Source organism: Vineibacter terrae, from assembly GCF_008039615.1.
Lineage (GTDB): Bacteria > Pseudomonadota > Alphaproteobacteria > Reyranellales > Reyranellaceae > Vineibacter > Vineibacter terrae.
Genome location: NZ_VDUZ01000031.1, coordinates 57,672 through 110,915 on the forward strand (window position 1 = coordinate 57,672; position 53,244 = coordinate 110,915).

Sequence of the window (53,244 nt, forward strand, 5' to 3'; positions counted from 1 at the left end):
CCGACGTTGTCGGTCGACCGATCCGCATCTTCGGCGGTACGCAGGATGACTATAACCCGATCGCTGCCTGCAAGGCGTATGTCGAGCGGCTGCGAGCCGCAGGCGCGGATGTTGAGGTGACTGAATATCCGAACGCCTCGCACGCGTTCGACAACCCGCTCGGCGCGCAGCCGGCGATGTTGCAGCCCAGATTCCAGAGCGCGCGCAACTGCAAGATCCAAGAGGAGGCCGAAGGGCTTCTGATAAACACCGAGACGAAGCGCCCATTCACCTACACCGACGCCTGCGTCGTTCACGGCGTGCACATTGGCCACGATCCGATCGCCACCAGGGAAGCCAAACAAACGGTCAAGGAACTCTTCAAAACGGTGTTCCAACTCCACTGATCGGGTGACGACTGGATGTCGCCTTCTGATCCGAAGCGGACTCTGTTTTCTCCTGGTCAATTTGATTATCCTGCGTCGTATACTCTGGGCAGCCTGGAAGATTCTGCGGGCCACGAACAACGAAGAACCGTTTCGATGACCATCCCTTCGATCGCCATTGTCGGCGCGGGAGCGAGCGGTACGCTGCTTGCGCTACAGCTGTCGCGGAAGGTTCCTGCGGGCACCCGTATCGTATTGATCGAGCGCAACGCGCAATTTGGCGTCGGTCTGGCCTATTCAACACAGAACCCAAACCACCTCGTGAACATTCCGAACGGCCGCATGAGCGCGTTCGACGATCAACCCAATCATTTCGTCGACTGGATGCAGCGCCAGTCCCCGCACATTCTGGACGGTGCGCCGGCAGCAGGATCGGCCTTCGCGCCGCGGCGCGTATATGGTGCCTATCTGCGCGACTTGCTGATCGCTGTGAAGCCTGCGCCCAAGATACTGCACGAGGAAGTCGTATCGATCGAGGTTAGGGGAGGCCTGTCTCGGCTAAGATGCGCCTCGGGGCGGGTGCTACCGGCGAGTCTAGTCGTGTTCGCGACTGGCAACGATCGTCCCGCGACGCCGGACGCACCAGGCTTGAAGGAGGCGCCATTCTGGCGCCCCGATTCATGGCGGATGGACGCATTCGCGACACTCGATCCGGGCCTGCCAGTCTTGTTGATTGGCACCGGACCGACGGCGGTCGATGCTGTGATCACTTTACTCGACCAGGGGCACGTCGGTCTGATCTATACGGTGTCGCGGCGCGGCCTGCTGTCGCGTTCTCACGGTCCCAGCGTCGTGATGCCCATCCAACTGCCGCTCCATGCTGGTCTGGGCGAACTCACGCGCTTCGTGCGTCAGGAAGCGGATGCCAGTGGCGGGAATTGGCGGGGCGTGATCGACGCGGTGTTCCCTTTCCTCCAAGATATTTGGCGGTCGTTGTCACTCGCAGAGCGGCAGCGGTTCCTGCGCCACCTCCGCCCGTGGTGGGATGTGCATCGCCAGCGCATGCCGGAAAAAGTTGCTGCGCGGATCGACGCCGCGTGCACAAGCGGCCAATTGCACATTCTTGCGGGCCGAATCACGCAGTGCGAGTCGAACGCCGTGTGGCTTCGTCTGCGCGGCGGGCGTGACACGAGGCTCGAGGTAGGCCGAGTGGTGAATTGTTCTGGCCCGTGTACCGATCCGGCCCGCAGTGACGATCCACTGACCCAAGCGATACTGCGTGATGGGCTGGCGCGGCCGGATGAATGTCGGCTCGGGCTCGACGTAACGCGGGCGGGCGCACTGCTCAGCCGGCCGGGGACGGTCTCTCGGAGCCTATTCGCCCTCGGCCCACCGACCCGCGGTGCCTTTTGGGATATTACCGCCATTCCGGTCATCCGCCGCCAATCCGAGGTTCTCGCTCAGCATCTGGCAGACCTGATGCGCGAGCACGCTGATTGAAGTAAAACCCGATGTCCGCTTCTGGCCCATCGCGGACACGCCTTTGTCCTGCGCCAATGGCCGGTTTGCGGGCAAGGCGAATATTGCCTTGTCCCGCATCAGCAGGGCCTGCTTATGAGCACCGGGCGGGCTTGAGATTCAAGCGGACGGCGATTCTCCGACACCATTCGTGGATTTCCCGCTAATATCGGCGCGCGGCCGGTAGCTCCTGGCAGCGAGGTCAGGCTTGCAGAACGGCAAAGCCTGCGCGGTGAAGCCGACCGGCGTCGCGTGCGGGAATGCAAGCCTGCTCCAGCATCTGTGTGATGTGGGCGTGGTCTGCGTCAAGGCGTTGCAGCGCTTGCTGTCGAAGGCCTTCGACCCGATCAGGCCGCCAACGGGGGAGCGAGCCGACAAGCAAGCGGTGGCGTCGCGTGGAGGGCGGACAGCGGCTTGGCGGCCCGAGCAGCGGATCGCGTCACGATGCCGGGCCTCGAGCGTGCGCAAGGGGAGGCCGTTCGCATGTTATCACCGGACGACAACGGCAGGCGGGGCGGTCCCTGGAGCCGCGGGACCAGGCCTGGTCCCGATCTTGAGGATCTGTTGCGGCTGGGTCAGGTTCACGTCAGGCAGATCATGTCGCCCGGCGGCACGCGTCGGGTCATCGCCCTTGCCGTCATCGGCCTGGCAGCGGTGGGCGCCTGGACAACCTACTACACCGTGCCGAGCGATTCGGTCGCCGTCGTGCAGCGTTTCGGCAAGTACCTCAAGGACGTTCCTCCGGGACTGCATTTCAAGCTGCCGCTGGGCATCGACACGGCGACGATCGTTCCCGTCAAGCGGCAGTTGAAGCAGGAGTTCGGGTTCACGACCCCGCGCGCCTCCGATCCGTACCAGGCCTCGCGCGATGGCAGGCGCGAAACACAGATGGTGACGGGCGACCTGAACGCCGCATTGGTGGAATGGGTCATCCAGTACCGCATCACCGATCCCGTCAAATTCCTCTTCGACGTTCGGGAGCCGCAGGAAACGCTGCGCGATGTTTCCGAATCCGTCATGCGGGAAGTCATCGGCGATCGCACCGTGGACGAGGTGATCACCATCGGCCGCCAGGAGATCGAGGCGGAGGCGCTGGCCAAGATGCAGGCGCTCTCGAACAAATACGAAATGGGGATCAGCATCGATCAGGTGCAGCTGAAGAACATCAATCCGCCGGAAGCGGTGCAGGCGTCGTTCAACGAGGTCAACCAGGCCCAGCAGGAGAAGGAGAAGCTGATCAACGAAGCGCGGCGCGACTACAACAAGGTGATCCCGCTGGCCGAGGGCGAGAAGGATCAGCGGGTCCGCGAGGCCGACGGTTACCGGCTCAAGAGGATCAACGAAGCGGAAGGCGACGTTGCCCGGTTCAACGCCCTGCTGGCGGAGTACATCAAGGCCCCCGTGGTCACGCGTCGCCGCATCTATATCGAGACGCTGCAGGACGTCATGCCGGGCATACGCTCCAAGATCATTATCGACGAGCAGGCGCGCAGCATCCTGCCATTGCTGGACATCGACTCCCACAAAGGAGCCCGGCCATGACCAGGATCAGGCTGATCGCTCTGCTGGCGGTCCTGGGCATCGCGATGTACCTTGCGATGGGCTCGATCTATACGGTGAGCGAGGTCGAGCAGGCGATCGTCACGCAGTTCGGCAGGCCCGTCGGCGATCCGGTGACGACCGCCGGCTTGAAGTTCAAGACGCCCTTCATCCAGGACGTCAACTTCATCGACAAGCGCGTCCTGGAATGGGACGGCAACCCGTCCGACATGCCGACCAAGGACAAGCTCTACATCTCGGTCGACCTGTTCGCGCGCTGGCGGATCGTGGATCCTCTGCAGTACTTCCTGCGGCTGCACGACGAACGCAGCGCCCAATCCCGCCTCGACGACATCCTGGGCAGCGAGACCCGCAACGCTGTCGCCAAGCATGAGCTGATCGAGATCATCCGCACCACCAAGGACCGCGTGCCCCTGCGCGATGCTCTGCTGGCCGACCCGGGGCAGGAGCTCAAAATGGGGTCGCTGGTGCCGATCCAGAAGGGACGCAAGCTGGTCGAGCAGGAGATCTTTGCCGAGGCTGCCGCCAAGGTCCGCGTGTTCGGAATCGAATTGCTCGATATCCGGTTCAAGCGGATCAACTACAATGAAAGCGTGCGGCCGAAGATCTATGACCGGATGATCAGCGAACGGCGGCAGATCGCGGAACGCTTCCTGTCGGAAGGCAACGGCGAGGCCGCCAGGATCCGCGGCAATCGCGTGCGCGACCTGAACAAGATCCAGTCCGAGGCCTATCGGCAGGTCGAGGAGATCCGGGGTCTTGCCGACGCAAAGGCCACCGAGATCTACGCCAGGGCCTACAACCAGAGCCCCGAAGCGGTCGCGTTCTATGAGTTCACGCGCACGATGCAGGCCTACAAGCCGATGATCGGCGAGAACACGACCCTCTTGCTCTCTACGGGAAGCGACCTCTTCAAGTTCCTGAAGGGCATGTCGCCGGATGGCGGCGTCGCGCCGGCCCCACCTTCCAGCAGCAGCCGATGAGAACGCGCGCACGCAACGCGGACGACGCCGCGATCCGCCGGCGCTGAAGAGACCTGTCGCATTCACACTTCTGCCCTGGCATCCCGGGCAAAGTGAAGGGTCTTTCAACCCTTGACGGAGCCGGCCGTCAGTCCCGCGCCGTAGTGCCCGCTATCGGTGAAAGGTGAGTCGCCACTGTCATCCCGAGCGGAGCGAGGGATCTCCTGCGAGGGACGCACGGTGCGCCGTCCGCGGGAGATCCCTCTCCTGAGCCTGTCGAAGGGGCGCCCGGGATGACAGGTGTGTCACCGACCCGTGATTCCAAGTAGTAGCGCTCGATGAAGAACGAATAGATGATCGCCACCGGGATCGAGCCGAGCAGCGTCGCGGAAGTCCCAACGCTGCAGGTCGACGGCCGATCATTCGATCATCTCGTTCCACGGATCTACAACAGGTCAGCCACAGCAGCGCGGTAGCGGGTGAGCGCTGCCAGGTGTTCCGCTGCGGTGCGGCCACTGACACGTCGGTGATGATCGCTGACATAGGTCGTGTGCGCGGTCACGTGCGTGACGCCGGCGGTACTCCAGAAGGTGATTTCCCGCCGCCAGTCATCCTCGCTTCCGGCGCCAGGGGACACCCATACTTCGAGGCCCACGTCCTGCGGCCTGCGACCGGCCTCACGGATGAGCGTACGGAGCTTCTCAAAGGCAGCCAGGGCTTGATCACCCGGTGCGTAGTTCAGCGGCATGTACCCGTCGCCGTATTTGGCGACGCGGTGGAACGTTGCCTCCGCGTGTCCGCCGAACCAGACCGGAACACGGCCCGACTTCGGGCGCAGGGTAAGCCCGCCATCGTCGAGGTGGTGGAACTCGCCGTGGAAGGTCGTGTGCGGCTCTGCCCAGAGCGCCTGCATGAAGCGAACCTGTTCTTCGGATCGACGGCCGCGCGTGCGAAAATCGGTGCCAAGGCCCTGAAATTCAATCTCATTCCAGCCGACGCCGATGCCGAGACGGAACCGGCCGCCGCACAACTCGTCAAGTGAAGCCGCCTGCTTGGCGACGATGGCTGCCTGTCGCTGCGCAAGGATCAGGACGCCCGAAGCGAAGCCAATCTTGGTGGTGCAACCGGAAAGAAAGCCGAACAGGACCAGCGGATCGTGAAAGGCAAGCGCTGTTGTCCCGATCCGACGTGCGTGCTCGATGGATACGCCGGTGCTGGCGCCGTGTCGAAGCGTGGCGACGGGGTTCTTTCCGAGCACGTGATCGGCCGCCAGCAGGTAGTCGTACCCAAGTCCTTCGACCGCCTGCGCGTAGTCGCGCAGCACGTTGGGGCCGGTGCCGATGTCGCTCACCGGCATTGACGCGCCAAGCTGCATGATCTCCTCCTAAGACGCTTCGTGGCGACACAGGAACGCGCAGGCAGTGCGGACCAAGCTTGGGGGCGATATGTCGGCCAGCGAACCGGCGCCCGATGAAGTGCGGCCTTTTCCCGCTCTACGGACCCAATGGCGAGAATTGCTGCTGCTCGATCACCTCGGCCGGCGCCTCGAACATGCCCGCCTGTCGGACCCGCAGGCCCGCAGGCGAGATCGACACGCCGGAGCGTCGTCTCCCCTGACTTCCGACGCCGCATCCTGGCAGCTTTCTGCGTCGCCTTCCAGAATGTGATGGACGTCGGGTCCAGCCGCGGAACAGTGCCGTCGCACATGGGACAACATCGATTACGCAATGACCTCCGCCAGGACGCCAAACGGCGACGGCATGGCATCGTTATGGCGGTGCTGGGGCGTTTACTTTCCCCCGCTTGCGGGCAGGGCATTCACATATGCCCGTCATCCCGAGCGTAGCGAGGGATCTTCCGCGAATTGCGCACCGTGCGCCTTGCCGCAGGAGATCCCTCGCGGGCGCTCGGGATGACAGCGGGGTCATATGCGAATGCCCTGCCCGCAAGCGGGGGAAGGTAGAAAACGTCGCCTATCTTCGGCAGCCCGACACCATATGCGATCGCCCTGACGGCGGTGCTGGTGCGCCCTGCGGCCAGGCGCTACAAAGGTGGCTCGGCGCCGGGCGTCCCGAGGCGAGGGGCGATGAGCAACGAACTCGAATGCATCGAGTGCCTCGACGACCTCCTGCATGAGGCACGCCGGCACCCCCATTGCGCCTCGCATCTGCGCGGCAACGCCTTGACCATCGACAACGACCTCACGCAGTGCGGAGGGGCTCATGAGCGACGTGACTGAAGACAAGCTGCAAACGAGCGACGAAGATTGGTTTGAGCGCTTCAAGGCCCTGCTGGTGATCGATGCCGAGCGCTGCCGCGAGCTCGCGGCGCTGCTGGTCAGCGCCGAGGTCGAGGCCTATGAGCTCGACGGCAGCTACGGCATGAGCGAGCAGGTTGACGCCATCGTCGCAATGCTGGAGTCGCTCGGTCACATCAAGGACCGGGTCGGCTATCCGGGCCGGTGACTTCCACCGCGAGTCAGGACCACGAGAGGCGGATCATCGATGTGATCCCTTCGAGACGTCCGACTGATGCGGCTGCTGATGGAGCACATGTTCCCGATATCCGCTGGCAGCGACACTGTGCGCCGGCGGCAGATTGCTTCGAAGGCGCCAATGTTGGCTAAGAAGGACAAAGTACCGAACGGCCGTTATCTATCAGTTGTAAAAAGGTCATGAATAGATTATGAGTCGTGAAAATAGCCTGACATTGAATATGTCCCAGTAGTAGCGGTGCACGACGCGGCCGAGCGATGTCATCATCGCGCCGTGCCGCCGCTTTCAATCTGCCGAGAGCGAGACTCGAAGCGAGCATCATCGAACGCGGTCTCGACCCTCCCTGCTGACCACTGAAGGGAGCAATACCGATGTCGCCTCTCCCGATCGTTGGCTTCGACTTTGCAGCAGGACGATCGAAGCGGATTCACCACATCGGAAGAGATGGACACATCCACGAACTGTCATTTGCCGCAGGTGATGCGCGATGACGATACTCCGACGTCTTCGGCCCTATCGGGACCCTGGAGCCGCGACAGCTTCTCGGGTTCGCTCGGGAGGGGATATGAGCAGAAGCAGCCGCAGGCACATCCTCAAGGCGGGCGGAGCGATGGCGGTGCTGGGCTTCCCGGCCATTGTGCGCGCGCAGGCGAAGGAGATCGTGATCCTCGGCCTGTGGGACCAGACCGGCGCCTTCGCCGATGTCGGGCCGATCAACGACCGCGGCATGCGCATGGCGCTGGAAGAACGCGGCATGATGATCCTCGGCCGCCCCGTCAAGTACATCACGCGCGACGGCGCGACGCAGGCCGGCACCTCGACGCGGCGCGTCGAGGAGGCGGTGGACGGCGACGGCGCGAAGTTCGTGGTCGGCCCCTGGTCCTCGGGCGTGGCGCTCGCGGTCTCGGAGGTCGCCAAACGCAAGAAGGTGGTGCACCTCTTCAGCGGCGGCACCGAGGATATCTCCGGCGCCCGCTGCCATCGCTACTCCTTCCAGTGGGCGGCCAGCCCCTACACCGCCGCGAAGACGGTGGTGGACTCCTTCATGGAGGCTAACCCGAAGGCCAAGCGCTGGCACCTGCTGGTGGCCGACTACGCCTTCGGCTGGTCGGTGGAGAAGTATATCAAGGAGGTGGGCAAGGCGCACGGCCTGGAGTTCGTCGGCGCCGACCGGCATCCACTGGGCGAGCGCGAGTTCTCCAACTACGTGCAGAAGGCCGCCGCCAACAGGCCCGACGCAGTGGCGATGATCAACTTCGGAGGCGACGCGGTCTCCGGTGCGCGCGAGATGTTCAATTTCGGCCTGACACCGAAGGTGCCGCTCATCATGACCTGGTCCTCGGGCGTGGAGGAGCTGGTGCAGCTCTCTCCCGAGATCCGGCAGAACGTCTGGGTCGGCTCCAACTTCTACTACACAGCCGATACGCCGGGCGCGAAGGCGTTCGTGAAGAACTACCAGGCCAAGTTCGGCAATCCTCCCGGCTACGCGCCCTCGGCGGCCTATTCGATGACACGACTGCTGCTGGCAGGCTTCGACAAGGCCGGGTCCGCCGAGGTGCAGGACGTGGTCAAGGCGCTGGAAGGCATCGAGATCAACGACATCGTGGGGCCGATGCGGATGGACGCGGCCACGCACCAGAACATCCGGCCGTATTTCTTCATGCGCTGCAAGCAGAAGGGGGCCATGAAGCACGAGACCGATTTCGCTGACATCATTTCCACCGGCGACGCGCCGCTGCCCAAGGAATACGCCGCCTGCAAGGACATCGGTGGGTTCTAGGTTTTGAGCTTCGTCGCCGCACAGATCCTCAACGGGATCGCGACGGGCATGCTGTATGCCCTGATGGGGCTCGGCCTGTCGCTGGTCACCGGGATCCTCAACATCCCGAACTTCGCCCATGGCGCGCTGTTCGCCATCGGCGCCTATCTGCTGGCGACGGTAGCAGTGGCGATCGGCAATTTCTGGATCGCGCTGCTGATCGCGCCGGTCGGCGTGGCGCTGCTCGGACTGGCGATCGAATACGCCGGCATACGCAGGCTCTACGCCGCCGGCCACGACTACCAGCTGCTGTTCACCTTCGGCCTGGCGCTGATCCTGAGCGAATCCATCATCCTGATCTGGGGGCCGATCGGATCCAGCTACCTGCCGCCGGCGATCCTACGCGGCGGCGCCGACCTCGGCTTCACCATGTACCCGAAGTACCGGCTGTTCGTGATGATGGCCGCGGGTGTGCTGGTGTTCGCGACCTGGCTGTTCCTGGAGAAGACGCGCTACGGCGCCATCATGCGCGCCGGCATCGAGAACAAGGAAATGGTGTCGCTGCTGGGCATCGACATCCAGAAGTTGTTCACCGTCGCCTTCGGGCTGGGCGCCTGGCTGGCGGGCATCGCCGGCGCCCTCACCGCACCGATCCGCGGCCTCAATCCCGGCATGGGCCCGGACATGCTCGGCATCGCCTTCGTGGTGGTCGCGCTGGGCGGCCTGGGCAACCTGCTGGGCGCGATCGCGGCTGGCCTGATCATCGGCGTGGCGCAGGCGCTCGTCGCCGCCTATTGGACGGAAGCCTCCACGGTCGTCATCTACGCAGTGATGGCGGTAATCCTGCTCGTACGCCCGCAGGGACTGTTCGGCATCCGATGAAAAAGCCTTTTCTTCTGATCCTGATTTCGATTTTCCTGCTGCCCCTCGTCGTGCGTCCCGCCATCGCCTCCGAGATCTGGATCTTCGCCATCTTCGGCCTCGGCGCAAACCTGCTGCTCGGCTACACCGGCTTGCTGTCCTTCGGCCAGTCCACCTTCTTCGGCTCGGCGGCCTACGTCGCGGGCTGGATGATGAAAGTGCACGGCATCAACGCCTTCCTCGCGCTTGTCGCGGGCATCGGCGTGGGCGCGCTCTCGGCGGCCGCGGTCGGCTACCTGTGCGTGCAGCGCTCGGGCCTGTACTTCATCATGCTCACCTTTGCGCTGAACCAGCTCTTCTATTTCACCGCCTACCAGTGGACCAGCGTCACCGGCGGCGAGGACGGCATGCCGGGCGTGCCGCGGCCGGCGCTCGCCGGCATCGACTTCAAGGACCCGCTGATCTACTACGCTTTCGTATCACTCTTGTTCTTGCTTGCGCTGTTCTTGATGAAAAGAATAACCGAATCGCCGCTCGGCAAGATCCTGCAGGCGATTCGCGAGAACGAAGTGCGCGCCGAAGCCGTGGGCTACAACGTCCCGCGCTTCAAGCTGCTGGCCTTCGTTGTCGGCGGCGCTTTCTCGGGCCTCGCGGGCGTGCTCTACGCGATGCTGTTCGGCATCGTGCCGCTGGAGGCGATCAGCTTCGTGTTTTCCGGCAACGTCGTCTTCGCCACGCTGATCGGCGGCTCGGGCTCGCTGTACGGGCCGGTGATCGGCTCGTTCGTGTTCATCTGGCTTTCCGAGTCCATGAGCACGGTGTGGGCGCGCTGGCCGCTGCTGCTCGGCGTGGCCTTCGTGCTGGTGGTGATGTTCCTGCGCGGCGGCCTGGTTGAAGCCTGGACGAGGTTCTGGACATGGCGCTCCTCGAAACAAAGAGACTGACCAAGTCCTTCGGCGCGCTCACCGCCGTGAACGGCGTGAGCCTCGCCGTCGAGGCAGGCTCGCTGCACTCCATCATCGGCCCCAACGGCGCGGGCAAGACCACGCTATTCAACCTGCTCACCGGCACCTTCCCACCGACATCGGGGCAGATCCTCTTCGACCAGAACGACATCACGGGAACGCCGGCGAGCCGCGTCGCGCACCTCGGCCTGGCGCGCTCCTACCAGCGCACCACCGTGTTTCCCGCCTTCAGCCTTTTCGACAATGTGTGGGTGGCCGCTTTCGCGACAGGGAAATCCTGGAAGGGTTTGCTGCACAAGAAAACAAGTGACTATGCCGAAGTGACCGGGCGCGCCAGGCAGGCCCTGCAGGACGTAGGACTCGAGCAGAAATCAACCCAGCTGGCGCGCCAGCTCTCGCACGGCGAGCAGCGCCAGCTCGAGCTGGCGATCGCGCTTGCCGCGGCGCCGCGTGTGCTGCTGCTGGACGAGCCGGCCGCGGGCCTCTCGCCCGAGGAGACGCGCCGCATGGTGGCGCTGGTGCGCGCGCTCAAGGGCCGCTACACCATGGTGCTGATCGAGCACAAGATGGACATCATCATGAGCGTCTCGGACCGCATCTCGGTGATGCACTTCGGCAGCCTCATCGCTGAGGGCACGCCCGCCGAGATCCAGAAGAACGCGGACGTGCGCCGCGCCTACCTCGGCGGGGTAGCGGCTTGATGCTGGAACTGAAGAATGTGGATGCATTCTACGGGCTGGGACATATCCTCCATGGCCTTTCGCTCAGCGTAAGCGAGGGCGAGGTCGTCGCCCTGCTCGGCCGCAACGGGGCGGGCAAGACCACCACGCTGCGGAGCATTACGGGCCTTACGCCACCGAAACGCGGCCAGGTCCTCTACAAGGGAGCGGACATCGCCGGCCTTCGCCCCCACGTGATCACGCGCAAGGGCATCGCGATGGTGCCGGAAACGCGCGACATCTTCAGCTACCTCACGGTGAAGGAGAACCTCGCCATCGCCGAGCGCCGCGGCTCGCGCTGGCATATGGATAGCGTGCTGGAGCGTTTCCCGGGCCTGAAGACGCGCCTCGGCCACAAGGGGGGCGAGCTTTCGGGCGGAGAGCAGGAGATGCTGGCGATCGCGCGCGCACTGTTGACCGGGCCCGAGCTGCTGCTGCTGGACGAGCCCTCGCAGGGTCTCGCGCCGCTGGTGGTGAGCGCCGTGATGGACACCATCCGCGAGCTGAAGAGCCAGCGCGTGAGCATGCTGCTGGTGGAGCAGAACGCCGAGATGGCGCTGCAGCTCGCCGACCGCGTCTACGTCATCGACCACGGCACGGTGGTGTTCGAGGGCGCGCCGGCGCAGCTGCGCGCCGACGCGAACATCACCGCGACTTACCTGGGCGTGGGAGGGGAGGCATGAAGGCGCTGAACGAGCCGGAGGCGCGCGAAGCGGCGAAGCGCCCGGTACCCGGACTCACTGCTCTCTGATACGTCCTGAGCTGTCATCCCGAGCGCGCCAGGGATCGTTCCGAACGACGCACCTTGCCGCAGTGTCTCAACGCGGGACCAGAACATGCCGAAGAGGTAGACTAAGCTGCCGAAGTCTGCGTTCGAGAGGCACTTCTCGTTCGGCGTGATGCCTTGGATCGGTTGGAAGTCCTTATTGGCGAGCGTATGCAGCTTTCCGAGCAACTCGCCCGCTGCTTTCAGGAACGGGAAGACGTGTTGGTCGGTGACTTCCTCGGCGCTCTTACGCTTCGCCCGGGCCCGGAGGACCTCTTGATAGAGGATGTCCAGCACCTTCACCAAGACGCTGCTACCGAACGCCAAGGCGACGAGTTGGGCCCAAGTGATTTCGGTCATAGCTCAGGGCGGCGGGTCTATCCCACCTGTCGACCTCGCGGAAGCGGCGGCGTGGTAGCGTTTAGGTATGCCAGACAAAGTGCAGAGCACAGAAGTCGGAACAGCGAATGTCCAGGTTTGATTGATTTGCTCGATGAAATTGAGTGGGCGATCCTCGATCGGATGGAAGCCGACGGGCTCAAACTTGATCCGCCGCAACATCTCGAGCGGGTCTTCTGTCTGTGTGGACATCCAGTCGCGTGCTCGTGCGGCTGAAGCTCGCACGAGCAGCATCAGTGCGTCAGCCTCTTCGACCGACCGGATAATCAGCTCAGACGCCATCACGCTCTCACATTCAGGATCTTTAAAAGTATCTTCCCATGATGCGCTTGCACCAGAACCGGTAGGCATTTGTACATGCTCATCGACGACATGGCAGCGATGCCTCAGGCTTCGACTGCAAAGAGCGCTTTACGCAACCCGTGATCCATTCCCGGTGCTCGACCGTCGTGGCCAGGGCTGCTCTCAGGCCATCGCATGCCAAGATTCCTTCGTGGAAATTATGTGTAGATGGCCGGCCGAGCCGACGCCTACGCTGGCTGCCGATTCCACGGCAGTAGCGTCGATGGGCGAGGCCGGATGCTCCGGCAAGTGTGCCAGAAGGCCAGCGCGCCATCACCTTGCAGTGCTGAGAATGTCTGCTTTTGTACCGGTTGTAAGCCGGTTCCTGAAGACATATAATGGTTGATTAGAGCATGCGTTCCCGCCGCCGGGGATAACGGGCGTTTCGCCTGCCCGGCCGTCACAGGGCAAAGCCGCCGCCGGGCTTCATACGGGCGTCTTCGCCGGTTGCTGACGTCAAGCAACACCGTTCCACCATCCTCGGGTGTGCCCATGAGCGCGCACGATTTCGCCAGCCTGACGCATGCCGATCACGGCACGCCGCTGCGCTGGTGGCATTACACCGACAGCTTCGCCGTCGCCGGCTTCCGCGGCCGCGACGGCCGCAAGCGCATCGCGATGGCGGTGCGCACCGGCGCGCAGTGCTACTGGCACGAGCCCTTGGCGCCGCTGCCGCTCTACGGCGCCGCCGGCCTGCAGGCGCGGCCTGCGGCGCCGGTGCTGGTGGTACAAAACGAGGCGATCGCGGATGGCGCGCGGCCGTTGTTCCCGGACCATGTCTGCATCGCCTGGGCTGGTGGCTGTGGCGCGGTCGACAAGGCCGACATCGTGCCGCTGCGCGGCCGCGACGTGGTGGCGTGGCCGGACGACGATGCCGGTGCCACGGCCATGGCGCGGCTGCAGGTGCGGCTGCGGGGCTGGGCGCATCACGTCGCGCTCATCGCCGCGCCGCGCGCCTGGCCGGCGCCGTGGCATGGCGACGACCCACCGAAGCTGCCCGAGGCGGCCGTCGAGACGCTGCGGCGCCAGCTGCGCGAGGCCCTCCCTGACGTTGCTGCGGACCCACCGTCATCCCGAGCGCAGCGAGGGATCTCCTGCGAAGGACGCACGGTGCCCCAGTCGCGGGAGATCCCTCGCTGCGCTCGGGATGACGGTGAGGTCGACGCATCCGTGCAGCCCAACGCGACTGAGACACGCCCGGCGCCGACACACCAAGACATCCCTCACACCATCGAAGACCCGCCCTCCGTGCCCGACACCGGCTGGGCGGCGCCGGACCTGTCCCTGCTGGACGACCGGCGCGGCGAGCTGCCGGCATTGCCTCCCGAGGCGCTGCCGCTGCCCTGGCGCAGCTGGGTCGAGCAGGCCGCCCGTGGCGCGGGTGTGCCGATTGATCCCGTGGCGCTGTCGCTGCTGACGGCAGCTTCCGGCCTGATCGGCACGGCGCGCTGGATCGCACCGGCGCCGTCATGGTCGGAGCCCTGCATCCTGTGGACCGCCGTCGTCGGGCCGCCATCGTCGGGCAAGACGCCCGCCGTGGCCGCGGTGCTGGACCTGGTCCGCCTTCTCCAGGACGAGCTGGACGCCGCCTATGAAGCGGCGCTGCACGTGCACGACAGCGCCTTCGAGGACGCGCGCGGCCAATGGGTCGGCGATCTCATCGAAGCGGTGCGCGAAAGGCGCGCGCCGCCGCCCCAAGTGGTGGCCAGGCCGCCGCTGCGGCGATCGTTGCTGGCCGCCGGCGCCGGCATCGCGGCGATCGTGGCGACGTTGCGCAACGCGCCGCGCGGCGTGCTGCTGGCGCGCGACGGCCGCGGCTCATGGCTGGCGGATATCGTGCGCGACTGCCGCGGCGCCGGCGACGACGTCTTCTGGCTTGCGGCCTGGGCGGGCGCCGGCTGGACCGCCGCCGGCCGGCGCCAGTCCGTCAGCGTCGACAGCGCCGTGTCGATCCTGGGCACGCTGCGGCCGGAGGCGCTCGGCGCCGCGCTCGGCGACGACAGCGACGGCGTGGCCGCGCGCCTGCTCTATGTCTGGCCGCATCGCGCTGCGTTCCGGAAGCTGCCGGACGCGGCGGCGGAGGCGGACGTCGATGCGGTCGCGGCATTGGCGCGCCTGCGCGACATGCCCGACGGTCCGCGCGAGGTGCCGCTGGCGTCCGACGCCCGCGCCGCCTTCGACCGCTTCCGCCGACTGCATTACGTCGCGGCCGGCCGGCAGGAGGGCCGTGCCGCGGCGTGGTGGGGCAAGGGGCCGGGCACTGTCCTGCGCCTGGCCGGCGTGATGGCGTTTCTCGACTGGGCGGCGCAGCCGCAAGGCGCCGCCGAGCCGCAAGAGGTGCCGGCTTGGGCCGTCGAGGCGGCCGCGGCGCTGTGGCAGGATTATCTGTGGCCGCACGCCCGCGCCGCGATCGGCGCCGGCGGCAACGGCACGCACGACCGGCACCTGCGCGACGCGCTGCGCTGGCTGGCGCAGCAGCGCCCGCGCGAGGTCTCGCGCGAGCAGCTGCGCCGCGAGGCGATGCGCCAGTCGCTGAACGCCGCCGGCACCGACAGGATCATCGCCGGCCTGGTCGAGCGCGGCTGCCTGCGGCTGGTGACGCACGCCACGAAGGGCCGCGCCCGCCGCCGCTGGCTGGTCAACCCGGCGCTGCGGGAGAACCACGATGCCTGAGCCGCGCTGGTCCGCCTGCTGTCATCCCGAGCGCAGCGAGGGATCTCTCGCGAATGACGCACGCTGCGCCTTGTCGCAGGAGATCCCTCGCTGCGCTCGGGATGACGAGAGAGCCAAAGGCGCCCGCTGCGTCGTCTTTGGGGCGCTTCCCGCAGTCCGCGCCGCTTGCGGAACCGCTGGCGCCTTCGCGGTAAGCCATTGTCTTCGCTACAGAAAAAATCTTTCCGATCTTCGCGCTCTTCGCGCAGACGGGAAACTGTTTGACACCCAACGATTCCGCTCCTTAGCTGGCGGCAAGACGAGGAAGCCCCCATGTTCGACCAGCCACCGGCCGCGGCCCGCACCAACCCCGAGCGCTCGTTTGCCGAGGAGGTGCGCTCGCTGCGCCTGGGCGCCGGCGAGGTGTTCCGCGGCGAGGGCGTGCTGGCGGTCACCAAGGCGCTGCTGCAATCCGGCGTCGCCTATGTCGGCGGCTACCAGGGCGCGCCGATGTCGCATCTGGTCGACGTGCTGGTCGAGTCGCAGGACCTGCTCGACGAGCTCGGCGTGCACCTGGAGACCTGCACCAACGAGGCTGCGGCGGCGGCGCTGCTGGGCGCCTCGATCAACTACCCGATCCGCGGCTGCGTCACCTGGAAGTCGATCGTCGGCACCAACGTCGCGGCCGATGCGCTCTCCAACCTGGCGTCGCCGGGCGTGATCGGCGGCGCGCTGATCGTGGTCGGCGAGGATTACGGCGAAGGCGCCTCGATCATCCAGGAGCGTGCCCACGCCTATGCGCTGAAGTCGTCGGTCTGGCTGATGGACCCGCGGCCCAACCTGCCGACCATCGTGCACTGCGTCGAGAAGGCCTTCGAGCTGTCCGAGGCCACCAACACGCCGGTCATGATGGAGCTGCGCATCCGCGCCTGCCATGTCAGCGGCAGCTTCGTGGCCAAGGACAATGTCGCGCCCGCCATCTCGCGCAACGCGCGGCTGGCCGAGCCGGTGCCGCAGGATTACGGCCGCATCTCGCATCCGCCGTCGACCTATATCCAGGAGAAGCTGAAGGTCGATGTGCGCCAGCCGGCGGCGCAGCGCTTCATCGTCGAGCAGGGGCTGAACGAGCTGCTGCCGGGCGAGCGCGAGGATCTCGGCATCATCGTGCAGGGCGGCATCGCCAACGTGCTGCTGCGCGGGCTCGACCGGCTCGGCCTGGGCGACGCCTTCGGCGCCGTGCAGGTGCCCACCCTGGTGCTCAACGTCACGCATCCGCTGGTGCCGGACCAGATCACCGATTTCTGCGCCGGCAAGCGCGCCGTGCTGGTGGTCGAGGAGGGCGCGCCGGACTACCTCGAGCAGGCGATCGGCGCGCTGCTGCGCAAGAAGGATATCGGCACGCGCCTGCACGGCAAAGACGTGCTGCCGATGGCCGGCGAGTACACCGCCGAGGTCGTGACCGAGGGCCTGCTGAAGTTCTTCGCCCAGACCGCCAACGACATCGACCTTTCCAGGCCGATGCAGGCGCTGGAGCAGGCGCGCGCCGGCCGCGCCGAGGCGCAGCGCCTGATCGGCGCGCCGCTGCCGCTGCGGCCGCCGGGCTTCTGCACCGGCTGTCCCGAGCGGCCGGTGTTCTCCGCCATCAAGCTGCTGGAGCGCGAGGTCGGCAAGGTCCACATTTCCAGCGACATCGGCTGCCACTCCTTCGCGACCCTGGCGCCGTTCAATCTCGGCAACTCGATTCTGGGCTACGGCATGTCGCTGGCGGCGGCCGCCGCCGTGGCGCCGGTCATGCAGAAGCGCACCATCTCGGTGATGGGCGACGGCGGCTTCTGGCACAACGGCCTGCTGTCGGGCGTCTCCTCGGCCATGTTCAATCGCGGCGATCGCGTGCTGGTGGTGATGCAGAACGGCTACACCTCGGCGACCGGCGCGCAGTTCCTGCCCTCCAGCGCCGGCAACCGCCGCGACGGCAACAACACGTCGGACATCGCCGTCACCCTGCGCGCCATGGGCGTGCGCTGGCTGCGCACCATCCGCACCTACAACGTCAGCACCATGCTGGGCACGTTGCGCGAGGCGATGACCACCAAGGAGCCGGGGCTCAAGGTGATCGTGGCCGACGGCGAATGCCAGCTCGCGCGCCAGCGCCGCATCCGCCCGCTTCTGGCGGCGGCGCTGAAGCGCGGCGAGCGCGTGGTGCGCACGCGCTACGGCGTCGACGACGCGGTCTGCACCGGCGATCATTCCTGCATCCGCCTCTCGGGCTGCCCCTCGCTCACCATCAAGGCAAGCCCCGATCCGCTGCGCGACGATCCCGTGGCGCAGGTCGTCAACAGCTGCGTCGGCTGTGGCCTGTGCGGCGAGGTCGCCGACGCCGCGGTGCTGTGCCCGTCCTTCTACAAGGCCGAGATCGTGCAGAACCCGACCTGGTGGGACCGCCTCATGACGCGCCTGCGCAGCGCTGTGATCGGCCGACTGCAGGGTAGGGAGCCCGCGGCAGATGTACGTTGATCGCGTTCATACCTTCCCCCGCTGGCGGGGGAAGGTGCCCGAAGGGCGGATGGGGGTGGCCTTCACGCACTCCGTCTGGTCAGGGGCACCCCCATCCGGCGCTGCGCGCCACCTTCCCCCGCCAGCGGGGGAAGGTATGGGCATTGCCCCATGACGCCCGACCGTCCCGTCACCATCCTGATCGCGGCGCTGGGCGGCGATGGCGGCGGCGTGCTGTGCGACTGGATCGTCGAGGCGGCGCACCATGCCGGCCTGCCGGCGCAGGCGACGCAGATCCCGGGCGTGGCGCAGCGCACCGGCGCCACCACCTACTATGTCGAGGTGCTGCCCACGGCGCGCGCGCGGCTGGGCGAGCGCGCGCCGGTGCTGGCGCTGAACCCGGCGATGGGCGAGGTCGACGTGCTGCTGGCCAGCGAGCTGGTCGAGGCCGGCCGCATGATCTTCAACGGCTGGGTGACGCCCGACCGCACCACGCTGATCTCATCCAGCCACCGCGTGTTCGCGATCGGCGAGCGCGTGGCGATGGGCGATGGCCGCTTCGATGTCGGCCGCCTGCTGCGCGCCGTGAAGGAGCGGTCCAAGGCGCAGATCCTGTTCGACATGGACCAGGCGGCGGAGGAGGCGGGCAGCGTGCTCAACGCCGTGCTGCTGGGCGCGCTGGCCGGATGCGGCCGCGTGCCGATCCCCGACCAGGCCTTTGAGGCCGCGATCCGCGCCGCCGGCAAGTCGGTCGACGCCAATCTCGCGGGCTTCGCCTTCGGCCGCGCCCATGCGCGCGGCGAGCTCGAGCAGGCCGTGCGCGCGCACCAGAAGCGGCAGGCCCAGGCGCGCGGCGTCGAGGACCTGATCGGGCGCGCGCGGCAGGCGTTGCCGCTTGCGGCGCACGACATCGTCGAGGAAGGCGTGCGCCGCCTGGCGGACTATCAGGACCGCGCCTATGCCGCGCGCTACCTCGACCGGCTCGATGCGGTGTGGTCGGCGGAGAACAAGGCCGGCGGCGACGGCGCGCTGCTGCGCGAGACGGCGCGGCATCTGGCGGTGCGCATGTCGTTCGAGGACGTGATCCGCGTGGCGCAGGTCAAGGTCTCGGCCGAGCGCTTCGCGCGCGTGCATGCCGAGGTGCGTGCCAAGGCGGGCGAGCCTCTTGTGATCACCGAGCACTTCAAGCCCGGCATCGAGGAGATCTGCGCCGTGCTGCCGCCCGCCCTGGCGCGGCGCATCATGGCCTGGGCCGAGCGCAGCGGCCGGCTGGGCAAATGGTACTGGTCCATGCATGTGCGCACGTCGACGGTGTCGGGCTTCCTGCGCCTGTGGCTGCTGTCGAAGCTGCGCTGGTGGCGGCCGCGCACCTGGCGCTTCGCCGAGGAGCAGGCGCAGATCGAGCGCTGGCTGCAGCAGATCCGGCACGCCGCTGCGCTGAGCCTGCCGCTGGCGCGCGAGATCGCCGAGTGCGCCCGCCTGATCAAGGGCTATGGCGACACGCACAAGCGCGGCTCGCACAACTTCGCGCGCATCGAGGCGGCCGTGATCGCCCCGGCGCTGGCCGGCACGATGGCGGCGCCGCTCGCGGTCGATGCGATCGCCAGCGCGCGTGTCGCGGCGCTGGCCGATCCCGAGGGCGAGTCGCTGGCCAGGACCCTGGCCGAGATCGCGCAGCGCACACAGGAGGTGCCCCGTGCCGCCGAGTGAGACAGCAAGTGCCCTGCTGCCGGACGACACGCACCCGGTGTCGACGCCGGAAGGGCTGGCCGTGCGCCACGCCGTCACCCTGGAGTGGGGCGACTGCGATCCCGCCGGCATCATCTACTACCCGACCTATTTCAAGTGGTGGGACCAGGGCACGTGGCGGCTGTTCTGGGCCGCGGGCATCGACCGGCGCGTGATGCGCGAGGACATGGGCGGCATCGAGATGCCGATCCTCAACGCCGTGGGCACGTTCGAGAGCACCGTGACGCCGGGCGCGCGGCTCGTCGTCGAGAGCCGCGTCGAGCGCTGGGGCAACAGCTCGTTCCGCGTCGCGCACCGCGTGACGGCACAGGACGGCAGGACCGTGGCGCATGGCAACGAGACGCGATGCTGGACCAGCACCCAGGCGGCGCCGGGCCAGCTCAAGGCCACGCGCATCCCCGACGACATCATCGCCCGCTTCGGCGGCACGCGGGCGTGAAGCACCATCTCCTCGCCCCGCGAGAGCGTATGGGTACATGTTCCTCCCCAGCTTTGCTGGGGAGGTGCCCCGAAGGGGCGGAGGGGAGCCAACGTGGTCTATGTATCTGAGACCACGTCGGCTCCCCCTCCGGCCTCCGGCCACCTCCCCCAACTGCGTTGGGGGAGGGTTTATCTGCAGCTCCCCGCTCTCGCGGAAGAGGTGTTGATCCTCACATCGACTTAATCGCCGCGACCTGCTGGTCGAGGCCGAGCTTGCGGTTGCACAGCGGCCAGTGGCTGACGGCGTCGCGCTCGAAGATCGCGTACTTCGCCAGCGCGGCGGCCTGCTGATGGTCGTGCGCCAGCGCCACGGCCTCCCTGTAGCTGAGGTCGCGTCCGTCGCGGTCGCGCACGAAGCCGATCACCGTGCGCGGCGAGAACTGGAAGCGCCCGACATAGGCGCCACGGCCGCCATAGATCGGCCGGTCGGACTCGCCGGTGCCGCCGCTCTCGCACTCTGAGAGCTGGCGCAGCACGTCATTCTTGCGCGCTTCGATATCGAGCGCGCGGGAATCGAGAGCCTGGATGGGTGCCGATGGTGCCTGTGTGGTGCAGCCGGCGGCGACGAACAACGCGAACGCGAGCGGACCGAGGATGGTCCGGGTACCGTGGCGCAAATCCATCGCGTCGTGCCCTCCTCGAGTAAGGTCATGTCGGACGTACGGCCTAAGCGCTGAAACCTTTTGATCGGTGGCGCCGTCTGATGGGTACAAGGCCGCTCAAGGGGGATACACGCGATGGCATTAGGCAGGCAAGCACCCCTCGACATGGCCGCCCTGCGCGACGAGCAGCTTCATGCACTGGCGCTGCAGCGGGGCGCGGGCGCCATCAGGGTCCTCACCCAGCGTTACAACCAGCGCCTCTATCGCGTCTGCTGGGGGATCCTGCGCAACGAGGCCGATGCCGAGGAGGCGGTTCAGGACGCCTACGTCAAGGCCTTCACGGCGAGCGCGTCCTTCGAGGGCCACGCCTCCTATGCGACGTGGCTGACGCGGATCGCGATCAACGAGGCGCTCGAGCGCCGGCGCGCAGCCCAACGGCGGGCGCGTCTGCTTGAACGTGAGGGGATCACCGAGATGGCCGAATATCGTGCGCGGCTGGCGGATGGGCCCATCAGCCACGGCTCGCCCGAGGAGATTGCGGCGCGCGCCGAGGTCGCCCAGCGGCTGCAGGCGGCGGTCGCGCGCCTTCCCGAGATGTACCGGACCGTGTTCGTGCTGCGCGACGTGGAAGGCGTGAGTGTCGAGGAGGCGGCAGCGGCGCTGGGTGTGCCGGAGCAAACCGTCAAGACGCGCCTCTTCCGTGCCCGGCGCCGGCTGCAACAGATTCTGGAGCCGGACCTGCGCGCGGCGCTGCAGGAGGCATTTCCGTTTGGCGGCGAGCGCTGCGCGGCGTTGACCGAGAAGGTGCTCGCCCGCCTGTCCCCTCGGCAAGAAGGAGAGAAGTCATGAGTGTCGTAGGCAAGGATCTTCAGATGCGCCGCCAGCTCGTTCGGGGCAGCGCGACCGTGCTCACCGCCGCCGGCATCACGGCGCTGCTGGGCGCGCGCGGCGCGGCGCTGGCGCAGAAGCGCACCGGCAACGCCGGCCAGGATGTCGGCGTGCTCAACGCTGCCATCGCGCTCGAGCACGAGGGTATCGCCGCCTACACGATCGCCGCCGGCAGCGGCCTGCTGCAGCCCGCCGTGGTGAAGATCGGAGTCACCTTCCGCGGCCATCATCAACGGCACCGCGACGAGCTGATCAAGGTCGTGACCGCGCTCGGCGGCAAGCCGGCGGCGGCGAAGAGCGATGCCGAGTACGCGACGGCGCTCAATGCCGCGGCGCTGAAGAACCAGACCGACGTGCTGCGCCTGGCGCTCAAGCTGGAGCGCGGCGCCGCCAACGCCTATCTCGGCCTCATCCCCTCGCTCGCCACCGCCGACAGGCATCAGCTGGTGGCGCGGATGGCGGGCGACGAGGCGTTCCACGCCGCGATCCTGGGCAACGCGCTGGGCGATCCGATCCCGACCGACGGCCTGATGTTCGGAGCGTAGGCGATGTGGCGTCCGCACAGTTGTGGTGCGGCCGTGGCCGGGATGGTCGTGGCGTTGCTGCTGCAGGCCATCCCCGCCGCCGCCCAGTCGCCGGTCCGGACGCCGCCGTCTGCTGCTGCTGCTGCCGCCGCCGGTGATGCCACGCGGGGCGAGCAGCTCTACCAGAGCCGGTGCGGTGCGTGTCATTCGCTTGATGCCAACCGGGTCGGCCCGCGCCATCGCAACGTGTTCGGGCGCCGCGTCGCAGCGGTGCCGGACTTCCACTACAGCGCGGCGCTGCGCAAGCGCACCTTCACGTGGGACGCGGCAACGCTCGACCGGTGGCTCGAGAATCCCGGCGCGCTCGTGCCCGGCACGACGATGGGCTTCCGTGTCTCGTCGGCGCAGGATCGCGCCGACATCATCGCCTACCTGCGCGACCACAGCGCGCCATCATCACCTTGATCGGGACCGGATAATCGTGTGTCGTAGGACGGCCTCCAGTGTTCAAGGAACGTGTCGCGTATCATGCCGGACATTCACATCGCCTTGTTGTCGGACCTTCATCTGGATGTCCGCCGCCGCGTCCTGCAGCGTAGCAACTCCGATGCGGCCGCCTGTGCTGCGTCCATGGCCCAGCTTGCCGACGAGGCGCGCGAGACGGCCGCGAGCGCCGACCTGGTCGTCGTCCCCGGCGACATCGATGTCGGCACCGCCGGGCTCGAGTGGGCGGCGGCGACGTTCCCGCGGCAGCCCGTGCTCTACATCGCGGGCAACCATGAGTTCTATCGCTACGAGCATGGAAGCCTGATCGGCCAGCTGCGCGAAGCTGCTGCCGCAACCGACAACGTCCGCTTTCTCGAGCACGACGAGATCGAGCTCACGCTGAAGGGCCGGCAGGTGCGGGTGCTGGGCTGCACCGCCTGGACCGACTACCAGCTCTACGGTGCCGGTGTGGCCGACGAGGCGATGCGCCGGGCCGAGGAGCTGATGTACGACCACAAGCGCATCACCTTCGGCGACAGCCTCTTCCGGCCGCAGGATGCGCTGCAGCTGCACACCCGTGCGGCGGCGTGGCTGCAGGCGCGGCTGTCGGCGCGCGCGAGCGGCACGACCATTGTCGTCACGCACCACGCGCCAACGCCCGACTCGATCGAGCCGCGCTTCCGCAACGACAGCCTGTCGCCGGCCTTCGCGTCGGACCTCTCGGCGCTGATGCATCGCCATGCGCCGCCGCTGTGGTTGCATGGCCATACGCACTACAACGTCGACTATGCGGTCGGCGCGACGCGCGTGGTCAGCCACCAGTGGGGCTACCCCAACGAAGACGTCGCGCGTGGCGCCAGGGTGATCGCGGTGTGACGCACCGGCCTGCCCGTCTCCCGCGAGCGGGAGAGGGAGGGGCCCATGGCGCGCAGCGCCATGGGAAGGTGAGGGTCCAAGGACGAGGTGCTGCGCGTGACGCCCTCATCCGGCCGCCGCTGCGCGGCGTCCATCTTCTCCCGCAAGCGGGAGAAGGGCGCTCACGCGGGGAACGTCACCTGCGTCTCGCCCAGGCCGGCGAACGCGGCCACCACCGTGGCGCCGGGGCTGACGAACTGCAGGCCCACCCACGAGCCGGTCGTCACGACCTGGCCGGCGCGCAGGCCGCCGCGGCGCGTCACCACGTGGCCGGCCAGCCAGGTCAGCAGCCGCAGCGGCGAGCCGCCGCTGTTGCCTCCGGCGCGGTCGACCACCGCCTTGCCGTCCACCGTCAGCCTGACGGGCTGGCGGTCGTAGTCGAGGCCGCGCCAGCCGGCGAAGGCCGGGCCGACGACCAGCGCCTTGTTCATGGCGTTGTCGGCCAGCGGCCACAGCGGATCGAGGCTCTTCCAGTTCGCAAGCCGCGTGTCGACCACCTCGATCACCACATGGGCGCTGCCGACGGCGTCGAGCACCGCGTCGGCATCGGGCGCCGTCGCCGCCGCCGGCAGGTCGCGCGCGAAGCGGAACGCCACCTCGGCCTCGACGCCCAGCATATGCATGCTGCCGGCCGCGAAGCTTGCGGGGGCGAGGGCGACATGGCCGGCCAGCAGCGGCGCGCAGGTCGGCATGGCGGTGGGCGACGGCGCGCCCACCTTCCAGCCTTCCACCGGCCCGAGCGCCGCCGCGACCTTGTCCTGGATGGCATAGACCGCGTCGGTGTCGGCCGGAGCCGGTCCCGGCGGCGCGATCTGGGTGAAGCTGCGCCGTGCCTGCAGCAGCGCCTGCGCTGCGTGGTCGATGTCAGAAGCGGTCATGCGCCGGCCTCCCTATGCCTTCTTGGGCTCGACCAGCGCCACGCCGGCCTTCAGCAGCGCATCGATGTCGGCGTCGCTGTAGCCGTGCTCGCGCAGCACCGCGCGCGTGTCGTGGCCGAATGTCCTGGGCTTGGAGCGCACCTCAGGCGGCGTGCGCGAGAGCTTCACCGGGTTGCCGACATTGCGGTAGCCGTCCTTCTCCCAGACCATGCCGCGATGCCTTGTGTGCGGGTGCTCCATCACGTCGGGCACCTCGAAGACGGCGCCGGACGGCACGCCGTTCTCCATCAGCTCGGTGGCGAAGGCCTCGCCGTCGCGCTCGGCGGTCAGCGCGCGCAGCTCGGCCTCCAGCGCCGGCTTGTTGGCGATGCGGTCCTGGTTGGTCCTGAAGCGCGGATCGTCGGCCAGCGCGGGCTTGCCCAGCAGCTGCGCCAGCTTGCGGAACTGCGCGTCGTTGCCGGCGCCGATCACGATGTTGCGGCCCTTGGTCGGGAAGTTGGCGTAGGGCGCCAGGTTGCCGTGGCTGTTGCCGTGGAGCTTGGGCGTCAGCCCGGCCATGAAGTAGTTGGGCGCGTGCGGCTGGTGCAGCGCGATGGCGCTGTCGTACAGCGTCGCATCGACGAACTGGCCCTTGCCCGAGCGCTGCCGCTCGTAGAGCGCCATGAGGATGCCCATGCAGGCGTTCATGCCGGTGGCGAGGTCGACGACGGGCACGCCGATGCGCACCGGTCCGCTCTCGGGCGCGCCGTTCACCGACACCAGGCCGGCCCAGGCCTGCACCATGGCGTCATAGCCAGGGTAGCCGCCCATCGGTCCGTCGGCGCCGAAGCCGGTGACGCGGGCATGGATCAGCCGCGGAAACGTCTGCGCCAGCGTCGCGCTGTAGCCCAGGCCCCATTTCTCCATCGTGCCGGGCTTGAAGTTCTCGATCAGCACGTCGGCGTGCTCGAGCAGCTTCAGCAGCACGGCGCGGCCCTCGGGCCGGGCGAGGTCGAGCGCGATCTTGCGCTTGTTGCGGTTGATGCCGGCGAAGTAGGCCGAGATGCCCTCGTCGTCGAACGGCGGTCCCCAGCCGCGCGTCTCGTCGCCCTGCGGCGGCTCGACCTTGATCACGTCGGCGCCATGATCGGCCAGCATCTGCGAGCAGTAAGGGCCGCCCAGCACGCGCGACAGGTCGATCACCTTGAGGCCGGCAAGCGCGCCGGCGGACTCTGCGGAAGACATCTCGATCGTTGCTCCGTTGACCGCCCGGTGCGGTTCGTGATTTCGCCTAAAAGGCCGTTTAGCACGCCGCAACGGCACCATGAACACGGACGGGAGGGAAACGATGCGGGGGGCGCGTTTGGTGGGGCGGGGCTGGGCCCTGGCGGGCGTGGCGATCGCCCTGGTTCCGGTGGTCGCGGCCGCCCAGATCCCGGATCCGCGGCGCGAGCGGCTGCAGCCGGTCGAGCAATGGGTGGGCGTCTCCGCCAACGAGCCGCCGCCGGAAACGGTAGCCGGCGCGGCCGCCGGCCGCCTGTGGGACCTGCCGGCGCTGCGGCAGGCGGCGACCGAGGCGATGGGCACGGCGCTGGCCCGCGAGGCCCTGAAGCCCGCCGGCCCGGAGACGCCGGTCGTGCGCGAGGGCGCCATGCTGCGCTGGAGCTGGTGCCGGCGCGGCGACTGCGCCGGCTTCGGCTATGCCTTCGTGGTCGACCCGCGCCGCGGCGACCTGTTCGTCTGCCGCAACGCGGAAGGCGGGCGGCAGGGATGGATGGGCAATGATCCGCGCATGCACATCCCGATCCGCGGCCGCAACTGCGATGACGCCAACGTCAGCGAGTTCATCCGCCTGAACAGCCGCTGACGGCGTGGTCGGAGGGCCTCAGCGGCCCTTCCAATTGGGCTTGCGCTTCTCAGAGAAGGCCTTGGGCCCCTCGACGGTGTCCTCGCTGTGGGCCATCGCCACGAAGGCCGGGAAATGCTGGTTGTGCATCGCGGTCTCGAGCGCCGGCGCATCGAGCGAGCGCATGACGACCTGCTTGGTGGCGCGCACGCTCATGGGCGAGCATTCCAGGATCTGGCCGGCCCAGCGGCGGGCCTCGTCCATCAGCTTGGCGTGCGGCACCACGGCCGTCACGAAGCCCAGCTCGTAGCCTTCCTGGGCCGGCACGTGGCGGCCGGTCAGCATCATGCCCATGGCCTTCTTCAGCGGAATCATGCGGCTCAGCCGCTGCATGCCGCCGGCGCCGGCGGCGAGGCCGACCCGCGGCTCGGGCAGCGCGAAGGTGGCCTTGTCCGAGGCGATGATGATGTCGCAGGCCAGCGCGATCTCGAAGCCGCCGCCCATGGCGACGCCGTTGACCGCCGCGATCACCGGCTTGTCGAGGTCGAAGCGGCTGGTGAGCCCGCCGAAGCCCTTGGCCGGATGGACCGGCCGCTTGCCGGTCTTGGCCTGCAGCTCGGCATGGTATTTCAGGTCGTTGCCGGCGCAGAACGCCTTGTCGCCGGCGCCGGTGATGATGGCCACCCACAGCTCCGGGTCGGCCGCGAAGGTGTCGAAGGCGTCCGTCAGCTCCTGGTTCGCCATCGGGTGGCAGGCGTTGTAGACCTCCGGCCGGTTGATGGTGACGATCATCAGGCGTCCTTCGGTCACGACGGTGCTGTATTGGCCCATGGCGTTCTCCCGGCTGGGGCGTTGGTCAGGTCCGCCATGCTGGCGGATTCGGGCCGCCGGTCAAGCGGTTGCCGGCAGATGATGCGCTTGAGTGGCGCACGGCAGGGATGTATGGTGCAGTGCACTACAAGACTGCCCGGCAGCGTCGGCGCAGGAGCGATGTGATGCGCAATTTCACTATCGGCCTATCCTTGCTCGCCCTGGGCGTCGGCTGCGTGTCGACGGCGCATGGGCGGGATCGGGATGATGCCCGGTTTGCGGGCATCGGCGTCGGCATCAGCCACGCGCCGGAGGATCACCCGGCAACATTCGTCACCAGCCCTGCGCCAACTGCCGGCGCCGAGCGGTCGGCGCGCGCCGCCAAGCCGGCGGAGGGGGCGAGCCCGGCGACTGCCCGCCGGCCGGATGCCGGCAGCTTCAGTTATCGCGGGTTGCGCATGAGTCCGACCGGCCTGGACCCGACTGTCTATAGCGGAGTCCTCAGCCGGGGCGACGGCGCCACCGCAGTTGGTGGCGCGACGCCGTTGCCGGCGGACCTGCAGGGCATGCCCAAGTCGCCAGGGGGCCAGGGCAACGACCGGCCGTCGCCGACATTCTCGACGCGTGGGAACGGTGGCGTTCTGGGGCTGTCGTACAAGATCAAGCCCACTCAACCCTAGCCGAAAAGCGTCTATTCGCGTCAGTTCTTAACTTCCGCTTCGGCCGCTAAGTCGTTGGAAAAATTCATATCACTGATAAATCCGAAGTGTTGCGCGAAAGCCACACGATTTGAATATCGACGCAACAACCGGCCGTAATCGTTGCGACCCGGACACCCTCGTATATAGTCAATGGTGAAGTTGGTGCTTCCAGCCTCGCCACTTCGTCACGTTCGTATTGATCTGGAGAGGGGATACCAAATGAAGGCGAAACTCGGAGCTCTTGTCGCAGCGGCTCTCGTCGCGGCGCCGTTCGCGGCAAATGCGCAAGTGACGCCAATGCCGGGCTTCTATATCGGCGCAATGGGGGGCGTAAACTTCCTCCACATGCCAACCCTCGGTAGCACCAAGGAAAAGACGGGGTTTGCCGTCGGTGGTGTCGCTGGCTATGACTTTGTCGGCCCACGCGTGGAGCTTGAGTTCCTCTATCGCCAGAACAAGGCGAAGGGCGTTGGCAAGAACATGTATCAGTACGCGCCGATGGTGAACGTACTGTACGACTTCATGCCGGATTCGATGGTCACGCCGTACCTTGGTATCGGCGCTGGCGTCAACATCTGGGAGTATGCCTGGGTCAGCACCGCGGACTTCGCGATGCAGGGCATTGCGGGTCTGAGCCTGCGCATGACGGACGGCTTCTTCGCGAACCTCGACTACCGGTTCATGAACACGTTCGCCAAGGGCAAGGACTTCCAGAACCACACCGTCCTGGTGACCCTGGGCTACAAGTTCGGCCCACCGGCGCCGGCTGCACCGCCGCCGCCGCCGCCGGGCGCGACGCCGGCCCAGTACATCGTGTTCTTCGACTTTGACCGTGCCACGCTCACGGCCCAGGCAATGACCACGATCAGGCAGGCAGCGGAAGCGGCCAAGGCCGGCAACAAGGCCCGCATCGGCGTGACTGGCCACACCGATCGCTCGGGCGGCGACGCCTACAACATGGCGCTGTCGCTGCGCCGCGCGAACGCGGTGAAGGACGCGCTGGTGCGCGAGGGCATCCCGGCGAGCGGCATCACCGTGGTGGGCCGCGGCGAGAGCCAGCCGCTGGTGCCGACGGCCGACGGTGTGCGCGAGCCGCAGAACCGCCGCGTCGAGATCGTGCTGCAGTAAGCTCGATCGACAGCAAGACGATACGGAAACGGCCGGGATATCCCGGCCGTTTCTTTTTGCGCCAACAGCGGCATGAAATAGTCTGAAATAAAAAGTGCTCGTTTTATATTGCCTAGCAGTAATGGGCGGAATAGTTCGATTAGCCGCGGCAATAAGCCCCCAGAAAACCGGCTGGATTCGTTGCGGCTGCAGCGGCTTGGTATATATTCGAAAGTGAAGATGGTGTTTCCAACTCCGCCACTTCGTTACCGAGTACTTGAAGTAGAGGAATACAAATGAAAGCGAAACTCGGAGCCGTTGTCGCTGCGGCTCTAGTCGCGGTGCCCCTGGCCGCGAATGCGCAGTCGACGAACCTCCCGGGCTTCTATGTGGGCGTCGAAGGTGGTTTGAACTGGCTCGACCTGCGTACGTTCAGCGGCGCGGACGAGAAGCTCGGCTTCGCCGCGGGCGCCGTGGTCGGCTACGACTTCGTCGGGCCGCGCGTCGAGCTGGAGCCGGTCTACCGCTACAACAAGGTGAGCGGTCTCAAGATGCATCAGTACAGCGCGTTCGCGAACGTGCTGTATGACTTCATGACCGACTCGATCATCTCGCCACATCTCGGTATCGGCGCCGGCATCAACTACTGGAAGATCAAGGGCACCGGTATCAGCACCACCGACTTCGCCATGCAGGGCATCGCCGGTGTGTCGCTGAAGATCAGCGACGGCTTCTACGGCAGCCTCGACTACAAGTTCATGAACACCTTTGCCAAGGGCAAGGACTTCCAGAACCACACGGCGATGCTGACGCTGGGCTACAAGTTCGGCCCGCCGACGCCGGCTGCACCGCCGCCGCCGCCGCCGGGCGCGACGCCGGCCCAGTACATCGTGTTCTTCGACTTTGACCGTGCCACGCTCACGGCCCAGGCAATGACCACGATCAAGCAGGCCGCGGACGCAGCCAAGGCCGGCAACAAGACCCGCATCGGCGTGACTGGCCACACCGATCGCTCGGGCGGCGATGCTTACAACATGGCGCTGTCGCTGCGCCGCGCGAACGCGGTGAAGGACGCGCTGGTGCGCGAGGGCATCCCGGCGAGCGGCATCACCGTGGTGGGCCGCGGCGAGAGCCAGCCGCTGGTGCCGACGGCCGACGGTGTGCGCGAGCCGCAGAACCGCCGCGTCGAGATCGTGCTGCAGTAAGCTCGATCGACAGCAAGACGATACGGAAACGGCCGGGATATCCCGGCCGTTTCTTTCTGCGCCAGGCCCCGACACAAATAAAGAGGCGCGGCCACTGGCCGCGCCTCTTTACGGTCTGCAGCTGCGATTACTTCCGTGCCGGTGTCCCCGGCCGCGCCGGTGTCGGTGCCGGGCCGGCGGAGCAGGCGCGCAGGCCCATATCGGCCGAGAAGTCCATCATCGGCGGCACCTGAGTCTGCTGGTTGACCTGCTGCGAGAGCGCCCACCGGAAAGCCTGCTGGGCGTTGGCGCAGTACTGCGGGTTGCTGCCCCCGCTGGCGCCGTCGCGGTTGGCGATCTCGGTCTTGAAGGTGTGGATGTTGGTGCGGTGCTTGTTCGCCGCCCGCTGCAGAGGGGCCGAGTTGATCTCGTTGTCGGATCGGAACTTGTTACGGAAGGCCGCATAGTCGCTGGCGAAAGCGGGTGTTCCGGCGCGGCACATGATGGCGGCGTTGTAGAACTGCTGCCAGGCGATCTCGTTGCGCACCGCCTGAACCTCTTCGTCCGTAAGGCAGCTGCCTTTCGCCGGTGCGGAGCTCGGCTGAACCTTGGCGTAGGCGGTAGACGGTGGCGGGAGAGAGGCCTGGGGCCGATCGCAGGCAGATAGAATAAACGTCGCCGCCGCCGCCACGGCAGCGGCGCGGAAGAGGGGGGCAGGCATTCTTTGAAACCTCGTTGGACGGGGGACTTGAAAACGTGCGCGTTATATCAGTTGGAACGGCCGACGGAAGAGCAACATTCTTACCGCCAACCTGACAGCAGGTTAGCACAACGGACAAGAACAGACTAGGCCGCGCGCCGGATGGCCTCGCGCAGCAGTGGCAGACGGTCGTTGCCGAAGTACATGTCGTCGCGGTTGAGAAACATGGTGGGCGAGCCGAAACCACCGCGGGCGATGACGTCGTCGGTATTGGCCTTCAGCCGGTCCTTGTAGGATTGATCGGCGATCTTGGCGAAGAACTCGGCGCGGTCCAGGCCGGCCTTGTCGACGATCGCCGCCATGACGTCGTCCTGGGAAATGTCCTTGTCGTCGCCCCAATAGGCATCGAATGCGGCATAGGCATAGGGCACCAGCTTGCCCTGCTCCAGAGCGACGAAGGCGCCGCGCATGCATTTCACGCTGTTCACCGGGAAAACGGTGGGCCGCATCCTGATCCGCAGGCCGTAGAGCCGGGCCCAGTCGGCCATGTCCTTGGCGGCGTAGGCGAGCTTGCGCGGGTTGGGCTTCTCGCGGCTGCGGTAGACGCTGTCGTTGACCGTGTTGAAGATGCCTCCCACCAGGATCGGCTTCCACACGATCTCGGCCCCTGTCTCGTCGGCCAGCGGCTGGATGCCGTGGAAGGCGAGGTAGGTCCACGGACTGGAACAGTCGAAGAAGAACTCGATCGTGGCGGCCATGACGAAACTCCGGAAGCTATGCATGCAACGCGCCGCGACCTTGACACTGTGTCGCCTTGCTGTCGACTCACCGCACCTGTACTTTACGGAGCCATGACCGCATCGGTTGTCCCCCTCAGGGCCGCGTCATCGGGCCCCTACAAGATCGCCATCATCGTCCATCAGGAGCACTCCCGGCCGGGCCGTGTCGGCGCGTTGCTGGAGGCCAAGGGCTACACGCTCCAGAGGCTGTGCCCGAACCTGGGCTGCCAGCTCCCCGAGGATGTTTCCGACTTCGCCGGCGTGGTGATCTTTGGCGGCCCCATGAGCGCCAACGACTGCGGCACGCTGGCCGGCATCCGCTGCGAGTTGGCCTGGATCCCCAAGGTCGTGGAGGCCGGTGTGCCCTTTCTGGGCATCTGCCTGGGCGGCCAGCTCCTGACCCGCACGCTGGGCGGCTCCGTGGGGCCGCACCCCGAGGGGCTGATCGAGGCCGGCTACTACGGCATCGCGCCGACGGCTGACGGCGCGGCCTGGTTCCCTGACGGCCCGATGACGGTCTACCAGTTCCACCGCGAGGGCATGCGTGTCCCGGATTGCTGCCAGGTGCTGGCCACTGGTGAGCAGTATCCGGTGCAGGCCTTCCGCTACGGCAGCAACGCCTTCGGCATCCAGTTCCACCCCGAGGTCACCCTCGAGATGAAGGATACCTGGACCGCCAAGGCCGCGGAGCGGCTGGCATCGCCTGGCGCCCAGCCGCGCGAGGTGCATCTGGGCGGGCACGACCAGCACGACCCGCCGCTGGGCCGTTGGATAGACGGCTTCCTCGACAAGTGGCTGGCGACAGCACGCGCAAGTGCGCAACCCTTGCTGGCTGCAGCCGAATAGCGCGCTCCGCCGCCGCGGCGGGCGCTCCTCATCGCGGCAATTCGTGCTAAGAGCGCCCCCTTAGGCGAGGGGCAAGCCCCGCCCGGGAGGTCCGCATGCTGCGTCGGTCCCTCATGGCCGTCCTGCCGTGGTTGGCACCGATGGCATGCGAGGCGCCAAGCCTGGCCGCCGCGCAGCGGCCCGAGCCGCTGCTGCAGCCGCGCGCCGACGAGCCGCCCAGCTACATCGTGTTCTTCGACATGGGCAAGGCCGTCGTCTCGACGCGCGGGCTGGCGACCATCCGCGAGGCCGCGGCCGCCGCCCGCAAGCCGGACACCAAGGCGGTCGAGGTGACCGGGCACACCGATCGCGCCGGCACCGAGCGGTCGAACGAGGCGCTGTCGCTGCGCCGTGCGCGCACCGTGCGTGACCTGCTGGTCAAGCAGGGCGTGCCCGAAGCCATCATCACGGTGCAGGGCGCCGGCGAGACCAAGCCTTTCATGGCCACCGAGGACGGCGCCAGCGCGCCGGAGAACCGGCGCGTCGAGATCGTCGTGAAGTAGGGCGCGCCGGCGCTATTGCCGGCCTGCCAGCCCAGACGTCGCATCGTCAGGGCGCAGTGCAGCCGGATGATCAGCCCCTGACGCATGCGACATCCTCTCCCCGCATCAGCGAGGAGAGGATGCCACTTGCCTGACAGCACAGGGCAGGCACGGGCTCGCGCGATGGCTGTCAGTCCCAAAGACCGCGTGCGTTGGGGCCATTGGCAGTGAAGCGGGCCCGCATGGCGACACTCTCGCCGCTCATCGTGCCGCAGTAGTGGCAGTCGCAGAGCAGATGGTGTGCTTCCAGATCCGTCAGCTCGAAGAACGCCATGCCGTCGCCGAGCCTGTCGCTCTTCAGGCCCTCGGCCTGGAGCAGGGGGTCCTTGTACGCCACCGCCAGCGGCGTGTCGTCGCCGCGCAGCATCTTGCGGGCGCGCTCGGGAAGATACTCGACCCGCATCAGCGGCATGAGCGCGCCGCGATGGCGCTCCAGAAGGGCTGCCCATCGCTCCAGCTTTTCCCGCCGGGACATCTTGCGGGTAGCGGTCTCAAAGGGGGCAGTCAGAGCCGTACGTTTGATCTCATCCAGGGTCCTGTGTTCCATGGCATCCTCCGATGCGTGACGCGCTCAGGCCGCATGCCGGCGACCTGAAACAGGAACGTCGCGGCATCTGCAAGGATGCCGCGTGCTCGGCCGAACCAGACCGTTTTTTGTTTGTCGTTGCGTACGACCGGAATCCGGGGCCGGCCGGTGACGATCCTATACCCGTCTATGGGTCATGAATATGGCGGGCATGTCACATCCGCTCGATTCCTGCCAGTACGGCTGGATGCTCACGTGAGCTCGAATGCTGGCGGATAGCTGACGGCGCCGCTGGCGCCGTCGAGCGCGCCGGGGATCAGCTCCAGCGCCATGAACGAGTCGCCGCTGAACGGTGCCGCCAGCCGGCGTGCCAGGGCGGCAGAGAAGCCGAAACGCGGATAGTAGTCGGCGTGGCCCAGGACGACGACCGCGGCATAGCCCCGGTCCTGCACGATCGAGAGGCCTGCCGACACCAGACGCGTGCCGACCCCTTGCCTCTGCCGGTCAGGGCGGACGGCCATCGGCGCAAGCGCTGCCGCTCTCACTGTCCGCCCGTCGACCTCGACCGCCAGATCGCTGAACAGGATGTGCCCGATGACGTCACCGTCAGCCAGCGCAACCAGCGAAGCAGCAACGAGGCGGTCGCGGCGCAGGCGCTCGACAAGGCGCGCCTCGCCGTCGCCGCCAAAAGCAACACGATGCAGCGCCGAGATTCCCTCTCGATGCTTGGGCTCTTCTTCGACAACGACGATCATGAGTTCGCGCTCGGGGCGGTCGATCGTGCCGACCGACATCTCGACTATCGATTTAGCGCGCAGCGGTGAACGTCACCAGCACGTTGTTGTTGGTATAGCCCTGGCCCTGCAATGCGCCGTTGTCGACCCGCAGCGGCAAGGTGAACTTGGTGCCCAACCCTTGGCCACTGGGCGGCATCTCCAGTGTCACCCGGCCGCCGCCGGCCGCGATCGCTCCCGAGATCGCGTAGGTGAGGCCGCCGACCACCCAGCTGCCGCGGGCAGCGCCGCCGGTGATGGACAATGTCAGGGGACCGCATGTTTCGTTGCCGCTGGTCAGCATCAGGCGGCGAAAGCAGATGCGCCCTTGCCAGGCGCCATCAACGCCCACAGGCACAGGCACAGGCGCGGGCGTCCGGGATGCCTGCTGCTGTGGCTGACGGGGCGGCGGCGCGACCGGTGGTGCCGTTTCGCGGTTGCGCCGTTCTTCATCAGCCCGACGTTGCGCCTCGACGGCTGCTCGCCTTTCTTCGTCGACGCGGCGCTGCGCTTCCGCGGCAGCCGCGAGACGCTTCTCCTCTTCGACCCGGCGCTGCGCCTCGGCGGCGGCCTTCTCGTCGGCCTGGCGCTGCGCTTCTTCCGCCTGGCGCCGGGCAACGTCGTCCGCGCGCTGCCGCTCGGCTGCGGCGCGCTCGGCTTCCAGCCGCCTGGCCTCGTCGACCTGCCGTTGGGCTTCTTCCTCGGCCCGACGCCGCTCGGCCGCGGTGCGTTCCGCCTCAAGGCGTCTTGCGTCTTCTTCAGCTTGCCGCCGGGCTTCGGCAACCCGGCGCTCCTCGTCGGCGCTCGCGTCAGCCGTCCGGCGTTGCGCATCCGTGGCCTGCTGCGCCAGCTCGGGTCCTTCGTCCTGCGACCGCGACGCGAGGGACATCAGCCGTGGGCCGACCACGGCGCCGGCACCGATCAGCACCAGGGCGACCGTGGCACCGCCGCCGATCCAGGCCAGGCGGCGGACGGTGTCCGTTGTCCTCGGCGGCGGCGTGGCGGGCGTGGGCGGCATATCGTAGCGCAGCAGCGCCGCGACCTCGCGCATGCTCTGGGCACGGCGTGCGGGGTCCGGCTCGAGCAGTCGTGCGAGATCGGGTTTCAGCTCCTCGGGCACCGCCGACAGGTCGGGTTGGACCTCGCGCGTCCTGATCGCGCGCGCCAACGATGAGCCCATCGGCAGCGGCTTGCCGATCGCGGCGGCCGCCAGCAGCAGGCCGAGGCTGTAGATGTCGGTGCGGTGGTCGACAGCGCCATCGTACAGGCCGCACTGCTCGGGCGAGCAGTAGTCGAGCTTGCCGGCAAAGCTGCTGCCGATCAGGGTGCTGCTGCCGTCCAGCCGCTTGGCGACGCCGAAATCGATCAGCACGACGTGGTCGAGGCTGCCGCCGCGCAGCACCACATTGTCGGGCGAGAGGTCGCGATGCACGACGCCGCCGGCATGCGCCGCCGCCAGGCCCTCGGCGATCTGCACGCCGACGCGGCGCACGTCGCCTGGTGCCAGCGGCCCTTTTGCGATGAATGAAGCGAGCGACGGTCCATCGACAAAATCCATGACCAGGAACAGCCGGCCGGAATCGTCGCCGAAGATGCCCTGATATGAAACCACGGACGGATGACGCACTTTTCGCAGCGCTGCCGCCTCGCGGCGGAACAGCTCGCGCACATGCGGGTCCGTGGCCAGGTCAGGGCGGATCATCTTGATCGCGTCCTGGTCGCCCGTATGGATGTTGGTGGCGCGGTAGACCTCGCCCATGCCGCCACGGCCGATCAGGGCCTCGATGCGCTGGGTATTGTTGAGGATCGTGCCCGGCTGGAGCAGAAAGCCGCTGCCGGCAGGTGTCGTCGCGGCTGGTTCCGCAGCAACCGCTCCCGCCACTGTCGGGGGCGGCTGCAGTCCTGATGCCGCGTCGGCCGATACGGTGCTGGCGACCCAGCGGGCGATCGCCATGCGCGTGCGTTCGCCATCTGCATCAGCGATGTGCGGCGCGGAAGGATCGCCGTTGTCGGTCACCCCTGTCCTCTTGTCGCGCGGCGTCTGCGGGTTGCCTCGATATGGGCAGATCGCCCCGTCATCCTATCACGGACGATTTCGACGGTGAGAACACCCTTGCGCTTGCCGCTATTCCGCCTGCGGCTCGCGCCTGCCAGCGCCGTGACGTGCAAAAACCATCTTTCTGACACTGATCGACAGCAGCATCGACAGGCAGGGCCGAGGTGAGAGAAGCCGACGGCCGGGGCACGGAGGTGATCATGCGGTGGCGGAAATATCTCGGTCGGGGGACGCTGATCGCCGTCTCGGCGGTGCTGCTGACCGGCTGCTTCGATTTCGCCGCCGACAGCACGTTCCGGCCCGACGGCACGGCGCAGGTGACGGCCGAGATCGGCGTATCGATGCAGCTGGCAGCGGTGCTGGCCAACCAGCCGCGCGTTGGTCGCGGCGATTTCCTGGCCGACTGCGAGAAGGAGCGGCCGGCCGACACGCTGCCGGCAGGCGTGACATCGATCAAGGGCAAGCGCGGGCAGCGGGGCGACATGGCCCTGTGCACATACGTGATCGAGGTATCCGACCCGGTCGCCGCCGCGGCCGCGCAGCAGGAGGCGCGGGCGCGATCGGTGTCCGGCGTGCGCGGCCTGGATCGCTCGCAGCTCAAGATCGAGCGGCTGCGCGAGGGCGTCTACCGGCTGTCGGGTGTCTTCAAGCCGATCGACAACCCCCTCGGCAAGCCGGATCAGCCCGGCGAGGCGTTGGCGGCCAACGCCGTGCTGATGGCGATGATGACCAACCGGTACGTGACGCTCACCGTGTCGGCGGCGCGGATCGAGAATGCCACCGGCGACGTCCAGGCGGATGGCCGCAAGGTGGCGTGGAAGCTGCCGCTGATGGCCCTGGTCAAGGACACGCCCGGCATGCCCTACGAGATCAAGGCCGATATCGTCTATGCAGAAAGCTGGACGGCCAAGGCGAAGCGGTGGTTTGGCCTCGACTGAGAGCGCCATCAGCCTGCACGACAAGTTGACCAAAGATCCCGGCGCGGCCGTGGCGCGCCGACCGGGTGCCGATAGAATACGGGCAGGCGCGGCTCCTCGCGCCGAGGATGGCCGCATGTCCCCATCGTCCTACAGCTTGTTCCGCCGGCGGTTGCTGCGGGCTGGCGCGGGCGCGACCACGCTCCTCGCCGCGCCGGCGCTGGTCCGTGCGCAGGCCCTGGTGCCGACACCGCCGCAAACGGAAGGGCCGTTCTATCCGGTCGCCTTGCCGTCGGATGCGGACAACGATCTTGTCAGCGTGCGCGGCGCCGGTGCTGCGGCGCGTGGCGTGGTGACCCACATCACCGGGCGCGTGCGCGACACGGCCGGCCTGCCGATCGTCGGCGCCAGGGTCGAGATCTGGCAGTGCGACGCGCAAGGCCTCTATGATCATCCGCGGCAGAGCGACCTGGGACGGCGGGATCAGGGTTTCCAGGGCTTCGGGCAGACCACTGCGGCCGCCGACGGCACCTATCGCTTCCGCACCATCCGGCCGGTCGCCTATAGCGGCCGCACGCCGCACATCCATTTCCGGGTCGTGGCGCCTGACGACCGGCGGCTGACCACCCAGATGTATGTCGCTGGCGAGGCCGGCAACGAGCGCGACGGCGTGTTCCGGGCGATCCGTGACCCGCGGCAACGCCAGCAGGTGGTGGTGAGCCTGGTCCCGGCCGCCGGCCTCGAGCCCGGCGCCCTGGCCGGAACGTTCGACATCGTCCTGGCGTAGGTCTTGCGCATTGACAGCTTCGGTGGCCGCGGATTTGCTCCCGGTCGAACCTGATCGGGAGGAATGCGCGTGCCCAAGTTCAAGATCGTCACGCCGCCGGGCGGCATGAGCGGCACCGGCTACGCCTATGAGATGGAGGCCCTGACACCACTGGGCGCCGAGATCGTGGAGATCGATGCGCCGTCGGAGAACGAGTTCATCGCCGCAGCGCATGACGCGGATGCGCTCTATGCCAAAGGCCGGCGCATCTCGGCGCGCATCATCGACGGGCTGCAGCGCTGCAAGGTGATATCGCTGGGCAGCGTCGGCGTCGATTCGGTCGACGTCGCGGCGGCGACGGCCCGCGGCATCCCCGTCACGAACGTGCCCGACACGTTCATCGAGGAGGTGGCTGACCATGCAATGATGCTGCTGCTGGCGACGTATCGCCGCCTAGTGGTGCAGGACCGCATGGTGCGCGACGGGCGCTGGCGCGAAGGGCGGCCGATGCTCTACGAGTTCCCGCGGCTGATGGGCCAGACATTGGGCTTCATCGCCTTCGGCCATGTGGCGAGGGCCGTCGCCAGGCGGGCGGCGCCGTTCGGCCTGCGCATGATGGCCTACGACCCGTTCGTCGAGGAACTGGTGATGAGCGACCATGGGGTCCTGCCGGCCAGCCTCGATGAGGTGCTGGCGCAATCCGACATCATCTCGATGCATGCGCCGGCCACGGTCGAGGCGCAGCACATGCTGCGCGAGCCGCATTTCCGCGCCATGAAGCGCACGGCGCTGTTCATCAACACCGGACGCGGACCCACCGTCGATGAAAGCGCGCTGATCAAGGCGCTGCAGGAAGGGTGGATCGCGGCCGCGGGGCTCGACGTTCTGGAGGTCGAGCCGGTGCAGCCGGACAATCCACTCCTGAAGATGGACAACGTGATCCTCACGGCGCATGTCGCCTCGGCCTCGGCGCGCTTCGACCCGGCGCGGCGCCGGCGCGTCGGCCATGAGATCGCCTCGGTGCTGACCGGACGCTGGCCGCGCAGCTGCGTGAACCCAACGGTGCTGGAGAAGTCGTCCCTGGCCCGCTGGCAGCCCTACTCGATGGAGCGCGGGCCCGGGAACTGACCCGGCCCCACTTGCGCGCCGGCAGCATGTCCGGCGGCGGCTGCTCTTCCGCAAGCGGCGGATCGATCCGCAGGGTGGGGTCGCCCGGCGGGGCGTGACTGGCGGGCAGGTTCGGTGGCCGGCCGGCCATGGCGATCGCGGTCTGCGGTGCGGCCCATAGCAGGGCCAGGGCGACGAGCTGGATGGCGATCATGGGCAGGGCCATCGCACCGCCCCCGCATGGCCTCTCGTTGTCCGTCCCCAGGGACGGAGAGGGGCACGGTGACGGCGCGGCGTGACGCCGGCCTGACGAGGCGGCTACTTGGTGCCGAACAGGCGGTCGCCGGCGTCACCCAGGCCGGGCACGATGTAGGCGTGCGCGTCGAGATGGCTATCGATGGCAGCGGTCCAGATCGGCACGTCGGGATGGGCGTCGGTGAAGGCCTTCACGCCCTCCGGCGCCGCCAGCAGGCACATGAACTTGATGCGCGGCGCGCCCGAGCGCTTGAGCAGGTCGATGGCGGCAACCGCCGAGTTGGCGGTGGCCAGCATGGGATCGCACACGATGACGAGCCGGTCGGCGACGTCGTCCGGCAGCTTGCAATAGTACTCGACCGCGGCCTTGGTCTCGGGGTCGCGATAGAGGCCGATATGGCCGACTCGGGCCTGCGGCATCAGCTCGAGCAGCCCGTCCGCCAGCCCCAGCCCGGCGCGCAGGATCGGCACGACCACCAGCTTCTTGCCTTCGATGAAGGGGGCCTCCATGCCGGTGAGCGGCGTCTCGATACGCTGCGGCGCCAGCGGCAGGTCGCGCGTCACCTCATAGCCCAGCAGCATGGCGATCTCGCGCAGCAGGCGCCGGAAATTGGCGCTCGACGTGTCCTTGTCGCGCATCAGCGACAGCTTGTGCTGCACCAGCGGGTGATCGACGACCGTGACGCTCATGCTTGCTTGTCCCCCTCAGGGTCTATCCGTGGTGATGACGGCTGCGGGCCGCTGGATCATCGCAGCCGGGCGTTCAGAAGACGGTGCCGTCGCTGTCGATGGTGATCGGCGGCGTGCCGCCGATTCGGCTCTGGCTCGCCAGCCGGCGCCCGGCCAGCCAGGTGCCGCCCTCCAGCACCTTGGCCAGGGGCAGCTCGGCGGCATCGAGGCCGAGATGGGCGCGCACATGCTGTGCCACCTGGTCGAGCAGCAGCACGGTCATGGCCCGCCATTCGACGATGACCTCGTCGCCCGGCGTCCAGGCACGCTCGAGGATGTCGCGGCGCTTCACGCGCAGGGCACCGCTGTCGATGAACAGGCCGCCGTTGCGGTACTCCGGCAGGCCGGTCAGCGCGTCGAGGTCGGTCACGGCGATGCCGGCCTCCTCCAGCGGCTCGACCAGCGAGTAGGCCAGCCACTGCGACAGCTTGTGGAACGGCACGAGGCCATCGGTGAGATCGCGGGCCGCCACCGCCGGGTGCCGCCAGACGTCGCCCAGGGGCTGGCCGGCGATGTCCAGCCGTGAGGGCCAGATCGGCGTGAAAGCTTCCAGCAGCGCTGCCAGGATTGCCGGGGCCGGCAGCGTCTGGTCGGATACCTGGCTGGCCAGGTGGTCGAACAGGTGGCCCGGCCGCGGATCGCGGCCGCCGAAGAGATCCGGCCGCGCCAGCACGGCTTCACCCAACCGCCGCAGCAGCCTGGTGCGGCCATCGAGGCCGACCAGCGGATTGTGCGCGGCAACCTGGAAGCCGGCCACCAGCGCCAGCTCCTCCAGCCGCATCAACGCCTCGGCATCCGCCCGAAGGGGATCGCCGCGGTGGGTGCTGAAGGCGCCGGCAGCGAACATGTCGAGGGAGGCCACCGCCAGCCCTTCGGAGCGGGCCAGGGTCTGGCCGCTGGCAAGCTCGCGATAGCGCCAATCCGGCCCGGCGCCGGCGTCCAGCAGCACCGAGACGATCGCAAGATCGAAGCGCCGCCGCGCCCGTTCCTCGCGTGGCATGCCGGCGGGCAGGCGTCGGGCCAGCGGCCGCCAGCGGTCGCGGCCGCCAGCCTCGAAATGCCGCCAGCGCGCATGGAAGGGCACGGTGCGTGGATCGGGGAAACGTTCGCGCGTGACCGCGAGCGTGGCCCGCACGGCAGCCTCAAGGCCGTCATAGTCGAGCGCGAAATGCGGCGACTCGCCGTTCTCGACGCGGCGCCAGACGGCGCGCGCCCGTTCGCGGATGGCGTCGGGCGTGCGCAGATAGGCGATCGCTTCAGCCGGCGTGCCGAGCGACAGCGGGGTCATGACAGGCTTTCGGACGAGACGGGGCGGGGACAGGCGGATGGCGTCGACAGCGTCACTCGCTCAACCCCCGCCCCTTGGCCACGGTCAGATCAACAAGATCCGGCTTCTTCGGCGTGAAGTAGCCGGCCGCCTTCTTCGCATCCATCTCGACCTGCGCGTCGAGCGGGATCAGCTCGTCCGGGATCGGCACCTGCTCGACGATCTCGATGCCCTGGGCCCGCAGCGCGTCGGATTTCATGTTGCTCATGGAGGCGAAGCGGTCGATGCGCGCGATGCCCAGCCAGTGGAACACGTCGGGCATGAGCTGCTGGAAGCGCATATCCTGCACGCCGGCGACGCACTCGGTGCGGGCGAAGTACTGCGCCGCGGTGTCGCCGCCGCGCTGGCGCTTGCGGGCGTTGTAGACGAGGAACTTCGTGACCTCGCCCAGCGCGCGGCCTTCCTTGCGGTTGTAGACCACAAGGCCGACCCCGCCTTTCTGGGCCATCTCGATGCACAGCTCGACGCCGTGCGCGAGATAGGGGCGGCAGGTGCAGATGTCGGAGCCGAAGACGTCCGAGCCGTTGCATTCGTCGTGCACGCGGCAGGCGATCGGAGTTTCAGCATGGCCGAGCTTGGCCACGTCGCCGAAGAAGTAGAGCGACATGCCGCCGATCGGCGGCAGGAACGCCTTGAGGTCCGGCCGTGTCACCAGCTCGGGATACATCCCCGCCGTGTGCTCGAACAACGAGCGGCGCAGCGCGGTCTCGGCGACGCCGAAGCGCTCGGCCACACCCGGCAGCCACCATACGGGCTCGATCGCTGCCTTGGTGACGCGCACGTCACCAGCGGACAGCAGGATCTCGCCGTCCGGCGCCAGGCGGCCGGCCTCGACCGCATCCTTGACCTCCGGCATCGACACCCGCGCCTTGGTCACCGCGATGGTGGGGCGGATGTCCCAGCCTGCCGCCAGCCGGTCGGCGAAGACGTCGGCAACGAGATGGCCCCAGGGATCGAAGGACACGATCTTGCCGGGGTCGGCCCATTGCGGGAACGGCCCTATGGACGCCGCCGGCGACGTGTCCGTCAGGTCCGGCTTGTGGTCGGGCGCCAGCGCCTGGGCGGCGACCGCCAGCGCACGGTAGATGCCGTAGCCGCCGGCATGCACGCCGATGGCATTGCGATGCTCGGGATGGGTGACGGTGGCGACGACGGGGCCGCGGTCGGCCGGATTGGCGGCGCCCCAGTGGATCTCCGGCGGCTTGCCGGAGCCCCGCGTGGGGTGCGACGTCAGGCGGATATGGCGGTGGTTGCGTGGAGCGTTCGAAACCGGACCGGATGGGGGCTTGGTGGACGGCGGCAGGGCCGAAGTCATGGGCTTTCCAGTACGACTACCTCGAAAGCGCAGTATAATAGCAGCCTGTGGACAATTTATGAAGATGTTTAGGGGCCTGCTCCAATGTCACGCCGGGTCCCTCGGATGCTTCGAGCCATCTCATTTGAGTGAATGACGCTTTCACCATCGCTTGCAGCCACAATGCGTTTTTCGTGGCTGGACTCGGGGAGGATTCGCTCATGGCCGCCAATACGGGGATCATTTTTGGCACGGTCACGGATACGGGAGGCAGCGCCGTGGGGGGCGCCGAGCTCACGTTGAATTTCATCCTCGGTGACGGATCGGCTATTGCGACCGGAACGAGCGCCGACATCGAGGGCAACCTGCAAGGCTATCCCAAGGCGACGACGAACAAGGACGGCAAGTTCGTCATGCCATTTCAATGGAGCGGCACGGATATCGGCAAGGTGGTGGATGGCGCCGTCACGGCGAGCATCTACGTGGCCCAGTGGTTTTCCGACAACTCTCATCGCTACGTCAACGCGCGCTGCAAGCTGTTTCTTGGGCTCGACTTGAAGAAGCTGATTCAAGTCGGCTACACCGATCCGAGCGGCTCGGCCAGCGACTTCGTGAACGTGGGCAAGGACTTCTACGCTTCCTATCGCGAGATGCTTCCCACTCACGGCGTCTTTCCCACTGTCATGCCATTGACCACCGAAGTGTGGGGATTGATTGGCAAGGCCAACCCGAAGCTGCCCTGATCTCTGCCGCGCCCGGCGCGGCTCGATCGCGATCAGGTGCGGCTTGCTTCCGGCGCAGGGTTGCCCGATAGCGTGATGCGCCTCACCGCAGCCGCGCCGGGTTCAAGGTCGCCTCGGTGACGCCCAGGGCCGTCAGGTCTTCCGGCATGCCCCGGCCCAGGGCCAGGGCGGCCGATAGGCGGCCCATGGCCGGCGCGCTTTGGATGCCGTAGCCGCCCTGGCCGGCCAGCCAGAAGAAGCCTTCGGCATCGCCGTCGTAGCCGACGACGAACGTCTTGTCGGCCACGAAGCTGCGCAGCCCGGCCCACTTGTTCTTGATGCGCTTGATGCGCAGCGACGAGGCCGCCTCGATGCGCTCGACGGCGATGGCGATGTCGATCTCCTCCGGCTGCGCGTCGCAGGGCGGGCTGGGCGTCTCGTCGGCCGGCGAGCCCAGGAACTGGCCGACCTCGGGCTTGAAGTAGAAGGTCTCGTCGACGTCGACCACGATCGGCAGCGCGTGGATATCGACATCCGGCGGCGCGTCGAAGGTGAAGGCGGTGCGGCGCTTGGGCACCAGGCCGATCGGCCTGATCCCGGCCATGCCGGCCAGCACATCGCACCAGGCGCCCGCGGCGTTGATGACGGCCATCGCGATCACGCGATCGCCGCCCTGCAGCGCCAGGTGCCATTTGCCTGCCCGGCGCTCCAGCCCGACGATCTCGGCGTTCAGCCGCAGGACCGCGCCCCCGGCCCGGGCGCCGCGCAGGAAGCCGCCGTGGATGGCGGCCACGTCCATGTCCTCGGCGTCCGGCTCGTAGACGCCGCTGTCGACCGCCTCGGCATTGAGCAGCGGGTTGAGCGCCAGCGCCTCGCGCCGGTCGATGCGCCGGACGCTGGCGACCAGGCTGTGGAACTCGGCATAGGCGGCGTCCAGCGCATCGTGCCGGTCAGCCGTGCCGATGAACAGCGCGCCGCGCGGGCTGAGCAGGGGCACGTCGGCGAAGCCCGCGGGCGGCTGGCGATAGAACCCGCCGCTGGCGACGGTGATGGCGCGGATCGCATCGCTGCCGTAGGTCTCGCTGTAGAGCGCCGCCGACCGGCCGGTCGTGTGGTAGGCCGCGACGTGCTCGCGCTCCACGATCGCGACCGGGCCGCCGCCGGCGGCCAGGAAGTAGGCGCACGACACGCCGGCGATGCCGGCACCGACGATGGCGAACTCGACTTCGGTAACGCTCATGATGCTCCTGCGGGATTCCTCGCCGGGATTATCGCAAGCGGCTTGCCGGCGGCGCAATCGCGCTCTGGCGAGCATGGCACGGGCGCGCCGGAAGGGGGTTCTCTCATGTTGCCGCCCGTGCCATCGTCGGCGCATGAATATCGCTCATCTCCTGATCAAGTCGGCACAGGCATTTCCCGAGCATATCGCCTTGGCGAAGGGTGAAGTCGCGTACCTGGCCTACCGCAATCTGCTGCGCAAGGTGTCCGTGATGGCGACGCACCTGCGGCACCGGCTGAAGCTGCGGCCGGGCGATCGCGTCGCCTTCGCGATGGGCAATTGCGTCGAGGCGATCGAGACGATGTACGCGATCTGGCATGCCGGGCTGGTCGCGGTGCCGATGAACGCCAAGCTGCATCCGCGCGAGTTCGCCTTCATCCTGCAGAACTCGGGCGCGCGGGTGTGCATGGTGACGCCGGACCTTGCCGAGAGCATTGCCGGCGTCAAGGACGAGTGCCCGGCGCTGGAGCGCATCATCGACGTCTCGGCGCGCGACTACATCTTCATGGCCGTGGGCGATCCGCTGGCGGTCACCGACAGGGCGCCGGCCGATCCGGCCTGGCTGTTCTATACCTCGGGCACCACCGGCCGGCCCAAGGGCGCCACGCTCACGCACCGCAACCTGCTGGCGATGACCTTGAACTACTACGCCGACATCGACCGGCCGCAGCCCGGCGGCTCGATCCTGCATGTGGCGCCCATCAGCCACGGCTCGGGATTGTGGAACTTCCCGCTGCTGGGACGGGGAGCGGTGCAGGTGTTTCCCGACAGCGGCCGCTACGAGGTTCCGGAAATGGTCGAGCTGGCGCGGCGGTGGCCGGACGCCACGGTCTTTCTGGCGCCGACCATGGTGAAGCGGCTGATCGACCATCGTGCCGCGGGCGGCATCAAGCCGGGCGAGATCCGCACCATCACCTACGGCGGCGCGCCGATGTATGTCAGCGACCTCCGGCAATCGCTCGACCTGCTGGGCAACGTGATGGTGCAGCTCTACGGCCAGGGCGAGAGTCCGATGACCATCACCCATCTCAGTCGGGAAGCGCACGCCAACCGTGATCACCCGCGATGGGAGCAGCGCCTGGCCTCGGCCGGGCTGCCCGATTCCTGTGTCGAGGTGCGGGTGGTCGACGAGGCCGGCAAGCCCATGCCGGTCGGCCAGGTCGGCGAGATCATCGTGCGTGGCGAGACCGTGATGTCCGGCTACTGGCAGAACGACGAGGCCACGGCGAAGTCGCTGCGCGAGGGATGGCTGTGGACCGGCGATGTCGGCTGCTTCGACGAGGACGGGTTCCTCACGCTCAAGGACCGCTCGAAGGACATGATCATATCGGGCGGCTCCAACATCTATCCGCGCGAGATCGAGGACGTGCTGGCGACGCATCCGGCGGTGCAGGAATGCTCGGTCATCGGCCGTCCGCACCCGGAATGGGGCGAGGAGGCGGTGGCCTTCGTGGTGCTGCGTGCCGGCCAGGCGACGACCCCGGCCGAGCTCGATGCGCTGTGCCTCGACAATATCGCGCGCTACAAGCGGCCCAAGGATTACAAGTTCATCGAGGCGCTGCCGAAGAACAACTACGGCAAGATCCTGAAGACCGAGCTGCGCAAGCTGGTGTGACGGGACGTTTGGCCCCGTGACAGTACCCTCCCGTCATCCCGAGCGCAGCGAGGGATCTCCTACGGCGAGGTGCGCTGTTCGCGGGAGATCCCTCGCTGCGCTCGGGATGACAGCGGGGCTGCGCAGCGCGGGACGCGAGGGATGACTTGTCTTCCGGCTGCGGCTGGCCGATGGTTGCGGCGCCGTGTGCCGAGGCCGGCCATGCAACCCATCGACAAGGGAGACGCCCATGCCATCACCCAAGATCGCCCTCATCACCGGTGCGGGGACCGGCGTCGGCAAGGCCGCTGCCCTGGCGCTGGCCAAGGAAGGCTATGCCGTCGTGCTTGCCGGCCGGCGCAAGGAGCCGCTGGAGGAGGTCGCGACGGCGGTGCAGGCGGCGGGAGCCAAGGCGCTGGTGGTGCAGGCCGATGTCGGCGATCCGGCGCAGGTGAAGGCGCTGTTCGCCAGGACCAAGGAGACGTTCGGCCGGCTCGACCTGCTGTTCAACAACGCCGGCATGGGCGCGCCGGCGGTGCCGATGGATGAGCTGCCCTTCACGCAGTGGAAGGCGGTGGTCGACGTCAATCTCACCGGCTCGTTCCTGTGCGCGCAGGAAGCCATGCGCATGATGAAGGAGCAGCGGCCGCAGGGCGGCCGCATCATCAACAACGGCTCGATCTCGGCCCATGCGCCGCGGCCCAACTCGGTGGCCTACACGTCGACCAAGCACGCCATCACCGGCCTCACCAAGTGCATCGCGCTGGACGGCCGGCCCTTCGACATCGCCTGCGGCCAGATCGATATCGGCAATGCCCATACGCCGATGGCGGCGCGCATGGCCCAGGGCGTGCCGCAGGCCGACGGCTCGGTCCGGCCCGAGCCGCTAATGGACGTGGAGTCGGTGGGCCGCACCATCGCCTACATGGCCACGCTGCCGCCCGACGCCAACGCGCTGTTCGTGACGGTGATGGCGACCAAGATGCCGTTCGTCGGCCGCGGCTGAGCGCTGCGGCCACGCTTCGGATGTCAAGACCGCGGCCGGCATCGTTCGGCCTGCTCGTCGTCGGCCTGGGCGTTGCCGGCGTGCCGCTGGATACGGCGGTCAACATCGCCTTTCCCGCCATCACGGCGGCCTTCGACCTGCAGGTCCGCTCCATCCAGTGGATCGTGATCTGCTACGTGCTTACCTACACCAGCCTGATGCTGGTGTTCGGCAAGCTCGGCGACCTGCTGGGATATCGCCGCATCTTCCAGATCGGGCTGCTGATCAGCGCCGTCGCGTTCGTCCTGTGCGCGCTGGCGCCGAGCTTCGGCTGGCTGCTGCTCTTCCGCGTCCTGCAAGGCATCGGCGCGGCGCTGGCGATCAGCGTGGCGCCGGCGCTGGCGACATCGCTGTATGACGAGCGGGACCGCTCGCGCGCGCTGGGCGCCTATGCCGGCCTGTTCTCGCTCGCCTGGGCCCTGGGGCCGCTGCTGGGCGGCGCTCTTGTCGACCGCTGGGGCTGGGGTGGCGTCTTCTGGTTCCGCGCGCCGGTGGCGGTGCTGGCGCTGATGCTGTCATGGGTGCTGCCGGCGCCGGAGCGGGCTGCCGGTCGGCGTTTCGACTGGCTCGGGTCCGGCCTGCTCGCCTTCTGGATCAGCGCCTTGCTGCTGGCCCTGGCGCTGGCCCAGATGCCTGGCGGCGGCGTGTGGCTGCCGCTGGCGCTGGCGATCGCCGGCATCAACGCGCTGATCGTGTTCGCCATGCACCAGGCCAGCTTCAGCGAGCCGATCCTGCGCCTGTCGCTGTTCCGCGACCTCGACTTTTCGCTGCTCAACCTGATGAGCCTCGCGGTGAGCCTGGTCGGCTTCGCCGTGCTGCTGCTGGTGCCGTACTACCTGGCGGGCATCGTCCGGCTGTCGGCGACATGGGGCGGCGCGGTGCTGGCGGTGAGCGCCCTCGGCATGATCCTGGGCTCGGCGCTGGCCGGCCGTCTGTGGGGTGGCAAGCGGCAGAAGCGCAACGCGCTGGCCGGGGTCGTCCTGGTGATCGCGGCGACCGCGGTGATCGGGCAGAGCGCCGATCGCTCGGCGCTGGCGGTCATGGCGGTGGCGCTGCTGTGCCAGGGCATCGGCCTGGGCCTGTTCCAGGTGGCCTACACCGATATCGTCACGGGCAGCCTGCCGGTGCACGACCGCGGCGTCGCCGGCGGCCTGGCGATGGTCACGCGCACCCTGGGCACGGTGGCGAGCGCGACGCTGCTGAGCGCGCTGTTCCAGCAGGTCCGCCAGGCGGCGCTGGACGGCGGCCGCACGGCCGAGGCCGCCTTTCTGCGGGCGTTCGAAACGACGTTCACGGCAGCTGCTGTCTTCCTGCTGATCACGCTCGGCGCGACATTCCTGCGCCGGCGCATGTGGCGGGGCTGAATTCCCATGCTAGCGTTCTGATGCATCAACGATTCGGGGGAAGCGAACGATGGCGGACAGGTTGAAGGATCGGGTGGCGATCGTGGTCGGCGCCGGCTCGAGCGGGCCGGGCTGGGGCAACGGCAAGTGCACGGCGGTCACGTTCGCGCGCGAAGGCGCCAAGGTGTTCTGTGTCGACCGCAACCTCGCCGCGGCGCGCGAGACGGCGGACATCATCGCCAAGGAAGGCGGCACGGCGGTCGCCCATGGTGCCGATGTGACGTCCGACAGCCAGGTGGAGGCGATGGTGGAAGCCTGCCGCCAGCGCTGGGACCGCATCGACGTGCTCGACAACAATGTCGGCATCGGCTCGACGGGCGGTCCCGTGGAGCTGGCGGAGAAGGACTGGGATCTCACCTTCGACGTCAACGTGAAGAGCTTCTTCCTCACGCTCAAGCATGTGCTGCCCGTGATGGAGGCCCAGGGCCGCGGCGCGATCATCAACGTCTCGTCGATCGCGTCCATCCGCGTGCCCAAGGGCATCAGCTACGTCGCCTACAACGCCAGCAAGGGCGCGGTGAATGCGCTCACCCAGGCGGTGGCCTCGCAGTACGCTGACAAGGGCATCCGCTGCAACGCCATCCTGCCCGGCCTGATGCATACGCCGATGATCGATTTCCTGGCGGAGCAGTACGCCAAGAACGAGCGCGACCATAACGCCGCCTACGACAAGATGATCGCCATCCGCAACAAGGCCTCGCCGACCGGCAAGATGGGCACCGGCTGGGACACGGCCAACGCCGCGCTGTTTCTCGCCAGCGACGACTCGGCCTATGTCAACGGCCACCTGCTGGTCGTCGACGGCGGCATCACCCTGCGGGCGTGAGCGCGGCCGCGGCGCCGGCTTTTTGCACGCGTGCGAGAAGCGGGCCCTCACCGCCGGCCAGGATGTCCGCATCGACTTGACCGGTCCGGCGTTCGGCATTCAAATGCCGACGCTCTGGACGGGGATGTCTCATGCGGACGATCCTGGTCGCCGACGATCATCCGATATTTCGCGAGGCACTGGCGGGAACGCTGAAGGCGCTCGACGAGCGCGTCGACGTGCTCGAGAGCGGCTCGTTCGGCGAGGCGGTCGAGCAGATTGCCGCGGGCGCCGATATCGACCTGATCCTGCTCGACCTGCGGATGCCGGGCATGAGCGGCGTGAAGGGCGTGCGATCGCTGCGCGTCCGCTGCCCCGATGTCCCGGTGGCGGTGATCTCGGCCCTGGCCGACCGCTATGTCATGCGCGAATGCTTCGACGCCGGCGCCGTCGCCTACATCCCGAAGTCATTGTCGCGCGACGCCATCATTGCAGCCGTGCGCACCATCCTTGACGGCGGCAGCTACGCGCCGACGGATGGAATGGACGCCGGCGACGCCGCGGGCGAGGAGGATCACGTGCTGGACGACGCGGTCCGCTGCCGTTTCGAGCTGCTGACCAACCAGCAGCGCAAGGTGCTGGAGCTGATGGCGGAAGGGCAGCTCAACAAGCAGATCGCCCATGTGATCGATGTGCAGATCACGACGGTGAAGGCGCATGTGTCGAGCCTGCTGCAGAAGCTGGGTGTGTCCAGCCGCACGCAGGCCGTCATCCTCTATCAGAAATACCGGCGCAGCCTTTCAGCGTCGAACGGACGCGACCAGCGCACGTAGTCGCGCCGGCTTGATCGGCTTGAGCAGCAGGCTGACGGCAGGCAGGAGCTGCGTCGCGGCATGAGCCTCCGGGCTGCGGTCGGCCGTGATGATCGCGGCCGGGATGTCCGCCCCCCAGCGCCGGCGGATGTCGGCGATCAGGGCTGTGCCGAGATCGCCGTCATCGAGATGGTAGTCGACCAGCAGGATGTCGGGCCGGTTGTCGGTCGGATGGGCCTGAAGCTCGGCCCGGCTGGCGACGGCGATCGTCCGGCACCGCCATGCCTCCAGCAGCCGCGTCATGGCATCCAGCACGGTGCGGTCGTTGTCGACCACCAGGACGCGGATGTTGTCGACGGCGCCGGCCGGCGCCGGCCGGGGACGCACCGACGCCGGGCCGCGCGCGGCCATGTCGGCGATCGGCACCAGCACGGAGAAGCACGAGCCACGCCCGGGCGTCGATGCCACCTTGACCTGGTAGCCGAGCAGGCGGCTGATACGCTTCACGATCGACAGGCCGAGGCCGTAGCCTTTCGGGGCTCCGCCCTGCGGTGGCTCCAGGCGGCGGAACTCCTCGAAGATCTCGTCGAGCTTCTCGGCGGGGATGCCGACGCCGGTATCGTGGACCTGCAGCTCGGCCATCGGGCCGCGCCGGCGCACGCCGAAGAGGACCCGTCCGGCCGCGGTGTAGCGGCAGGCATTGCTCAGGAAGTTCTGCAGCAGGCGGCGCAGCAGGTGCGGATCGCTCTGCACGGTGAGCGCGCAGGGCATGAGGGTGAACGCGAGCCCCTTGGGCGCCGTGATCGGCACCAGCTCCTCGCGCAGCGCCTCCATCAGCGGCGCCAGCCGGACCGGCTGGATCGTGGCGCTGACATGGCCCGAGTCGAGCTTCGACATTTCCAACAGCGTGTTCAGCAGATCCTCGACATTGCCCAGGGCATGATCGATCCGCGACAGGATGGTCTGGCTGTTGCCGGAGCGGGCCGTCTCCTGGAGGGCGGCGACGAGCAGCCGGGCGGCATTGAGCGGCTGCAGCAGGTCGTGGCTGGCATCGGCCAGGAACTTGGTCTTGCTGACGTTGGCGCGCTCCGCCTCGACCTTGGCGGCGCGCAGCTCCAGGTTCGATTGCTCGACCGCCTGCAGCGCATGCTCGAGCTCGCGCGTGCGCTCGCGGACCTTCTGGTCCAGCAGGATCGCGGTCTGGAAGAGCTGATAGGCGTTGCCCTGCATGTCGAGGCTGTGCTCGACCCGGCTCATGAGGGCACGGTTGATCTCCGTGAGCTTCGCGACGGTGCGCCGCAGCGTCTCCGCGTTCTGGTCAGCGATGGGCAGCTCCTGTTCTGCCGCCATGGCTCATCCCGGCCCGAGGGCGATTCCCGTGAAGGTCTGGCTCATGTGCATCATGCCGAACTGCTCGCCGTAGGTATTGAAGCCGACGACATTGTTTTGCGCCATGATGCGCGAGACATCGCTCAGCATCTGGCGCTGCTCCATCTCGACATAGCGCAGGACGCAATCGAAGCCGATCACCGCCTCGATCCCGCCCAGCTCCTGCCGCAGGGCGTCGAACAGCGATACCAGGTTCGCCCTCAGATCGCCGCTCTCGGCCACGCTCAGCACGATGCCTTCATCGATGGCGCAGAAGAAGTGCAGGCCATCATCGTCGACGCGCTGGATGGCGCGCACGTAGTGGCGGCCGCCCGCCTTGACGACCAGCGGGTAGGCCGCGAAGATCAGCGGCGTCAGCTCGGCGCGATCCAGGCCGATCAGGCGGGCGTACTCGTCGGCGGCCGGCTCGGCGTTGATCTCCATGACCAGGCGGCGCGACGGATCGGCACGCGTGATCACCATCTTCTGGTCGAGCGGCTTGAAGTGCTGTGTCTGGAAGACGCGGAACGCCAGGTCGGTCGAGACGAGCACCAGCAGCGAGGCGTTGGTGAGGACACGGCCATCGAGGAAGACGCTGGTTTCGCGGAAGGCAAGATTGTCGCCCGCCGAGCCGCCGATCAGCGGGATCTCGCCCAGGCCGTCGCGCAGCGCGCTGACGATGATCTCCTCGCGCATCGACAATCCGTCATTGATCAGCAGGGCGAACGTGTTGGGCGCGTGCAGGCGTCGACGATACGCATTGTGCTCAGCCGTCAGCGCCTGCGTCACCGCCGGCCCGTCGGTGATCTCGAAGCTCGAGGTCGGCTCGATCAACCTGACCGACGCAGCGAAGTGCGTTGCCGACAGGCTGAGGCCGGTGACCGTGCCCTGCCGGTAGCCGATCGGCGTGATCTCGCCGGCAGTGGTGCAGCCCAGGATCGGCACGCCCGGCGCGTGGCGGGCAATTTCCGCCAGCATGACCGGAACGTCGTATTGAGGCGAGCAGAACAGCAGGATCATCTCCATATGATCCTGGCTGATGGCATCGAGCAGCTCGGCGACGGCGTCTGCCGTTGCCGCCTGCATGCTCATGCCCCGGCGAATGCCACGCTCCCCGGCAAGCGCGCGCTTCGTCGTCGTGCGGCTGGGGTACGACATTGCGGCGTCCTCCCTGAACTTTATCGCGATCGACCGGGACCGGCTACTGATCCAAGGATCAAGGATCCCGGGTTGGAAGGCCTGAACTTCGCCGACGCCCGGTGTTTCGATCCAAAGTCCAATTCCGCGGGACCGTGCTTTCTCGCTAGTCTTTTCGGCAGGCGCAGCACGGGTGTCAGCAGGCTGCATTGAGCGCCTGGCACGACCCGCAAGCAAGAGTTGATGCGCCTCGCCGCTACCAGCGTCGGACGACCATGGTCCGGAGGATCGCCGATGAAAACCCGCGCCGCCCTTGCCGTTGCCGCCAAGCGACCGCTGGAAGTCGAGATGGTCGATCTCGAGGGGCCCCGGCAAGGCGAGGTGCTGGTCGAGATCAAGGCCACCGGCATCTGCCACA

51 protein-coding genes and 1 pseudogene (1 of these 52 cut by a window edge) are annotated in these 53,244 nt (G+C 67.7%); 34 read left to right on the top strand and 18 right to left on the bottom strand.

All coding sequences use genetic code 11. The features are described from left to right. The 4 genes from FHP25_RS24465 to hflC all read left to right on the top strand — a co-directional run. Window positions 1-386 carry the 3' portion of a dienelactone hydrolase family protein gene (locus FHP25_RS24465; RefSeq protein WP_218578570.1) on the top strand. Its footprint begins 625 nt before the window's first position, so 386 of the gene's 1,011 nt are visible here — the last part of the coding sequence; its start codon lies beyond the left edge, outside the window; its stop codon occupies window positions 384-386. A 135-nt stretch (window positions 387-521) separates the two neighbouring features. Beyond that, window positions 522-1,865: an FAD/NAD(P)-binding protein gene (locus tag FHP25_RS24470; RefSeq protein ID WP_178133753.1), complete on the top strand. Its 1,344-nt coding sequence runs from the start codon at window positions 522-524 to the stop codon at window positions 1,863-1,865. A 462-nt stretch (window positions 1,866-2,327) separates the two neighbouring features. Next, window positions 2,328-3,425 (top strand): FtsH protease activity modulator HflK, encoded by a 1,098-nt coding sequence (gene hflK / locus FHP25_RS24475; RefSeq protein WP_218578572.1) that lies wholly within the window; start codon window positions 2,328-2,330, stop codon window positions 3,423-3,425. Continuing rightward, window positions 3,422-4,426: a protease modulator HflC gene (gene hflC / locus FHP25_RS24480; protein ID WP_147849596.1), complete on the top strand. Its 1,005-nt coding sequence runs from the start codon at window positions 3,422-3,424 to the stop codon at window positions 4,424-4,426. Before hflK ends, hflC begins: the two co-directional genes overlap by 4 nt. Before the next feature lie 424 nt (window positions 4,427-4,850). Here hflC and FHP25_RS24485 read toward each other — a convergent pair whose 3' ends face one another. Next, window positions 4,851-5,780 (bottom strand): LLM class F420-dependent oxidoreductase, encoded by a 930-nt coding sequence (locus FHP25_RS24485; RefSeq protein ID WP_147849597.1) that lies wholly within the window; start codon window positions 5,778-5,780, stop codon window positions 4,851-4,853. Window positions 5,781-6,627: 847 nt separating this feature from the next. On the opposite strand from FHP25_RS24485, the gene FHP25_RS24490 reads away from it, so the two are divergent. The 6 genes from FHP25_RS24490 to FHP25_RS24515 all read left to right on the top strand — a co-directional run bounded on the left by FHP25_RS24490 (window position 6,628) and on the right by FHP25_RS24515 (window position 11,887). Further along, window positions 6,628-6,870 carry a hypothetical protein gene (locus FHP25_RS24490; protein ID WP_147849598.1) on the top strand — a complete coding sequence of 81 codons (243 nt, stop codon included), beginning with the start codon at window positions 6,628-6,630 and terminating at the stop codon, window positions 6,868-6,870. 595 nt (window positions 6,871-7,465) lie between these two features. Beyond that, complete coding sequence (locus FHP25_RS24495) at window positions 7,466-8,680, top strand: ABC transporter substrate-binding protein (RefSeq protein ID WP_178133754.1); 1,215 nt, start codon at window positions 7,466-7,468, stop codon at window positions 8,678-8,680. Window positions 8,681-8,728: 48 nt separating this feature from the next. After that, the gene (locus FHP25_RS24500; protein ID WP_147849648.1) at window positions 8,729-9,541 is read left to right on the top strand and encodes a branched-chain amino acid ABC transporter permease; all 813 of its coding nucleotides are present in this window, start codon (window positions 8,729-8,731) and stop codon (window positions 9,539-9,541) included. Then, entirely contained in the window at window positions 9,454-10,464 is a 1,011-nt protein-coding gene (locus FHP25_RS24505; protein ID WP_147849600.1) for a branched-chain amino acid ABC transporter permease, read from the top strand. Before FHP25_RS24500 ends, FHP25_RS24505 begins: the two co-directional genes overlap by 88 nt. After that, the gene (locus tag FHP25_RS24510; protein WP_147849601.1) at window positions 10,437-11,186 is read left to right on the top strand and encodes an ABC transporter ATP-binding protein; all 750 of its coding nucleotides are present in this window, start codon (window positions 10,437-10,439) and stop codon (window positions 11,184-11,186) included. The genes FHP25_RS24505 and FHP25_RS24510 overlap by 28 nt, the downstream gene beginning before the upstream one ends. Next, on the top strand, window positions 11,186-11,887 hold the full coding sequence (locus FHP25_RS24515) for an ABC transporter ATP-binding protein (protein WP_147849602.1): 702 nt from the start codon (window positions 11,186-11,188) through the stop codon (window positions 11,885-11,887). The genes FHP25_RS24510 and FHP25_RS24515 overlap by 1 nt, the downstream gene beginning before the upstream one ends. Here FHP25_RS24515 and FHP25_RS24520 read toward each other — a convergent pair. Next, window positions 11,860-12,273 carry a hypothetical protein gene (locus FHP25_RS24520; RefSeq protein ID WP_178133755.1) on the bottom strand — a complete coding sequence of 138 codons (414 nt, stop codon included), beginning with the start codon at window positions 12,271-12,273 and terminating at the stop codon, window positions 11,860-11,862. The two genes, FHP25_RS24515 and FHP25_RS24520, sit on opposite strands and share 28 nt — an antisense overlap. Window positions 12,274-12,333: 60 nt before the next feature. Continuing rightward, window positions 12,334-12,651: a hypothetical protein gene (locus tag FHP25_RS24525; RefSeq protein WP_147849604.1), complete on the bottom strand. Its 318-nt coding sequence runs from the start codon at window positions 12,649-12,651 to the stop codon at window positions 12,334-12,336. 552 nt (window positions 12,652-13,203) lie between these two features. Between FHP25_RS24525 and FHP25_RS24530 the strand changes: the two genes are divergently transcribed. The 4 genes from FHP25_RS24530 to FHP25_RS24545 all read left to right on the top strand — a co-directional run bounded on the left by FHP25_RS24530 (window position 13,204) and on the right by FHP25_RS24545 (window position 20,044). Next, entirely contained in the window at window positions 13,204-15,384 is a 2,181-nt protein-coding gene (locus FHP25_RS24530; protein ID WP_147849605.1) for a DUF3987 domain-containing protein, read from the top strand. Between the two features lie 312 nt (window positions 15,385-15,696). Next, on the top strand, window positions 15,697-17,877 hold the full coding sequence (locus FHP25_RS24535; RefSeq protein WP_147849606.1) for a thiamine pyrophosphate-dependent enzyme: 2,181 nt from the start codon (window positions 15,697-15,699) through the stop codon (window positions 17,875-17,877). 150 nt (window positions 17,878-18,027) lie between these two features. Beyond that, the gene (locus FHP25_RS24540; RefSeq protein WP_147849607.1) at window positions 18,028-19,566 is read left to right on the top strand and encodes an indolepyruvate oxidoreductase subunit beta family protein; all 1,539 of its coding nucleotides are present in this window, start codon (window positions 18,028-18,030) and stop codon (window positions 19,564-19,566) included. After that, window positions 19,553-20,044, top strand: coding sequence for an acyl-CoA thioesterase (locus FHP25_RS24545; protein WP_178133756.1), 492 nt, complete (start codon window positions 19,553-19,555; stop codon window positions 20,042-20,044). Before FHP25_RS24540 ends, FHP25_RS24545 begins: the two co-directional genes overlap by 14 nt. Before the next feature lie 211 nt (window positions 20,045-20,255). Here FHP25_RS24545 and FHP25_RS24550 read toward each other — a convergent pair whose 3' ends face one another. After that, window positions 20,256-20,708, bottom strand: a complete 453-nt coding sequence (locus FHP25_RS24550; RefSeq protein WP_147849609.1) for a lysozyme family protein — start codon at window positions 20,706-20,708, stop codon at window positions 20,256-20,258. A gap of 144 nt (window positions 20,709-20,852) precedes the next feature. On the opposite strand from FHP25_RS24550, the gene FHP25_RS24555 reads away from it, so the two are divergent. From FHP25_RS24555 to FHP25_RS24570, 4 genes are all read left to right on the top strand, one after another. Beyond that, window positions 20,853-21,536 (top strand): RNA polymerase sigma factor, encoded by a 684-nt coding sequence (locus FHP25_RS24555; RefSeq protein WP_178133757.1) that lies wholly within the window; start codon window positions 20,853-20,855, stop codon window positions 21,534-21,536. Continuing rightward, complete coding sequence (locus tag FHP25_RS24560) at window positions 21,533-22,120, top strand: ferritin-like domain-containing protein (RefSeq protein ID WP_218578574.1); 588 nt, start codon at window positions 21,533-21,535, stop codon at window positions 22,118-22,120. Before FHP25_RS24555 ends, FHP25_RS24560 begins: the two co-directional genes overlap by 4 nt. 42 nt (window positions 22,121-22,162) lie before the next feature. Next, entirely contained in the window at window positions 22,163-22,564 is a 402-nt protein-coding gene (locus tag FHP25_RS24565) for a c-type cytochrome (protein ID WP_178133759.1), read from the top strand. A 63-nt stretch (window positions 22,565-22,627) separates the two neighbouring features. Further along, window positions 22,628-23,461 (top strand): metallophosphoesterase, encoded by an 834-nt coding sequence (locus FHP25_RS24570; protein ID WP_147849612.1) that lies wholly within the window; start codon window positions 22,628-22,630, stop codon window positions 23,459-23,461. Window positions 23,462-23,622: 161 nt separating this feature from the next. Here the strand turns inward: FHP25_RS24570 and FHP25_RS24575 are convergent, their stop codons facing one another. Further along, entirely contained in the window at window positions 23,623-24,378 is a 756-nt protein-coding gene (locus FHP25_RS24575; RefSeq protein WP_147849613.1) for a 2-keto-4-pentenoate hydratase, read from the bottom strand. Between the two features lie 12 nt (window positions 24,379-24,390). After that, window positions 24,391-25,602 carry a CaiB/BaiF CoA transferase family protein gene (locus tag FHP25_RS24580; protein WP_147849614.1) on the bottom strand — a complete coding sequence of 404 codons (1,212 nt, stop codon included), beginning with the start codon at window positions 25,600-25,602 and terminating at the stop codon, window positions 24,391-24,393. A gap of 103 nt (window positions 25,603-25,705) precedes the next feature. Here FHP25_RS24580 and FHP25_RS24585 point away from each other — a divergent pair, with 103 nt between their 5' ends. Then, window positions 25,706-26,224, top strand: a complete 519-nt coding sequence (locus FHP25_RS24585) for a hypothetical protein (RefSeq protein WP_147849615.1) — start codon at window positions 25,706-25,708, stop codon at window positions 26,222-26,224. An 18-nt stretch (window positions 26,225-26,242) separates the two neighbouring features. Here the strand turns inward: FHP25_RS24585 and FHP25_RS24590 are convergent, their stop codons facing one another. Then, window positions 26,243-27,034: an enoyl-CoA hydratase-related protein gene (locus FHP25_RS24590; protein WP_147849616.1), complete on the bottom strand. Its 792-nt coding sequence runs from the start codon at window positions 27,032-27,034 to the stop codon at window positions 26,243-26,245. A gap of 164 nt (window positions 27,035-27,198) precedes the next feature. Here FHP25_RS24590 and FHP25_RS24595 point away from each other — a divergent pair, with 164 nt between their 5' ends. The 3 genes from FHP25_RS24595 to FHP25_RS24605 all read left to right on the top strand — a co-directional run bounded on the left by FHP25_RS24595 (window position 27,199) and on the right by FHP25_RS24605 (window position 30,026). Continuing rightward, on the top strand, window positions 27,199-27,693 hold the full coding sequence (locus FHP25_RS24595; protein WP_147849617.1) for a hypothetical protein: 495 nt from the start codon (window positions 27,199-27,201) through the stop codon (window positions 27,691-27,693). Window positions 27,694-27,864: 171 nt separating this feature from the next. Continuing rightward, entirely contained in the window at window positions 27,865-28,842 is a 978-nt protein-coding gene (locus FHP25_RS24600) for an OmpA family protein (RefSeq protein WP_231712462.1), read from the top strand. Window positions 28,843-29,117: 275 nt separating this feature from the next. Beyond that, a complete protein-coding gene (locus FHP25_RS24605) occupies window positions 29,118-30,026 on the top strand; it encodes an OmpA family protein (protein WP_147849618.1) in 909 nt (302 codons plus the stop codon). Window positions 30,027-30,153: 127 nt separating this feature from the next. Here the strand turns inward: FHP25_RS24605 and FHP25_RS24610 are convergent, their stop codons facing one another. Next, a complete protein-coding gene (locus FHP25_RS24610) occupies window positions 30,154-30,552 on the bottom strand; it encodes a hypothetical protein (protein ID WP_147849619.1) in 399 nt (132 codons plus the stop codon). A gap of 299 nt (window positions 30,553-30,851) precedes the next feature. Then, window positions 30,852-31,463 (bottom strand): 2-hydroxychromene-2-carboxylate isomerase, encoded by a 612-nt coding sequence (locus tag FHP25_RS24615; RefSeq protein WP_147849620.1) that lies wholly within the window; start codon window positions 31,461-31,463, stop codon window positions 30,852-30,854. A gap of 93 nt (window positions 31,464-31,556) precedes the next feature. Here FHP25_RS24615 and FHP25_RS24620 point away from each other — a divergent pair, with 93 nt between their 5' ends. After that, on the top strand, window positions 31,557-32,330 hold the full coding sequence (locus tag FHP25_RS24620; RefSeq protein ID WP_147849621.1) for a glutamine amidotransferase-related protein: 774 nt from the start codon (window positions 31,557-31,559) through the stop codon (window positions 32,328-32,330). Window positions 32,331-32,425: 95 nt separating this feature from the next. Next, a complete protein-coding gene (locus FHP25_RS24625; protein ID WP_147849622.1) occupies window positions 32,426-32,872 on the top strand; it encodes an OmpA family protein in 447 nt (148 codons plus the stop codon). 169 nt (window positions 32,873-33,041) lie between these two features. Here FHP25_RS24625 and FHP25_RS24630 read toward each other — a convergent pair whose 3' ends face one another. From FHP25_RS24630 to FHP25_RS24640, 3 genes are all read right to left on the bottom strand, one after another. Continuing rightward, entirely contained in the window at window positions 33,042-33,458 is a 417-nt protein-coding gene (locus tag FHP25_RS24630; protein ID WP_147849623.1) for a hypothetical protein, read from the bottom strand. Window positions 33,459-33,688: 230 nt separating this feature from the next. Next, window positions 33,689-34,231, bottom strand: a complete 543-nt coding sequence (locus FHP25_RS24635) for a GNAT family N-acetyltransferase (protein WP_218578576.1) — start codon at window positions 34,229-34,231, stop codon at window positions 33,689-33,691. 13 nt (window positions 34,232-34,244) lie between these two features. Further along, window positions 34,245-36,227 carry a serine/threonine-protein kinase gene (locus FHP25_RS24640; RefSeq protein WP_178133758.1) on the bottom strand — a complete coding sequence of 661 codons (1,983 nt, stop codon included), beginning with the start codon at window positions 36,225-36,227 and terminating at the stop codon, window positions 34,245-34,247. A gap of 239 nt (window positions 36,228-36,466) precedes the next feature. Here FHP25_RS24640 and FHP25_RS24645 point away from each other — a divergent pair, with 239 nt between their 5' ends. From FHP25_RS24645 to FHP25_RS24655, 3 genes are all read left to right on the top strand, one after another. Next, window positions 36,467-37,204 (top strand): hypothetical protein, encoded by a 738-nt coding sequence (locus FHP25_RS24645; RefSeq protein ID WP_147849625.1) that lies wholly within the window; start codon window positions 36,467-36,469, stop codon window positions 37,202-37,204. A 115-nt stretch (window positions 37,205-37,319) separates the two neighbouring features. Beyond that, window positions 37,320-37,970 carry a dioxygenase family protein gene (locus FHP25_RS24650; RefSeq protein WP_147849626.1) on the top strand — a complete coding sequence of 217 codons (651 nt, stop codon included), beginning with the start codon at window positions 37,320-37,322 and terminating at the stop codon, window positions 37,968-37,970. 63 nt (window positions 37,971-38,033) lie between these two features. Next, the gene (locus tag FHP25_RS24655; RefSeq protein ID WP_231712463.1) at window positions 38,034-39,077 is read left to right on the top strand and encodes a C-terminal binding protein; all 1,044 of its coding nucleotides are present in this window, start codon (window positions 38,034-38,036) and stop codon (window positions 39,075-39,077) included. 297 nt (window positions 39,078-39,374) lie between these two features. Here the strand turns inward: FHP25_RS24655 and upp are convergent, their stop codons facing one another. The 3 genes from upp to FHP25_RS24670 form a co-directional block, all read right to left on the bottom strand. Then, window positions 39,375-40,001 (bottom strand): uracil phosphoribosyltransferase, encoded by a 627-nt coding sequence (gene upp / locus FHP25_RS24660; RefSeq protein WP_147849628.1) that lies wholly within the window; start codon window positions 39,999-40,001, stop codon window positions 39,375-39,377. 73 nt (window positions 40,002-40,074) lie between these two features. After that, window positions 40,075-41,328, bottom strand: coding sequence for a URC4/urg3 family protein (locus FHP25_RS24665; protein WP_147849629.1), 1,254 nt, complete (start codon window positions 41,326-41,328; stop codon window positions 40,075-40,077). 52 nt (window positions 41,329-41,380) lie between these two features. Further along, the gene (locus FHP25_RS24670; RefSeq protein ID WP_147849630.1) at window positions 41,381-42,682 is read right to left on the bottom strand and encodes a GTP cyclohydrolase II; all 1,302 of its coding nucleotides are present in this window, start codon (window positions 42,680-42,682) and stop codon (window positions 41,381-41,383) included. 200 nt (window positions 42,683-42,882) lie between these two features. Between FHP25_RS24670 and FHP25_RS24675 the strand changes: the two genes are divergently transcribed. Next, entirely contained in the window at window positions 42,883-43,404 is a 522-nt protein-coding gene (locus FHP25_RS24675; protein WP_147849631.1) for a hypothetical protein, read from the top strand. A gap of 82 nt (window positions 43,405-43,486) precedes the next feature. On the opposite strand, the gene FHP25_RS24680 is transcribed toward FHP25_RS24675, so the two are convergent. After that, a complete protein-coding gene (locus tag FHP25_RS24680) occupies window positions 43,487-44,623 on the bottom strand; it encodes an NAD(P)/FAD-dependent oxidoreductase (RefSeq protein ID WP_147849632.1) in 1,137 nt (378 codons plus the stop codon). Between the two features lie 133 nt (window positions 44,624-44,756). Between FHP25_RS24680 and FHP25_RS24685 the strand changes: the two genes are divergently transcribed. From FHP25_RS24685 to FHP25_RS24705, 5 genes are all read left to right on the top strand, one after another. Beyond that, a complete protein-coding gene (locus FHP25_RS24685; RefSeq protein WP_147849633.1) occupies window positions 44,757-46,277 on the top strand; it encodes an AMP-binding protein in 1,521 nt (506 codons plus the stop codon). Window positions 46,278-46,506: 229 nt separating this feature from the next. Next, complete coding sequence (locus FHP25_RS24690; protein WP_147849634.1) at window positions 46,507-47,262, top strand: SDR family oxidoreductase; 756 nt, start codon at window positions 46,507-46,509, stop codon at window positions 47,260-47,262. A 20-nt stretch (window positions 47,263-47,282) separates the two neighbouring features. Continuing rightward, window positions 47,283-48,665, top strand: coding sequence for an MFS transporter (locus FHP25_RS24695; RefSeq protein WP_147849635.1), 1,383 nt, complete (start codon window positions 47,283-47,285; stop codon window positions 48,663-48,665). A 49-nt stretch (window positions 48,666-48,714) separates the two neighbouring features. Beyond that, on the top strand, window positions 48,715-49,530 hold the full coding sequence (locus FHP25_RS24700; protein WP_147849636.1) for an SDR family NAD(P)-dependent oxidoreductase: 816 nt from the start codon (window positions 48,715-48,717) through the stop codon (window positions 49,528-49,530). 131 nt (window positions 49,531-49,661) lie between these two features. Further along, on the top strand, window positions 49,662-50,342 hold the full coding sequence (locus FHP25_RS24705; RefSeq protein ID WP_147849637.1) for a response regulator transcription factor: 681 nt from the start codon (window positions 49,662-49,664) through the stop codon (window positions 50,340-50,342). Here FHP25_RS24705 and FHP25_RS24710 read toward each other — a convergent pair. Together FHP25_RS24710 and FHP25_RS24715 are read right to left on the bottom strand one after the other, a co-directional pair. Continuing rightward, window positions 50,310-51,671, bottom strand: a complete 1,362-nt coding sequence (locus FHP25_RS24710; RefSeq protein WP_147849638.1) for an ATP-binding response regulator — start codon at window positions 51,669-51,671, stop codon at window positions 50,310-50,312. The two genes, FHP25_RS24705 and FHP25_RS24710, sit on opposite strands and share 33 nt — an antisense overlap. A 3-nt stretch (window positions 51,672-51,674) precedes the next feature. Continuing rightward, window positions 51,675-52,847: an FIST N-terminal domain-containing protein gene (locus FHP25_RS24715; RefSeq protein WP_147849639.1), complete on the bottom strand. Its 1,173-nt coding sequence runs from the start codon at window positions 52,845-52,847 to the stop codon at window positions 51,675-51,677. Window positions 52,848-53,120: 273 nt separating this feature from the next. Between FHP25_RS24715 and FHP25_RS41975 the strand changes: the two are divergent. Next, window positions 53,121-53,244, top strand: a pseudogene (locus tag FHP25_RS41975) (S-(hydroxymethyl)glutathione dehydrogenase); the annotation flags it as partial.

What these genes read in the sequence shown, in the direction of transcription:
- FHP25_RS24470 (WP_178133753.1), top strand. Translation starts at nt 522, where the DNA reads ATGACCATCCCTTCGATCGCCATTGTCGGCGCGGGAGCGAGCGGTACG.
- hflK (WP_218578572.1), top strand. Translation starts at nt 2,328, where the DNA reads ATGCCGGGCCTCGAGCGTGCGCAAGGGGAGGCCGTTCGCATGTTATCA.
- hflC (WP_147849596.1), top strand. Translation starts at nt 3,422, where the DNA reads ATGACCAGGATCAGGCTGATCGCTCTGCTGGCGGTCCTGGGCATCGCG.
- FHP25_RS24485 (WP_147849597.1), bottom strand. Translation starts at nt 5,780, where the DNA reads ATGCAGCTTGGCGCGTCAATGCCGGTGAGCGACATCGGCACCGGCCCC.
- FHP25_RS24490 (WP_147849598.1), top strand. Translation starts at nt 6,628, where the DNA reads ATGAGCGACGTGACTGAAGACAAGCTGCAAACGAGCGACGAAGATTGG.
- FHP25_RS24495 (WP_178133754.1), top strand. Translation starts at nt 7,466, where the DNA reads ATGAGCAGAAGCAGCCGCAGGCACATCCTCAAGGCGGGCGGAGCGATG.
- FHP25_RS24500 (WP_147849648.1), top strand. Translation starts at nt 8,729, where the DNA reads ATGCTGTATGCCCTGATGGGGCTCGGCCTGTCGCTGGTCACCGGGATC.
- FHP25_RS24510 (WP_147849601.1), top strand. Translation starts at nt 10,437, where the DNA reads ATGGCGCTCCTCGAAACAAAGAGACTGACCAAGTCCTTCGGCGCGCTC.
- FHP25_RS24515 (WP_147849602.1), top strand. Translation starts at nt 11,186, where the DNA reads ATGCTGGAACTGAAGAATGTGGATGCATTCTACGGGCTGGGACATATC.
- FHP25_RS24525 (WP_147849604.1), bottom strand. Translation starts at nt 12,651, where the DNA reads ATGGCGTCTGAGCTGATTATCCGGTCGGTCGAAGAGGCTGACGCACTG.
- FHP25_RS24530 (WP_147849605.1), top strand. Translation starts at nt 13,204, where the DNA reads ATGAGCGCGCACGATTTCGCCAGCCTGACGCATGCCGATCACGGCACG.
- FHP25_RS24535 (WP_147849606.1), top strand. Translation starts at nt 15,697, where the DNA reads ATGTTCGACCAGCCACCGGCCGCGGCCCGCACCAACCCCGAGCGCTCG.
- FHP25_RS24540 (WP_147849607.1), top strand. Translation starts at nt 18,028, where the DNA reads ATGACGCCCGACCGTCCCGTCACCATCCTGATCGCGGCGCTGGGCGGC.
- FHP25_RS24550 (WP_147849609.1), bottom strand. Translation starts at nt 20,708, where the DNA reads ATGGATTTGCGCCACGGTACCCGGACCATCCTCGGTCCGCTCGCGTTC.
- FHP25_RS24555 (WP_178133757.1), top strand. Translation starts at nt 20,853, where the DNA reads ATGGCCGCCCTGCGCGACGAGCAGCTTCATGCACTGGCGCTGCAGCGG.
- FHP25_RS24560 (WP_218578574.1), top strand. Translation starts at nt 21,533, where the DNA reads ATGAGTGTCGTAGGCAAGGATCTTCAGATGCGCCGCCAGCTCGTTCGG.
- FHP25_RS24565 (WP_178133759.1), top strand. Translation starts at nt 22,163, where the DNA reads ATGGTCGTGGCGTTGCTGCTGCAGGCCATCCCCGCCGCCGCCCAGTCG.
- FHP25_RS24570 (WP_147849612.1), top strand. Translation starts at nt 22,628, where the DNA reads ATGCCGGACATTCACATCGCCTTGTTGTCGGACCTTCATCTGGATGTC.
- FHP25_RS24575 (WP_147849613.1), bottom strand. Translation starts at nt 24,378, where the DNA reads ATGACCGCTTCTGACATCGACCACGCAGCGCAGGCGCTGCTGCAGGCA.
- FHP25_RS24580 (WP_147849614.1), bottom strand. Translation starts at nt 25,602, where the DNA reads ATGTCTTCCGCAGAGTCCGCCGGCGCGCTTGCCGGCCTCAAGGTGATC.
- FHP25_RS24585 (WP_147849615.1), top strand. Translation starts at nt 25,706, where the DNA reads ATGCGGGGGGCGCGTTTGGTGGGGCGGGGCTGGGCCCTGGCGGGCGTG.
- FHP25_RS24590 (WP_147849616.1), bottom strand. Translation starts at nt 27,034, where the DNA reads ATGGGCCAATACAGCACCGTCGTGACCGAAGGACGCCTGATGATCGTC.
- FHP25_RS24595 (WP_147849617.1), top strand. Translation starts at nt 27,199, where the DNA reads ATGCGCAATTTCACTATCGGCCTATCCTTGCTCGCCCTGGGCGTCGGC.
- FHP25_RS24600 (WP_231712462.1), top strand. Translation starts at nt 27,865, where the DNA reads ATGGTGAAGTTGGTGCTTCCAGCCTCGCCACTTCGTCACGTTCGTATT.
- FHP25_RS24605 (WP_147849618.1), top strand. Translation starts at nt 29,118, where the DNA reads ATGAAAGCGAAACTCGGAGCCGTTGTCGCTGCGGCTCTAGTCGCGGTG.
- FHP25_RS24615 (WP_147849620.1), bottom strand. Translation starts at nt 31,463, where the DNA reads ATGGCCGCCACGATCGAGTTCTTCTTCGACTGTTCCAGTCCGTGGACC.
- FHP25_RS24620 (WP_147849621.1), top strand. Translation starts at nt 31,557, where the DNA reads ATGACCGCATCGGTTGTCCCCCTCAGGGCCGCGTCATCGGGCCCCTAC.
- FHP25_RS24625 (WP_147849622.1), top strand. Translation starts at nt 32,426, where the DNA reads ATGCTGCGTCGGTCCCTCATGGCCGTCCTGCCGTGGTTGGCACCGATG.
- FHP25_RS24630 (WP_147849623.1), bottom strand. Translation starts at nt 33,458, where the DNA reads ATGGAACACAGGACCCTGGATGAGATCAAACGTACGGCTCTGACTGCC.
- FHP25_RS24635 (WP_218578576.1), bottom strand. Translation starts at nt 34,231, where the DNA reads ATGTCGGTCGGCACGATCGACCGCCCCGAGCGCGAACTCATGATCGTC.
- FHP25_RS24645 (WP_147849625.1), top strand. Translation starts at nt 36,467, where the DNA reads ATGCGGTGGCGGAAATATCTCGGTCGGGGGACGCTGATCGCCGTCTCG.
- FHP25_RS24650 (WP_147849626.1), top strand. Translation starts at nt 37,320, where the DNA reads ATGTCCCCATCGTCCTACAGCTTGTTCCGCCGGCGGTTGCTGCGGGCT.
- FHP25_RS24655 (WP_231712463.1), top strand. Translation starts at nt 38,034, where the DNA reads ATGCGCGTGCCCAAGTTCAAGATCGTCACGCCGCCGGGCGGCATGAGC.
- upp (WP_147849628.1), bottom strand. Translation starts at nt 40,001, where the DNA reads ATGAGCGTCACGGTCGTCGATCACCCGCTGGTGCAGCACAAGCTGTCG.
- FHP25_RS24665 (WP_147849629.1), bottom strand. Translation starts at nt 41,328, where the DNA reads ATGACCCCGCTGTCGCTCGGCACGCCGGCTGAAGCGATCGCCTATCTG.
- FHP25_RS24670 (WP_147849630.1), bottom strand. Translation starts at nt 42,682, where the DNA reads ATGACTTCGGCCCTGCCGCCGTCCACCAAGCCCCCATCCGGTCCGGTT.
- FHP25_RS24675 (WP_147849631.1), top strand. Translation starts at nt 42,883, where the DNA reads ATGGCCGCCAATACGGGGATCATTTTTGGCACGGTCACGGATACGGGA.
- FHP25_RS24680 (WP_147849632.1), bottom strand. Translation starts at nt 44,623, where the DNA reads ATGAGCGTTACCGAAGTCGAGTTCGCCATCGTCGGTGCCGGCATCGCC.
- FHP25_RS24685 (WP_147849633.1), top strand. Translation starts at nt 44,757, where the DNA reads ATGAATATCGCTCATCTCCTGATCAAGTCGGCACAGGCATTTCCCGAG.
- FHP25_RS24690 (WP_147849634.1), top strand. Translation starts at nt 46,507, where the DNA reads ATGCCATCACCCAAGATCGCCCTCATCACCGGTGCGGGGACCGGCGTC.
- FHP25_RS24695 (WP_147849635.1), top strand. Translation starts at nt 47,283, where the DNA reads ATGTCAAGACCGCGGCCGGCATCGTTCGGCCTGCTCGTCGTCGGCCTG.
- FHP25_RS24700 (WP_147849636.1), top strand. Translation starts at nt 48,715, where the DNA reads ATGGCGGACAGGTTGAAGGATCGGGTGGCGATCGTGGTCGGCGCCGGC.
- FHP25_RS24705 (WP_147849637.1), top strand. Translation starts at nt 49,662, where the DNA reads ATGCGGACGATCCTGGTCGCCGACGATCATCCGATATTTCGCGAGGCA.
- FHP25_RS24710 (WP_147849638.1), bottom strand. Translation starts at nt 51,671, where the DNA reads ATGGCGGCAGAACAGGAGCTGCCCATCGCTGACCAGAACGCGGAGACG.
- FHP25_RS24715 (WP_147849639.1), bottom strand. Translation starts at nt 52,847, where the DNA reads ATGTCGTACCCCAGCCGCACGACGACGAAGCGCGCGCTTGCCGGGGAG.